The following is a 56,854-nucleotide window of genomic DNA, read 5'->3' as shown; positions in this document are numbered from 1 at the left end:
GAGCTGCTGCGCGGGCACTGTGCGGCGGTCGGCACCGATTTCGACGCCATCACCCGCAGCTCGAATTTCAACACCCTGATCGGCGCGACCGAGGCCGAGGTACAGGAGCGGCTGACCGCCCTCGAGGCGCGCCTCACCCCGTTCCTCGGGGCGGACGCGGCCGAACAGCACGTCAAGGATCTGTTCCGCGACTCCCCCGCGGTCGGCACGCCGGAGCAGGTGGTCGAAAGGCTGTCCAAAGTCAAGGATCTCGGCCTCGCCTACTCGATCCACTATTTCCCGGAGACCGCCTACGACACCTCGGGTGTCGAGCTGTTCGAGCGTGAGGTCATTCCGGCGCTGCGCTGAGATCGGTTGCCGGGTAAGGGAAATGTCCGCCGGATCGGCGGCAGTGGGACGACACCCGGTGCGCGGTAGGGCTGTTCGGGGGAAGCACCCGCACAGCCCGCCCGGGCATCCTGACGCCGGATCCGGCGAACCGCCGAAAGGTCTAGCGGGGCACGGTCACCGGGTCGACGCACGAGGTGAGCGGGTCGACCAGGGAGCAGTCCTTGGGCGCGCGGGTGGGCCGGTAGTCGGCGGGCACGCCGCTGTCGCGGGTGATCTCGGTGTAGGCCGGGACCGCGTCGGTGGGGCGGCGGGTCAGGGTGGGGTCGGTCAGCACGTCGACGGTGTAGAGGCCGAATCGCGGTGTGTAGGAACCCCACTCGTAGTTGTCGGTGAGGCTCCAGTAGTTGTAGCCGATCACGTTCATGCCGTCGGCCTTGGCGCGCTGCATCCAGTAGACGGTGTCGCGCAGGTCGTCGGCGCGGGTGTAGCCGTCGGCGCGCGGCTTGCCGTTCTCGGTGGGCATGCCGTTCTCCACGATGTAGAGCGGCTTGCCGGGGTAGGCACGCGAATAGTGTTCCAGCGCATAGTAGATGCCGTCGGGCTGTAGCGGATTGGTCCACAGGTCGGTGGTGATCGGTGAGCGCAGCGCGTCCGGGGACAGGCCGTAGTAGTAGTCGATGCCGATGAAGTCGAGCTTGGCGGCGATCTTGCCGATCAGCGGGCCGTTGAGGGTGTCCTCGGCGACCGGGATGTAGGCGACATTGCTGGTGACCATCGCGCCCGGCTGCACCTGGTGGATGTAGTCGTAGATGGTGTTGTGCGCCTGCGCGATCCGATCCTGCATGACCGGGATCGAGGTGGCGGGCAGGTTGCCCAGGCGCACCTCGTTGGCCATGTACATGGCGGGCTCGTTGAAGGTGACCCACAGCGGATTGCCGGAGGCGTAGCGGTCGACGATGGTGCGGGCGTTGGCCAGCCAGTCGGTGACCATGTCCGGGTGGTTCCAGCCGCCGCGGTCGGCCTCCCAGCCCGGGTACACCCAGTGGTCCAGGGTGAGCATGGGCCGCATTCCGGCGGCCTCGATCGCGCCGATCACCTTGTCGTAGAAGCGAAGCCCGTCCTGATCCCACACGCCCGGCTGCGGCTGCACCCGCGCCCACTCGATGCCGATCCGATAGACCTTCACGCCCAGGTTCTTCGCCAGCTGGATATCCGACAGATAGTTGTCGTAGAAGTCGATCGAATCGTGGTACGGGTCTTGGGTTTTCCCGGAGGCGGCGTAACGCGACCAGTTGCTGTCCGGCGCATGACCCTCGGACTGGAAGCCGGAAGCCGCGACACCCCAGAGGAAATCGGGGCCCAGCCCGGCCAGCTGTGCGGGCGGCTCCGGCCGTGCGAAGGCGGGCGCGGAGCCCATGGTCACGGTGGTGGCGGCGGCGAGCACGGCCAGGGCGAGGGTGCGGCGGCGGAAGCGCATAGCGAAAACCGTACATTGCTCGGTTTTTGCTGGCAAGAAACTCTTAGAGAGTGCTTACACTCTTCCAGTGGCGAAACGAGGTCCCTACGGCAAAGGCATCGAACGGCGGGAGCAGATCCTGGAGGCCGCCCTGCGCACCATTGCCGAGCGCGGCTTCCTGGCGACCTCGGTCGCGGAACTGGCGGAGGCCGTCGGTCTGAGCCAGAGCGGGCTGCTGCACTACTTCGGTTCCAAGGAGGAACTGTTCGTCGCGGTGCTGCGCAAGCGTGACGAGATCGACATGGCCGCCATCGGCGACCCCACCCCCGCCGGGCTCATCGAGATGATCCGCCGCAATACCCAGGTGCCCGGGCTGATCGAACTGTTCACCCACATGCAGGCCGCGGCCGCCGACCCGCGGCACCCGGCCCACGAGTACATGCGTCAGCACTACGAGCGCGGCACGGCGGGCTTCGCCGAGCTGCTGCGCGGCCTGCAACGCGAGGGTCAGCTGCCGCAGTCGGTCGACCCGGTGGTGATGGCCACCGCGTTCATGGCGCTGTCCGACGGCCTGCAATCGCGGTGGCTCATCGACCCTTCCACCGATATGGCGTTCCTGCTCGAACAGTGCTGGGCCCGCTTCGCCGGAACCGACGTGCCGGACTAGCCGATCCACGCGGCGACGGCGATGAACACGCAGATCAGCACGAACAGGATGCCCATCAGCGGCGCGATGAACTTCACGTACCGGTCGTAGCGCACCTTCGCCAGGGCGATGCCACCGGTGACGACCGCGGTCGTCGGGGTGACCAGGTTCGCCCAGCCGGACGCCGACTGCCACGCCGTGACCACCAGGGAGCGCGGCACATTCGCGAAATCGGCGAGCGGGGCCATCACCGGCATGGCGAGGGTGGCGTGCCCGGAGGTGGACGGGATCAGGAAGGCCAGCGGCACGTTCACCAGGAACACCGCCACCGCGAACACCGCCGACGAGGTGCCCGACACCACGCCTTCCAGCGCGTGCAGCACGGTGGAGGTGATCTGGGTGTTGTTCATGATCACCGTGACGCCGCGGGCCAGCACGATCACGATGCCCGCGCCCACGAAGTCGCTGAAGCCCTTGCCGATGTTCTCCGACATCTTGCCCTCGCCCAGCCCGCCGACCAGGCCCACCACGATCGCGCCGACCAGGAACAGCGCGGTCAGCTCCGAGAAGCTCCAACCCAGTTCCCAGGCAAAGGGTTTCGCGCCCTGCCCCTTGATCACGGTGCCCCACGGGATGATCGCGAAGATCATGAACGCGAAGGTGAGGCCGACCAGCCACAGCACGCCGACCTGGCGGCGGGTCATCGGATCCGGCTCGTGGTCATCGGCTTTCACGTCGCGGTCGCCGGGTTGCCAACCGGACCAGGACTTGTCGGGATCGGCCTTGACGCGGCGGCCGTACCAGACCACATACCCGATGGTGACCGCGGTCAGCACCACCAGCATGATCAGCCGCAGCACGATGCCGTCGCCGAGCGCGACACCCGCTGCGGAGGAGGCGGTTCCGGTGGCGAACGGGTTCACCGTGGAGCACAGCACGCCGATGCCCGCACCGGCGATGATCGCGCCGACCGCGGTCATCCGGTCGTAACCCAGGGCCAGCGTCAAGGGGACCAGCAGCGCGTAGAAACCCAGGGTCTCCTCCGCGAAGCCCTCGACCGTACCGGCGACGGCGAATACCACCATGATGCCGACGATCAGCAGGAACGAGCGGTTACGCAGCTTGAACGCCAGCCGCCCGATACCGCTGTCGAGTGCTCCGGTCGCGAACGCCACGGTGATGAACGCACCGACCGCGAGCACGAACATGAACACCGCGGCCGCACCGTAGAGCGAACCGGACATATCCGGGGCGACCTGCCCGGTCTTGTCGTCCTGGACGCCGTAGAGCCCGTTGATCGGTGCGAGGAACAGGTCCCGCACCCGGGTGCCGAAGCTCTGGGCGTTCTCGATGCGGTGGTAGGAGCCCGCGACGGGATGCCCGTTGGCGTCGTAGTCGTAGACGCCGGGCGGAATCACGAAGGCCGCCAGCCACACCGCGACGGTGACCCCGGCCAGGATCGTGTAGGTGGACGGGAACGACCGCTTCTTCTTCTCGGGTGCGGGTTCCGGGGTGGTGTCGACCGTCGCTGTCTCGCTCACTTGCGCGTTCCGTTCGCGAAGAGTTGGAAGAACTCGGCCTCGGCGAGGGCCACATTGCGCAGTTCGCTCACCAGCACGCGCTCGTTGAAGCCGTGCATATTGCATTTGGAGTCCTCGACGCCGAGCATCAGCACCTCGGAGCCGGGGTTGGCGGCGGCCATCGAGTTCGTCAGCGGGATGGAGCCGCCCATGGCCGAGTTCACCGCGTCGACGCCCCACGCCTTCTTCATGGCCGCGCTCATCGCGGAGTAGGCGGGACCCGTTGTGCCCGCGGCGAATCCGGTGCCGACGTCACCACCGGTGACCTGCAGGTCGATGCCGAACGGCTTGACCTTCCTCAGGTGCTCGATGACTGCGCGCTGCCCCTCGACGGGATCCTGCTCGGGGTGCACGCGCACGTTCAGGTAGGCCTTGGCGTACGGAACCACCGCTGACGCAGCGGTTTTCGTCGCGGGCGCGTCGAGCCCGATCACCGTGATCGCCGGGCCGTACCAGATGCGTTCGCCGATGGGGCCGGTGCCGATCAGCGGCATGCCCGGCTCCATGCCGGTGGCCTCCGCGAATTCCTGGTCGGTGTAGTTCGCGCCCGTCCACTTGTCGCGGCGCAGTCCCGCAACCGCCACATTGCCGTCGGCGTCGTGCAGGGTGGCCAGCGCGGCGACCAGGGCCAGCAGCGCATCCGGTGCGGCTCCGCCGAATTGGCCCGAGTGCACCGGGGCGGCCAGGGTGCGCACCTCGACGAACACGTCGGCGACGCCGCGCAGCGCGGTCACCAGGGTCGGCTGCCCGGCCCGGATGTTGCCGGCGTCGCAGATCAGCAGCGCGTCCGCCTGGAACAGGTCGGGCCGCTCGGCCGGGTAGTCGTCGAAGACCGACCCGAACTCCTCCTGCCCCTCGATTACGATGGTCACGCCGACCGGCGGCTTCCCGCCGAAGGCCCGCAGCGCCCCGATGTGCGCCACCACATTCGCCTTGCAGTCCGCCGCCCCGCGCCCGTAGATGGCCCCGTCCTTCTCGGTCGGCGTGAACGGCGGTGTGTTCCACAGACTTTCGTCGCCGGAGGGCTGCACGTCGTAGTGCCCGTACAGCAGCACCGTCGGTGCGCCCGGCGGCGGTGGGATCCGGCCGTACACCACCGGCGAGGTATCGGGCAGATTCAACACCTGGATCTCCCCCACCCCTGATTTCCGCAACTCCTCCGCAACAAGATCGTGCGCCCGCTGCACATTCTCCTTGGGATAGTCCGGGAACGCGATCGATGGTATCGAGACCAACTGCTCCAACAGCCCTTTCAGCTCGGGCATGAGGCCGTCGACAGTGCCGCTCAGGTCCTGGCGCAGATCCATGACGGTATCGAACCATCCATCCGCCCGAAATCAGCGAATATCGAGCGACCCAATGTCGGAATGGCGGTTCACCGGCTGCCGCTCACGGTCACAGCGCAGGTCAGGGTCGAGGTGGCCAGCGAGATCACCGTCACCGCCCAGCCATTGGAAGTGACCCGCGCGGTCAGCAGCGCGACCGCGACGAAACACAGCGACGGCAGGCTCGCGGCCGCGAACAGGGTCCGCGACAGCAGCGCCGACACCGACAGGCAGCCCATCGAGAACCGTTGCACCGCAGCCGATCCGGTCCGCGACTGCCGACCGCAGTCCGCGTCGACCAGCGGCTCGGGCCGCCGGTCGCGTTCCAGGATCCGGCCGTAGAGCCGCACGAGTATCTCCGGCAGCCCGAGACCCAGCTCCCGGGCGCGGGTCGCGGCGAGCCGAAGCACGAATTCGCCGTCACCGGGCACCGGATGGCTCAGGAGCTCATCGAGAATCATCCCGTCGATGGCCTGCTCCCGGGTCAGCAGGCGGTCCCCCAGCCAGCTCAGCTGCCAGCACCCACCGTCCACCAGCGGGTGGCGGTGCGCGGTCTCAGGGGTGATGTCACTGGTGATCAACCAGTCGGTGATGCGGAGCGCCATGACCTTACGCTTTCTCGAAATCCTGGTGGGATACCGAAAAATCTACGAATCGGACCTGGTGTCATCCATCGAATTGCCTGCTGTCCCTGGCCATTTGCCGCGAACATCCGGTCGGCGCGCAACACGGCCCCGGGTCATCGGATGTCTGGTCCCGGGCACTGCCACGAAGTAGGCTTTTTCGACACACTCTGAGCCTCGGGGCGGTGCAGAAGGCTGTGACATGACACCTGTGAATCCGGTCGGCGAGCCGATCGGCGCGATGATTCGCCGACTGCGCAAGGAACGGGGCCTGACCCAGAAGACCCTCGCCGAGAAGGCGAAATGCTCACGCAGTCAGATCCAGCAGATCGAGAGCGGCACCCGGGTCCCGCAGCTGTCGCTGCGCGAACGCCTGAGTTCGGCTCTCGGCGTGGCCCTTCCCGCGACCGGCCGCGTGACGCTGCCGCCCGGCACGGCCGACACCGGGGCCGACGCCCTGCGCATGCGGTTCAACGTCCTACTGGGCCGAGATCCCGCCGTGGCCGAACGTGCCTTGCAGGTGGCTCAGACCCTGATCGACGCGCAGGCCGCCGGGCCGGAGCTGGAGCCACTGCGCACGATCGCCGTGCGCCAACTCGATCGCGCCGAAGACGTACTGGCCCAACTCCCTTCACGCAGTGTGCGGGTACAGGAGTGGAACACCGTCACCGACTGGTGCACGATCCTCGGCCAGGTCACCACCTCGGTGCGAATGACTCACGTGGCGGGCCTGGCGGCGCTGGGCGGCGAGGCGGGCGACGAATACCACGCCGCCCTGACCGATCTCGCCGCCCGCACCGGCCCCGCGCACCTGGACATCCGCCGCATCTACGTCCTCGACTCGGTGACCGAATTGTGGCCCTACGACGAGAGACTGTGGCGCCTGACCCGCGCGGGCATCCAGAACCTGGTCGTCCAGCGCGCCCACGCCCCGAACGCACACGGCATGCTCCTGGTCGACAACCGATTCGTGGTCCTGGGCGAATACGATAACTTCCGCGAAGCCCGCCTCTCCACCCGCTTCTCCGCCCTCACCCACGACGTCGACTACCACGCCGAGCGCTTCGAACGCCTGCACGACCTCCGCCGCCGAGGGCGGGCCATCGCGGTCAACGAATTGCTCACCGCCCCACCGCTGTCGCGCTTCGCGAGGCTCGACGAGGGCGACTGCCGCGAGCAGTTCCGCGCCGCCCTCGAGCATGCCTGGAACGAGATCTCGAACAACTGAAACGACCGGGCCCGCCTCGTACAGGGAGCCGCTGCTGCGGTTACACGATCAGGAGAGCACGGGGTAGTTGCTGCGGAACACGTTGGAGGGGTCGCGCTTTCGTTTGATTTCACGCAGCCTGTTCAGTGTGTCGGCCGGGAAGGCGTCGGCGGCACCGCGGCCCGGCGACAGGAAGGTGAACGGCGTCCGGGAGCCGAGATTCGGGCCGAGCGCCGAAAGATGGCCCTGGACACAGGTGTTGACGGCCTCGGCGTCGGTGGCGAGGGACAGGAAGTCGATCTGATACGGCTCGGTGAGGGCCCCGGCGGCCGTGTCGCCCCCTCGGGTGAACGCTCCACCGAAATGGCGGATCTGCACGGCTGTCAGCGGGGCCAGCGACGTGGCGGTCAGATGCTCGATCACGTTGTCGTCGATCCCGGTCAACGGCGCTGCCCGGCTGATGGTGGTGCTCGGCGTGGTCGGCTCGGCGAGGATGTCACCCAACGAGGCGACCGAGATCATGGCGCGCGTGTCCTGTACCCGCCACCCGATCTGATCGAACGGCCGCAGCAGGGCTTGCCCTTCGGCTTGGTCGCCGAGGAAAGTCGCGTAGACGTACACCATGGGCGGAAGCACCGAGATCTGCATGAGCTGCACCCACACGGTCAACTCGTCGGGGGCCGATGCGGTGACGTCCCGGAAGGCCGCGAGCACCTGCGGTGCCAGTTGGGCGGGCCACAGCATCTGGCCGCCGTAGACCGCGGGTGCGGGATGTAGATCGAATTCGACTGCCGTGACCAAGGCGAAGTCACCGCCGCCGCCACGCAGGGCCCAGAACAGGTCGGGCTCGGAGTCGGCGGCGACTCGGACCTGGTTGCCGTCGGCGTCGACGATGTCGAAGGCGGTCACGCTGTTGGCAGCCCATCCGAATTTACGACCGAACCAGGGCAGACCGCCGCCGAGGCTGAATCCGACCACGTTGATGGCGGCCGAACTTCCTGCCAGCCCGGTCAATTGGTGCGGTCCTGCCTGCTGCTGCACCTGTGCCCAGGTGACGCCCGGCCCGACGCGCGCGGATCGAGCGTCCGGATCGACTCGTGCCTCGCCGAGTTGGGCGGGGCGCACCAGGATGGTTCCGTTCACGCCCGGCGCGGCACCGTGGCCGCTCGGCTGCGTGGACACCGCCACTCCCGCGCGCCGCGCATACCGCACCAGCGCTGCCGCGTCGTCGGCATCGGCGATCTCCACCACCCCGAGCACCGATTGATCCACCGCGCGGTTCCACGGCAGCTGTGCCTGCGCGAATTCCGCGTCGCCGGGCAACAGCACCCGGCCACGCACCGCCGAGCGGAGTTCCTCGTCAACGGCGCCCTGTGCGGCCGCCGGTCCGGCGACGCTCGAATACGCCGCCAGAGCCGCGGACATCGCCAGCCCGCCGCTCACCCCGAAGAAACGCCTTCTGTCCATCCCGAACTGCGTGCTCATGCCGCTGTCCCGCCCCCTCGAAGTCATTGCCCCCGTGCCCTTCTCGATGTTTCGTACGTTGCCGCTACGCGTCGAGCTCCAACTCGACCCACAGTAAGCATCGGCTGATAACTTGTCCAGAGCCGGACCGATTCCACCGGTCGAGCGGTTGCTGCAATCCCTATCCGTATGCGACGCAGGTGGGGTCGGAGAGGACGGTGCGGCGGGCGAGGACCAGGGCGCCGGAGAGGATTCCGTTGTCGCCGAGGGTGGCTGGGGTTACGCGGAGCATCACGGCGGGGGCGAGGGTGCGGCGGCCGGAGAGGCGGTCTTCGATGGCCGGGGACAGCCAGGGGAACCATTCGGCGAGTAAGCCGCCGAGGATGATTTCTTCGACGTCGAGGAGAGCCGTGATCGACAGGATCGCCGCGCCCAAGGCTCGTGCCGCAATGGTCGCGGCTGCTCGGGCCTGCTGGTCACCGCCTCTCAGTCGATTGCGGAATTCGGTGGTTGCGGCACGTAATCCGTTGTGATGCAGCAGGTCGCGGAGTCCGGCGGTGGCGAGGACGGCTTCGGGGCCGGCGAAGGTCACCAGGCAGCCGCGGGCGCCGCACACGCATTCCGGTCCGTCCATCGCTACCGGGATGTGGCCGGGTTCGCCCGCGATGCCGTGAGTGCCGGTGTGGATGCGGCCGTCGAGCACGACGCCGCCGCCGATGCCGGTTCCCGCCTCGATCAGGACCAGGCCCCGGGGCTTCCGTTGCAGGGCATGGAATTCCGCGAGGGCCGCGGAGTTGGCGTCATTGATCACGGCGATCGCGACACCCGCACCGGGCCGGGCCCGCTCGGGGTCTCGCGCTTCGGGCCGCGCGGCCAGTGCCGCCGCGACCAGCTCGCCCAGTCGTACCGGACTCAGCCAGCCGAAATCCGGTGCGACCATGACTGTTTGCGCGGCGTCCTCGCGGACCGGACCGGCCATGGCGATCACCGCCCGCACCAGGATCGGCCGCGGTGCCGCGGCGTGAGTCGACTCGTCGCCGGATTCCGCTGTGGCCGAGAGTTTTCCACAGCCCTCCACAGCCGCGCGGGCAATGACTTCGGCGATGGCGGCGGCCATGGCTTCCGGGGTGCCCGGGGCGAGGTGGTGGGGCACGGTGTCGCGCCAGATGATTTCGCCGGAGAGGTCGGCGACGGCGATGCGGAGGTCTTCGGAGGTGACCTGGACGGCGGCGACCGCGGCGCGGGTGGGGATCAGGCGCACGGGGCGGATCGGGCGGCCGCGGCCGCCGCTGCGGTGGGCGTCGTCCTCGGCTACGAGGCCCCGGTCGGCGAGGTCGGCCACCAGCGCCGTGACCGAGCCGTGGGCCAGGCCGGTGGCGGCGGCCAGCTCGGTGCGGGGGGTGGGGCCGTGGTCGGCGAGGTGGCGCAGGACCAGGCCGAGGTTGCGGCGGCGGATGGCGGCGGCGTCGGTGGGAGCGGGCGGGGGTGCGGGTTCCACGGGTCGAGACTATGGTGTCGAGTAATTATTTCAAGTATTGACGTAAATTCGGATCAGAGGTTGGCATGGCAGCGGGACAGTTCGGACGGCGGACCCTATTCCTCGGAGCGGGAGCGTTGGCCTTGACCGCCGCCTGTTCCAGCGGGACGTCCGGGTCCGCGAAGACACGCCGGGACGAGGTGGTCACCACGGCCTCGGGGCCGGTGCGGGGTGAGTTGCGCGACAGCGGGGTGGCGTTCCGGGGCATCCCGTACGCGCAGCCGCCGGTGGGCGATCTGCGCTTCGCCGCACCGCAGCCGCCGCTGCCCTGGCAGGAGACCCGCGACTGCACCAAATACGGTCCGACCGCGCAGCGCAAACAGCTCGCCGAGGTGACCGCGATCCCGGAACCGTCGATTCCCGGCGACGGCGTCCTCAACCTCAACGTCTTCACGCCCCGCACCGACAAGAACGCGAAACTTCCTGTGCTGGTGTGGATTCACGGCGGCGGCTTCGTGGCGGGCAGTGCGGCCAGCCCCTGGTACGACGGCGCGTCCTTCAACCGCGACGGCGTGGTGGTGGTCTCGATCGGCTACCGGCTGGGCATCGAGGGCTTCCTGCATCTCGACGGCGCACCCGACAATCGCGGGGTCATGGACTGGATCGCCGGACTCGGCTGGGTTCGCGACAATATCGCGGCCTTCGGCGGCGACCCGGCCAAGGTGACGGTGGCCGGACAGTCGGCGGGCGGCGGCGCGGTGTGGGCGCTGATGGGCGCACCGTCGGCGAAAGGCCTTTTCCGCGCGGGTATTTCGGAGTCGGGCGCGCTCACCCAGCCCAACGACCGGGGGATCGCGCAGGCCATGTCGGCGCTGTTCACCAGCCGCACCGGCAAGCCCGCCACCGCCGCCGCGCTGCGCGACCTGAGCAAGGACGATTTGCAGACGCTCGAGGACAAGCTGCGCGCGCCCGGCCCGGACAGCAGTCCCGCGCTACTGCTGGGCCTGGCCCCCTTCGCCGACGGCACCCTGATCCCCGAGACCAGCACCGACATGCTGAAAAACGGTGCGGACGAGAGCATTCCGCTGCTGCTCGGCTTCACGGCGCAGGAGTTCAACGGCGCGGCCCTGAGCGGCGACACCCCCGCCGTGACCGACGCGACGCTGCCCGCCGCCCTGGGCGCGCTCGGTTTCGATCCCGCGAGCGCCACCGCCTTCCACACCGCCTACCCCGGCCTGAATGCCAATGAGCTTGCGGGACAGGCTCAGAGCGATGCCGTGCTACGCGGCCCCGGCTACCGGGTGGCAGAGGATCGCGCGACCCGCAATCAGCCGACCTGGCTCTACGAATTCACCTGGGCCTCGAAAGCGCCCAAGTTCCAAGGCATGTCGTTCCACTGCCTGGATATCCCGTTCGCCTTCGATCTGCTCGGCGCGCCGGGCGTCACCGCCGTGGCCGGGGACAATCCGCCGCAGGCGCTGGCCGACGCCATCCACAAGTCGTGGGTGGCCTTCATCGCCGACAGTGACCCGGGCGCGGGGTGGCCCCGCTACACTCTCGACCGGCGCGAAACCATGATCTGGTCCGACGCTCCGCACCTCCAGTCCGATCCGTTCGCCGCGCAGCGGTCGATCTGGCTGCGCTGAAACCGAGGGCTACCGTGTAGCTATACGAGTCGATACGGATTGGTGGTTGGGCATGCAGGGAACACACCGGTGGCTGGCTCCGGCCGCGGTGGTCATCGCCTTCGGCATGTCCAGCACGCCCACCGCGCAGGCCGATTCCGACGACTCCCAGCCCACTCTGGGCGGCGGCTCGGGCCTGGTGTTCGGCGGTTCGACCAAGTGCAGTCTGACCACCATCGGCTACGACGCGGCCGGCCGCCTGGTCGGCTTCACCGCCGGGCACTGCGCCGAGCCGGGCACGCCGGTGCAGGCCGAGCAGTCCCCCGACGCGGGCACGATCGGGGTGGTCCGCGATGGTGACGAGGAACTCGACTACGCGGTAATCGAATTCGACGCGAGCCGGGTGGCACCGGTGCGTACGGTCAACGGCACCACCATCGCCGGATTCGGCGCCGCACCGGATGCCGGAAATGTGGTGTGCCAGAACGGCCGTACCAGCGGGCACGCCTGCGGCATCGTCTGGACGTCGAGCCCGGTCGGCTTCATGGAGCAGGCCTGTTCGAGCTACGGGGACTCCGGCGGCCCGGTCACCCTCGGCGATCAACTGGTCGGCATGATCTCCGCGCCGCTGTTCACCGACACCCGCAATACCCGCTTCAGCTGCACCGATACCTCGAACCCGGTGCACTCCCCCGTCATCGCGGTCGCCTTCGACACGGTGCGGGCGGCCGTCGACGCCGGTAAGGGCGTCGGCAGCGGCTTCCAGCCGATCTGACCGGCGGCACAGCGGGGCTAACCGGCCAGCACGTCGAGGGCCCGATCGACGTCGTCCTCGGTGGTGTAGAGGTGGCAGGACAGCCGCAACCGGCCCGCGCGCACGGATCCGATGACCCGTGCCGCCCGGAGGCGCTCCAGGGTCGATTCCGTCGCCTCGACCGAGATGATGGCCGAATTCCCTTCCGGCAGACCGAGTCCCTTGCGTAGCCGATCGGCGAGCGCGAGGTCGTGCCGGTGAATGCTCTCGACACCCGCCGCCTCGATGAGCGCGAGACTGTGCCGCTGCCCGATCCACGCGGGCCACACCGGCCCGAGATCGAAGCGGCGGGCGTCCGCGGCCAGCCGCAGCGGTCCGTCGTAGCAGGTCTCCCACGGGTTGAATCCGGCATACCACCCGGCCGCGACCGGCGTCACCGTCTCCAGCGCCGCGGGTGTGCCCGCCAGGAACGCCGTCCCCTTCGGACCGAGCAGCCACTTGTATCCGGCTCCGACGATCCAGTCCGCGCCGGTGTCGTGCACCGGGAACCAGCCCGCGGCCTGGCTGACGTCGAACAGCGCCCGTGCCCCCTGCGCACGGGCGGCTGCCACCGTCGCGGCGACATCCAGGATCCCGCCGTCCGCGGACTGCACCACCGAGGCCGCCACCAGATCGTCGCCGGGCCGCAGCGCCGCGGGCAGCTCGGCGAGCGGCACCACCCGCACGTTCAGGTCGGTCCGGACCAGGAAAGGCCAGAGCACGGAATTGAATTCGTGTTCGGGCACCACCACGTGCGCGCCGGGCGGCAGGCTCTGCGCCACCAGCCCCACCAGCTGTGACACCTGGGCGCCGACCGCCACCTGCCGCGCGTCGAACCCGGTGAGCCGCCCGAACGCGGCCCGGCACTCGTCGACGATCGCGTCCACGCCGGGGATGTCGAATTCCCCGTGCGCACGCTGGGTTTCGGCCTCGATCACCGCTGTCAGCGTGGATTTCGGCAGCAACCCGTAGGCGGCCGTGTTGAGATACGTGACGGCGGGCGCGAACTCGTCCCGGACTGCGGCGGAGAACGATGCGGTGGTCATCCATCCATCGTCGGTCCCGCCGCCGGTCGAGGCCAGTGCCACCGGTGCGGCACTGGCCCGGAACCGATCAGGCGGTGCGGGATTCGACCGGCGTCGACTGCTCGGTGGTGCGACGGAAGCGCAGGATGCCGTCCTCCAGGGGAGCCTTGCGCAGCATGGCCCGGTCCCGGAAGTAGTTGTTGATGACCAGCCACGGGCCGCGGGTGCCCTGCCGCGGCATGACGCCGTCGCCGCGGGTGATGTAGCCGGAGGTGAGCGCGCCGCCCATCAGCGATGCCTCGGAGCGGTCGCCCTCCTGCGGGATCGCGACGACCTCGTTGTATCCGTTGTCGCGCATGTGGTTCAGCAGGCGGCAGAAGTATTCGGCGGCCAGGTCGGCCTTCAGCGTCCAGGAGGCGTTGGTGTAGCCGAGGATCACCATCATGTTGGGGACGGTGCCGAGCAGCGCGCCCTTGTAGGCGACCAGGTCGCGGGTGGCGAGGGTCTCGCCGTCCACTTCGAGGGTGGCCCCGCCGAGCATCTGCACGGCCAGACCCGTTGCGCTGACCACGATGTCGGCCTCGAGCTGCTGGCCCGAGGACAGCCGGATGCCGTTCTCGGTGAAGGTCTCGATGGTGTCGGTGACGATGTCGGCCTCACCCTTGCGCAGCACCTTGAACAGGTCGCCGTTGGGGACCACGCACAGGCGCTGATCCCACGGGTTGTAGCTGGGGGTGAAGTGCTTCATGTCGATCTTCGGCCCGACCTGCGCGCGCACCGCGGCCAGCATCAGCTTGGCCGAGAGCTTCGGGTTGGTGCGCGAGAGCTGGTAACTGGCCCGCTGCAACGCGATATTGCGCGCCCGGCCCGCCTTGTAGGCAAGGGCGGCAGGCACTTTCGCGAACTTCAGACCGACGGCGACCGGGTCGTCGGCGGGCAGCGCGGCGATGTAGGTGGGTGAGCGCTGCAGCATGGTGACGTGCGCGGCATCCTTGCTCATGGCCGGGATGAGCGTGATAGCCGTTGCGCCGGAACCGATCACGACCACGCGCTTGCCGCGGTAGTCGAGGTCCTCGGGCCACTGCTGCGGGTGCACGATCCGGCCCTTGAAGTTCTCCTCGCCGGGGAACTGCGGGCGGTAGCCGTTGTCGTAGTTGTAGTAGCCGGTGCAGCCGATGAAGAAGTCGCTGGTGTAGGTCTCGGTCTGGCCGGTGCGCTCGTCGAGCACCTCGACGGTCCAGAGGCCCTTGTCGGTGGACCAGACCGCGGAGGTGACCTTGCGGCCGAAGCGAATGTGGTCGGTGACGCCGTATTCGGCGGCGGTGTCCTCGATGTACTGGCGGATGTTCGGTCCGTCGGCGAGCACCTTGGTGCCGTGCCAGGGCCGGAAGCCGTAGCCGAAGGTGTACATGTCGGAGTCCGAGCGGATGCCGGGGTACTTGAACAGGTCCCAGGTGCCGCCGATATTGGCCCGGCGTTCCAGGATCAGGTAGCTGCGCCCGGTGTTCTCCCTGGTCAGATGGCAGGCCATGCCGATACCGGACAGGCCCGCGCCGATGATCAGTACGTCGACATGCCGCGTCATTGGATGTACTCGCTTCTGGTCGCGCCCGGACACCGGCGTCCGGGCGAAACCGAGTATTACATGTTATTTACAGTAACGTCTACTACCCCGGGTCAGGCCGCGCGGACCTGTCCCGGCCGATCCGGTTCGGAGCGATAGCGGGTGGTCGGGCCGTCGATCCCGAGCACCTTCCACACCTGCTTGGCGACCGGATTCATCAACCCGATCCGCTTGGCCAGCGAGCGCACGTCACCGAAGAATCCGGCGAACGCATCCTTGGCCTCCGGCTGCCCGAAGAACACGTCCTTGCGCACCGAACGCGGGATGTCGAATTCCCGGAAGAACGTGCGCGGCGGGATCACGATCGCTCGCCCGCCGATCCACATGACGATCGGGAAGGCCAGCGACAGCACGAACTTGTTGAGCTCGTTGGCCTGCGGCACATGGTGTTCCAGGAACTCGTGCGCGAAGGAGATGTGGCGCGCCTCCTCGGCGATGTGAATCGCCATGACGCCGTGCATGATCGGATGCACCTCGTCGCCCGCGCGCAGAATCGCCTTCTGCACGTGGTCGATCGGCTCCTCGCCGGAGAGCACCGCCATGAAGAACAGGTTGGGGAACAGCGACGCCAGCGGCGGCACCAGGTAGGTGAGCTGCTTGAGGATCGGTCCCATACCGGGCACGTCGATGCCGATCCGGTTGACCATCTCCTGGAACATCAGGGTGTGGTTGCACTCCTCGATGACCTCGTGGGTGCAGTACCGGAACTCGGGTGAACCGTTGGCCAGCTTGAAGGTGTGCTGCACCATCCCGCCGATGAGCAGCGTCTCGAATTGCAGCCCGACCTTGGCGATATTGGCCTGCCGCCACAGCCCGATGGCGATCTTGCGAGCCTCGGACTGCGCCTGATACCAGGGGTGCCGCGCGAACATGTCCCCGGAGATCGGCAGGATCCAGCGCGGATCGTTGTGATCCACCGCGAAATCCGGGTTGTCCCAATCGATATCGGTGAAAGGATCGAAGTGCTTGTCGACCGAGCCTTGCGAGAGCAGCAGGAGCTTCTCGGCGTACTCGCGCGCGAGGGCGACCACGGAGTCGGTCTGTACGGATGCTGACGCCATTGTCAGAGCCTCTCGAGGAGTGACCAAAATAACTGTAATTACTGGTTACACCTAAATTGGCGTGCCGTCAACAAGAACTACGACCAGAACCGCGGGCGCAGACCCCAGGCCTCGAATTCCTCCGCCACATAGTCGCGCAGCGCGACCCGGGTCGGGAACCGATCCGGGTCCGCGCCGGTGATCGCGAGGGTCACGGTGCGGCCGTCGCTGGACCACGACAGGTTCAGTCCGACCTCCAGGCGGCGGAACAGTTCGATGTCACCGGTGCACACGACCGGGCGCATGAGGACCGAGCTGGCGCGGACGCCGCCCAGGGTCGCCACACCCTGACCGGTCTCACCGAGGTTCGTGCACAGGCATTCCGGGGCCTTGGCGGTGCGCGAGAAGTAGCCGAGCACGAAGCGCGGCAGCATCATCTGCACCGGTTGCAGGTGTTGCAGGGCCGGGGTGGTGGCGGGGTCGGCGTAGGCGCGAGCCGCCTGCTTGATGGACGAGCGGACCTGGCGCAGATCGGTGCGGTCGCCCTTGCGGTAGTCGACGGCGATGGGCAGGCCGGTGGTGGCGTTGCCGCGCGGGTCATCGAGGCCACGCATCGAATGTGGGATGTCCACCCGGACTTTCGCGCCGTCACGGATGCGGTCGCTGCGACCCAGAATGCCGACGGCGACGCCGACCATCAGTCCGTTGGCGGTGCCGTCGTGGGCGGCGGCGACCGAATTCCATTCGGCGGCATCGACTTCCACCACCAGGTCGGCCGCCGAGTACTGCGGCGACAGCGGCAGGGCGGGCTCCGCCGGGCGGGGATTGCGTTCGGGTTCGGTGACCTTGCGGGCGGTGATGGCGGCGCGGATGCCCAGGGCGGCGGCCCGCAGCTGGCCGAGGGTGTCGGCGATATGGGCGCGCCACAGGCCCGAGGTCGGGATTCCGCCCACCAGTCGGCCCGAACTGGTTGCGATATCCGGGGTTTCACCGGCGTCGAGGCGCTGTAGCGCGTCACCGACGGCGTAGAGCACCGCGCCGCCGTCCGCGCCCACATGCGAGGTGACCAGTGACAGCAGGGTGCCACCGGTCTCGGTCGGTGCCGCCGACAGCCGCCACAACCGACCGGTGACCGGATCGAACTCGATGCGGCTCTGTGCGAAGAACCAGTCCAGGACGCCGCTCTCGGGCACCGGCTCGGTGTCGAGGGCCAGCGGCTCGCTGGTCGCCGCCGACACCCACCACGGCCGGGCCAGCGGCACCGAGGTGGTCACCACCCGCCGGGCCAGGAACCCGTGCGCGAGATGGGCGTGGAAGCGTTGCAGCACAGCCGGATCCAGTGGCTCGTCGAAACGCCAGGCCAGCTGGTTGACCAGTGCGGTGCCGTACAGGTCGTGCAGTTTGAGGAACAGGTCGTCGTCGGCGGTGAGCCGGTTCAGCAGTGTGGTCACGTCGGCCTCCGGGTCAGCGGGCACGCAGGGTGCGAACGGTCAAGGGCGCGAACACGATCGCGACGATCAGCGCGGCGCCGACCGACCAGGCGAAGTCGGAGCCGATGTGGCCGGATTCGGCGAGTTGGCGCACGGCCGCCACCAGATGCGAGACGGGGTTGTAGTCGGAGACGTGCTTCAACCAGGCGGGCATGGCCGCGACCGGCACCAGTGCGTTGGAGGCGAAGCTGACGAAGGTCAGCACCAGCATCGACATGCCCTGCACCGCGGCCGGTTTGGCGACGGTGACGCCGATGAAGGCGAACAGCCAGCTCATCGAGGTGGTGGCGAAGACCACCAGCACCGCGCCGAGCAGCAGGCCGAAGGGATGGTCGGGCCGATACCCCATCCCGAAGCCGACCAGCAGCACCATCACCGCGGCGATCACGTAGCGGGTCGCCCCGGCCAGCAGCGCACCGGTCACCGGGGCGGAGCGGGCGATGGGCATGGAGACGAAGCGGTCGAAGACGCCGGAGCGAATGTCCTCCGACAGTTGCACTCCCATGGCGACCGAGGAGGTCAGCACGATCTGCACCAGCACGCCCGGGATCAGGGTGGGCAGGTAGGCGTCGAGGCTGCCCGCGATGGCCTTGCCGAACACGCTGCCGAACAGCAGCGGTCCGACGATGGGCAGCAGTACCGCGTCGTAGAGCAGCTGCGGGCTGTGCCGGAAGGTGAGCAGGCCGCGGTGGGCCATGATCAGCGCCTGGATCAGCGAGGCCCGGATGCTCACGTGGGTGATGCGGGGCTGCCTGGCGATGCGGGCCGCCGGGTGGACCAGGATGGTGCTTTCGGACAGGACGGTCATGCGCTCGCCCTTTCTGCCGGGAGGGTGGGGCGGGCCGGACGCCGGGTGAGGGCCAGGAACACCGAGTTGAGGTCGGGGCGTTCGACGCCGAAGCCCCGCAGGCGGATTCCGCTGGCGCGGCAGGCGGCGATCAGGTCGGCGGCGGTGCCGATGTCGTCGAGCGGGACGGTGAGCGTCGCCGGGTTGTCGCCGTGCAGCGGGGTCACGCCGGTGAGGCGTTCGACGGCGGCGTCGGCGAGCGGGCGCTGGGCCGGGTCGGCGAGGTCGATGCGCAGCATCTCCTCCCCGATCGACGACTTCAGTTCGCCCGCGGTGCCTTCCGCGACCACGGTGCCGTGGTCGATGACCGCGATCCGGTCGGCGAGCGCGTCGGCCTCTTCCAGGTACTGCGTGGTGAGCAGGATGGTGGCCCCGCGCCCGACCAGTCCGCGCACCACCGACCACATGCGTTCGCGGGTGTGCGGGTCCAGGCCGGTGGTCGGCTCGTCGAGGAAGATCAAGGGCGGCACCGTGATCAGGGTGGCGGCCAGGTCCAGCCGCCGCCGCATGCCGCCAGAGAACGTGGTCACCCGCCGCTGCGCCGCGGCCGACAGTTCGAACTCCTCGAGCAGTTCGGCCGCGCGATCGGAGGCGGCGCGGCCGCTCAATCCGAGCAGCCGCCCGAACAGGCGCAGGTTCTCCCACGCGGTGAGGTTCTCGTCGACGGCCGCGTACTGCCCGGTGAGGCCGATCATCGACCGCACCGCGGTGGCGTCGCGCACCACGTCGTAGTCGAAAACCGTTGCGGTGCCGCGGCTGGGCCGCAGCAGGGTGGCCAGCATGCGCACGGTGGTGGTCTTGCCCGCGCCGTTCGGCCCGAGCAGCGCGAACACCGTCCCGGCCGCGACCTTCAGATCCACCGCCTCGACGGCGGCCATGGTCCCGAAACTCTTGCCCAGACCCTGGGTTTCGATAGCGATCTCAGTGCTCATCGGACTCCTCCGAGCGTTGTCATGGATTCGATGGCATCGGCGGCCCGGCGGACTCCGTCGTCCCGGAACCGCGCGCCGTAGTCGGCAGCTCGCGTCACCACCGCGGGCTCGGTGGCCTGAATCAGCAAGCACTCCAGCCGATTCGCGTCCAACCCCGCGAACGGCGCCGTCGCCCCCAGCCCGAGCTCGTGGAGCTGCCGCCCCCAATAGGGCTGATCGGCCTGCACCGAACAGATCACCCCCGGCACCCCGGCCCGCAACACCGCGGCCGTGGTCCCCGCTCCCCCGTGATGCACCGCCACCGCACACCGCGGCAGCACCGCCTGATGGTCGACCTGCGCCACAACCGCCAGCTCGGCGGTGATCCGAGCACGAAACATCCCGCCCACCAGCAACACTCGCAATCCGAGCCGCCGCCCTACCTCACGCACCATGGACTCGGTGGCCTCCGGATCCGAGATCGGCATCGACCCGAACCCGGCGTACACCGGCGCCGCCCCCTCCCGCAGCCACTCGTCGAGCCGCCCCTGCTGAGCGTCCACCGCACCGACGACTGTCGCGCCCACCGGCACCGACCCGACCGGCACGACCGGGAACCCGGTGAAGATCGCACCCGGCAGCTCGTCCGCGAGCCCCGGGAACAGTCCGGGATCGTAGGCGTGGATAACGTTGCGGCCCATAGACTCCTGCGCCAGGTTGGGGTCCGCCGCGCTCGCCCCAGCCGACTCGCTGTGAAGGTGAGTGCCGGGAACGCGTCGCTTGCTCGCTGGAGTACTTGCACCCTGCGAACCCGCATCGGGCGCATGGTTCGCACCCCCGGGTACGAGGGTGAGGGACAACAGCCCGCCCCGATCGGCTGCCTGGTCCGCCTCGCACCCGGCCGACGCGGCAAGTACGTCATCATCGATGTTCCGAAAAGCACTGCGGTCGCGTAATTCCCACGCGGTCGTAGGATCCGATGAATTCATCGCCCGACGTGCGAGTGTCATTGTCTCGGCGGGTGAGCCGGAGGCCCGGGCTGCTAGTCGGTCCCGTTTCATCGACCGGGCGGCTCGGCTGGCCAGTTCCGCAGGTCCGGGAACCACAGTGGCACTCCATGTTTCGCCCGGCTGAGCGTCAGCGTGGTCGTGCATTCCGACCGTCCTGCGGTGCGCGGTGATCTCAGCGGCCAGGGACCACGCGCGGGCCTTGGCCAGGGTTTGCCAGGCCAGGCGGTTGAGGGGGCCGGGGATGTGGTGGCCCCAGGGGGCCGGGATGACCGGGATCGCGCGGGTGGCGTGGATGGGGAAGAAGTGCAGGGCGGTCAGTGGGATGGCGTGGTGGCGGGCGACTTCGGTGGCGACCTCCTCGCACGCCATCCCGGTGACGAGGACGTCGTTGTCCCGCGCCAGGTCGTGCAGATCGCGCGCGGCCTCGGCGAACCCGCGGCGTTGCAGGTCGAGGACGGCGCGCACGCGCTGTACCGGGTTCGGGTGGGTGAAGCGGCGGTCGTCGCGCTGGGCGCGCAGCAGGTCGTCGCTGTCGAGCCCGAACGGCACCGCTCGAATGCCTTGCCGCCGTGCGAATTCCACCAGGTTCGGCGAGACGGCGACGGTCACCCGGTGGCCGCGCCGGGCCAGTTCCGAGCCGATCAGGACGCCGGGTTGCGCGTCGCCGCGACTGCCCGCGAAGGCCAGCAGGATGTTCATCGCTCGCCTCCGTTCGGGGTCCGGATCACCGTGCAGCGCCAGATCGGGTCGTATGGCCGGGCCGCCGAGAGGCGGTGGCGGCGGCCGGAGGAATCGCGGCCGAGCAGTCCACCCGGGCGGTCGCCTCCGCGATCGCCGGACAGCGCGCGCATGGTCCTACACCTGCGCCGGGGCCGAAACCAGTTGCGGCGCGGCATGAGCCGCGACCGGCAGCCGTTCGGCGGTCGCCGCGATGGTCGGGGTCTCCGCGATCGGGGCCGGGTCCGTGGCGACCGCCGCCGCGCCGGTCTGGATGGCGGTGGCGCTCGAGCAAGCGGGTTCGTAGGTGACGACCGGACGGGTGTCGCGGGCGAAATCAGCCATGGCCCTGGTGAATTCGGCGAGGAACCGATCCATCTCCACCGCCGGGAAGGAGGCGGGGAAGCGGGTGGACAGCCGCAGGCCGTCGGCGGCGCGGACGATCCAGAAGAACACCTCGTCGCCGGAGTAGGACTCGGCGCGCAGGGTGTGCCCGCGCAGGGATTCGACCAGTTCGTAGTCCGGCAGCACGCGAATGTCGAGGAACGAGATGCCGAATCGCGGGCGATCGGTGCAATCGAGGAGTTCCAGCACCCGGGTCCAGGTGGCGTCGTTGGCGATCTTGGAGCGGCGCAGGGTGCCGCGGGTGGTCTCCAGGGCGCTGTCGAGATCCAGGTCCGGGGCGAGGGTGATGTCGATGGGGACGACATTCACGAACCAGCCCATGGATTCCAGGTAGCGCAGATCCGGCCGGGTGGCGATCGGCATGATGGCGCGCAGCGAGATGAACCCGAAGGTGCGGCGGTAGGCGATGGCCAGCGCGGTGAACACCGCGACGGAAAGCCGGTGCCCGCGCTGGGTGAGGCCCTGCTCGACCTGTTCGAGGTCGCTGAGCGACAACAGCTTCCGCGACACGCTGGCCTGCGGCCGGTGCGAGAGCTCCGCGCTGCCCGCGGTGATGGCGGGTTCGAAACGCGGCAGCATGCCGGCGGAGCCGTCGAGGAAGCGCCGCCAGTAGCGCACCGGCTCGCATTCGGTGGTGAGCGCGGCGGCGGCGGCGCGTTCCCATTCGGCGAAATCGGCCGAACTGCCGAAGGTCGGCGATTCGCGCACTTCCTCGCCGCGGGCGATGGCGCCGTAGATCGCGCGCAGTTCCAGAATGACGATGGCCTGTGAGTACGCGTCCATGACCGAGTGGTCGGCGGCGACCAGCACGGTGAAGTCGGCGGTGTCCGCGTGCTCGACGGTGGCCAGCAGGCAGTGCGGCCAGCGCAGTGGCGAAAGTCGCAATTCGAGTGCGTCGGTGAGGAATTCGTTGATGTGCTCGGAGTCGGTGACACCGGGCACGAGTTCCGCGGCGACGGTCACCGCGTCCGGCGCGCAGATCAGCCGCCGCGGTTCCCCGCTGCCGGTATCGGCGAGGGTGCTGCGCAGTCCTTCGTGGCGGGCGTGCCAGTGCCGGACCGTTTCGCGCCAGTGCGCCGCGTCGAAGGGGGCGTCCATTTCGAAGATGGTCCCGATCCAGCGACCGCGTCCAGGCCGGGGATCGTCGCCGGGTGTGTCGGCGCAGTGCCGCACGTGCACGCTGGCGAAGGGGCGTTCGTCTGGCGCCCAGGTCGCGCCGACCGCCAGCTCGGCCTGCCAGAGGGTCAGTTCCCCTGGGCGCACGGTGAATTCGGATAGGTGGGTGTAATCCATGATGTCTCCCTCATCGGATTTCCGCCGTACCGTCGCGGTGTAGAAATTTCGTAAAGAAATCCCGCTGCGTGAAACCATTGCTCCAGTAATGGTTTATAAGCCGTTCGGCGAATTGGAAGCTATTGAAATATCGACGCCCCCGCGCCGTCAGCCCCCCGCCCGGCGTGAACCGGACGTTATGCGCCCGGGGATCCCGCGCCGACGCTGGCGCTTCCGGATCCCGTTGTCCGCGCGCCGATACAGCCTGCCCGTGCCGCACCGGCGGGGGCGGTCGCATCGCCCCCGGCCGGTGTGGCGGTAGCCAGGACAGGCACGATGAGCGGCGCGAATGCGTTCATGGCCCGATTTCCTCTCACCTTCATCAAGACCAGCGCCGAAGAACGGCGACGTGGTGATCGCAGGTCGTGGATGCGGTGGCGACACTGCCGGGATACGGCACCCGATGGGTGAGACTTCTTCGTCCGCGGGTGTTCCGAGTGACCTGCCAGTTAAGAAAAACACCAACATTCCAAGTTCGCAACTCACGGGTAGGCAAATTATTGGTTAACGGATTGTTCCAAAACGATTCCAGTGTGGTTTGCGCCACTAACTACCCAAAAAGGGCAGCCAGTTCACTTTTCGCTTTCTCAACAGACCGTTCGACAGCAGAAAACCAGTTGCCCCCGACCGCCGGTTTTCTGGGATCCTGACCTGGTGAACGCTGGGGAGATCAACGTCGAGTTCGCGCCGGAGCTGCGGGTTTTCGTGGGGCAGCGGGCGGCCGCCACCCGGGTCCGCATCGACGGCACCTCGACACTGGGGCACGTCGTGGAGTCACTGGGCGTACCGCTGACCGAGGTGGGCGGGCTCGCGGTGAACGGCCGTCCAGTCACGCCCGCGCATCAGCCCGCGTCCGGCGAGACGATCGCGGTGACCGCCGTCGCGCGCCCGCAGCCGTGCCCGGAACCGCTGCGCTTCCTGCTCGACATCCACCTGGGCACGCTGGCCCGCCGGCTGCGGCTGCTGGGAATCGATGCGGCATACGAGAATCCGGATATCGGCGACGCCGCCCTGGCGACCCGCTCGGCCACCGAGCACCGGGTCCTGCTCTCCCGCGACCGCGGCCTGCTGCGTCGTCGCGAAATCTATTCCGGCGCTTACATTTACAGCAACCAGCCCGCCGAGCAGCTGGATGATGTGCTGTCGCGCTTCGCCCCTCGCCTCACCCCGTGGACCCGCTGCACCGCCTGCAACGGCGACCTGCGCCCCGCCGACCCGGACGTGGTCCGCGACCGCCTGCCCGACAACACCGGCCAGAGCTACGACTCCTTCGCCCAGTGCGTCGACTGCGGCCAGACCTACTGGAAGGGCGCTCATCACGCCCACCTCGACGCCATCGTCACGGACGCATTGACAAAATTCGCCTGATTCACCGACGGCCATTGTGTCGCACCCCACACCCACCTAACCTCCTTTGAGACTGAGCGGTTTCACAGCCGGTCGCGGAAACGGAGGACCTCGATGACGAGGACGCAGACACCAGGTCGCGCATTCGCCGCGGCGCTGGCGGCCCTGACACTGGGCATCGGATCACTCAGCACGGCAACGGCCGTCGCGGACGACTCCGCGATCACCGCACCGGCCGCCGACCCCACCGCGCAGGACCTCTACGGCGGTACCGGCCCGCATCCGGTGGCCACCGACGCCCGCGTCGGGCCGTGTCAGGACTCCATCGTGGGATTCGTGCAGAACGTCGCCGTCCATATCTTCGGCAATACCGACGACCTCACCTGCACCGCCGCCTTCCCCAACGGCCTGGACTCCCCCGCCGGGGTCGACACCTACTACCCGGCCGATATCGCGGATCTCGGCAGCGCCCCACTGGTGGTGCTGACCGGCGGCATCGACGCCAACCCCGGCATGTACGACAGCCTGGCCCGGCAGTGGACCAGCCAGGGTTTCATCGTCGAGATCCCCTACGAGTGGTTCAACTCGCTGGCCTATGTGCCCGCCGCCGGACTGGCGCTGGCGATCATGCACGACCGCGATCAGAACTCGCCGCTGTTCGGCAAGGTCGATCTGTCGCACACCATCCTGGCCGGGCATTCCGCGGGCGGCGCGGCCGCTCAGCAGTTGGCGTCGGTACTGCCCGGCGTGGCCGCGGCCATCGATCCGACACTGCACGTGGCGGGCGTCCTCGCCATCGAGCCGGGCCCGGTCGCCATCGGTCCGCTGCTGACGGTGCCGACGCTGTTCCTCACCGGCGTCAACGATTTCGTGGTGCCGGACTTCGCCTGGGTGCGCTGGTGGCAGTACAACCTGACCTTCAACGCACCGGCCTGGATCGCGAATGCCCGTGGTGTGAGCCACTTCTCGCCCGTCGACGGGGCCGACGCCTACCGATCCTCGGGCACCGCGGTGGCCTGGCTGCGCTACCTGGGATTCGGTGACGAGACGGCCGGGCAATTCTTCGTCGGCCCGGACTGGCGACTGCCCCGCGACAAGACGTACTTCAGCGTCGAACGCAATCCGCTCGCCGCAGCAGTGCGGTGACAGCGGAAACCGCTGACACGAACCGATATTCGACTAGGACCCCGATGAAATCGAATCGCAGCCTGCTGGGCGCGGCCCTGTTCGGCGCGGCCATCACCGCGGCCGCGCTGGTCTCGCCCTGCACTCCGGTAGCACTGGCCGATCCCGCGGCGGACCGCTGCGCCGAACCCACGGGGGCCGACGCCTTCGGCCGCAGCACGCCCGAGGCCACCGGCGTGGACTCCACCGCCCTCTCGGATGCCATCGACTTCGGTTCGCGCACCGGCGGTTTCAGCATCCAGGTGTACCGGCACGGCTGCCTGATCGGCGACCGGACCGGCACCGGCAACATCCCTTATCCCCTGGCCAGTGCCAGCAAGGGGGTGGCGTCGGTCGCGATCGGCCGGGCGATCAGCATGGGCTACTTCGGGCTCGACGATCCGCTCGGCAAGTTCTTCCCGCAGGCCGATCCCGCCCACGCCGCGCTCACCGTCCGCCAGGTCCTCACCCAGACCACGGGCCTGCGCTTCACCTGGGCCGGCGATGGCGCGGCCATCGCCACCGACGAGGTGCTGCAATCCCTGGAATCCCCGGTCGCTTTCGCGCCCGGCACCACCTTCCAGTACGCGCAGGCCGCGCTGGTGCTGCTGCCGAAGATCGTGGAGATCACCACCGGCCTGGACTTCCAGGACTTCGTGCAGCGAGAGCTGATGTCGCCCTTGGGAATCGACCGCGACCACTGGGTGTGGCTGCGGGATCGCAGCGGCAACACCGCGATCAACGGCGGGCTGGCGATGCGGGCCGACGATGTCGCCCGGCTCGGGCAGCTCATGCTCGACAACGGCCGCTGGGGTGACCGGCAACTCGTCGACGCCGACTACATCCAGCAGGCGCAGCAGGGCACGCCCGGCAATCCCGGTTACGGATTCCTGTTCTGGCTCAACTCCGGTGACTCGTACAAGACCGCGACGGTCCCGGTCGCGAAGGTCTTCGATCACGCCATGTTTCCGGGCGCTCCCCGCGACCTGTACTCGTTCGTGGGTGCGCTCGGGCAGTTCATCGCGGTCGTCCCCAGCCGCGACATGGTGATCGTGCGGCTGGGTGTCCCGTCCCATATCGACCCCGCCAACTTGCAGACTTCACTGGCCGCCGAGACCAATCCGGACAACAAGGAGTTCCTGCGTCGCGTCACCGCCGCGGTCGCCGATGTGCCCGCGGAGCCGGCGGACAACCCCTACAACTACGACAACAGCCTCGGCCCGGTGATCGGCAGTCTGGATGATCTGGCCTTCTGGCTGGATCCGGTGAACGTCACCGAGATCCTGCTGGGCGTCGGCCCGTACGCGGCCGGGGACTGCAATCTGGTGTGGTGCCACGGAAAGCTGGTGCCGCAGGACATCTTCGGCGCGCTGCTGGATTCGGGCGGCCAGATCGGGGCGGCGCTGGCCGCCCTGAACAGCGGGCAGCGTTAGCGGGCGCGGGCGGCGCTGGCGGCGGCGTCGAGCCGGGCGCCCAGGGCCTTGACCGTGTCGCGCAGCGCCTCGATCTCCTCGATCGGAACGTCCACCAACTCCAGCACGGTGCGGATCATCTGCTGTGCGCCGTGCTGGAGTTCGCGACTGGAGTCGGTGGCGTGCAACACGACCGCCCGACCGTCGGTGGCGCTGCGCACGCTCTCCACCAGTCCGCGCGACTGTAGTCGCGCGACCAGTGGGGAGAGGGTGCCGTAGTCCAGGTGGACCTGCTCACCGAGATCCTTCATGGTGATGCCGGGCCGTTCCCACAGCGCCAGCAGCACCAGGTACTGCGGATAGGTGAGGTGCATGTCCTCGAGGAACGGCCGGTAGGCGGCGGTCATGGATCGTGACGTGGAGTACAGCGCGAAACATAGCTGGGCATTGAGCGACAGCAGTTCGTAGTCGATCTCCTCGTCCGCTCCGGCCCGGGGCCCGAGGTCTTCGCCGATATCCTCGGGTTCGGGATCGGAAGGCGGAATGTCGTGCATTACTGCACTGTACTGCGCACGGTGTCGAGCACCGCGTCGGTGGCCGCTTGATCACCGACCGTGATGCGGATGCCGGTGGGATAGGACTTGACGTGGATGTCGGCTCCCGCCAGCGCGGTTGCCACCCGGTCGTTGTCCGGTGCGGGCAGGGTCAGGTAGGAGAAGTTGGCGTAACTTTCGGGCACGCGTAGGCCGAGGTCCCGCAGTCCGGTGGTGAGCCGGTCGCGGTGTTCGCCCAGCACCGCCACCCGGGCCTCGATCTCGGCTTCGGCCTCGTAGCAGGCCCGCACCGCGACCTCGGCCAGCGCCGTCATCCCGAAGGGCAGTTGCCAGCGGGCGACCTGGTCGATCAGGTCCGCGTCACCCACGGCGTAGCCGACCCGCAGCGCCGCCAACCCGAAGGCCTTCGAGAAGGTGCGCAGCACCAGCAGATTCGGATGCCGGTCGAGCAGCGTGAAGATGTCGATGCGGTCCGGCTCGGCCACGAATTCCACGTACGCCTCGTCGAGTACGACCGTGACGGTGGCCGGGATCTCACCCAGGAATTCCTCGAATTCCCTTGGCCGGATGAGGGTTCCGGTGGGGTTGTGCGGGCTGCACACCACCACCAGCCGGGTCCGTTCGGTCACCGCGCGGGCCAGGGCGGCGAGGTCCTGGCGGCCGTCGGCGGTCAGCGGCACCCCGACCGGCCGCCCGCCCGCCATCGAGGTGAGGATGGGATAGCCGTCGAAGGTCGGCGTCGCCATCACGACTTCCGCACCGCCGGAACCGAATTCCTGCACGATGTGCATGATCACCCCGGTCGCGCCCGCCCCGACCACGATCCGGCCGGGCGCGCAGCCGAGCCGTTCGGCGATGAGCCGGGGCAGCCGCATCGGCAGGAATTCCGGATACCGGTTGGCGGAGGCCAGTGCCCGGCTCAGCGCCTGCTGCACCGAGGGCGGCGGTCCGTAGGGAATCTCGTTGAGCTGCAGCCGATGTCCGGCCGTCACCACCTGGGTCATCACGCCGTCCCGTCTCAGCGTCCGCCCCAGCGGACCGCCGCGGCGCCGGCGAAGTCACCGGCGTGCGCGAAGCCCGCGAACATGACCAGCGATCCGGCCGGGACCCGGCCCTCGTCGACGGCCCGGTCGAAGGTGACGGGAATGCCCGCGCCGAACAGGTTTCCGCAGTCGTCGAAGGTGTCGGGGTGCTTGTCCGGCGGCAGTTGCAGGGCGTCGCGCCAGTTGCGCAGGAAGGCCCGGTTGGGCTGATTGGTGACCAGCAGATCCAGGTCCTGCGAGGGCACCCCGATCCGTCCGCACACCGCCTGCGCCACCTCGGGCACCAGCCGGTTGCCGCGTTGCAGCACCTTCGCGATCTTGGATTCGGTGAAGCCGACGTGCATCTGCCCGTCCCCGGCCTCCCAGTACTTGCGCGGCGGGTCGGCGATGACGGTCATCTGCCCGGCGAATTCCGGCAGATGCCGGGTCTCGATGTCCAGGATCGGCGAAACCGCCGATTTCACCAGCAGTCCCGCGCCCGCGCCGTCGCCGGGGATGGCGGCCTGCGCCTTGCCGCGCACCTGCTCCTGGGTGAAGATCTGCCCGGCCACGTTCTGGACGGTGACGATCAACGCCGAGCGGGCGTCGGTGCTCAGCAGGATCTGCCGCGCCAGCTTCATGCCGTAGACGAAGGATGCGCAGCCGCCGTTGTGCAGGTCGATCAGCCATTCGGGGGCGATGCCCAGGCGGGCGGCCACCTCGCCGCCGCTGCCGACGATGCCGATCTCGGGCAGCTGGGTGTGCACGATCAGAACGTCGATGTCGCGCAACGTGTCCCGGCCCTGCCGCTCCAGGATCGGGGCGACCGCGCGCTCGGCCATATCGGCGGGTGTCTCGCCGACGGCGACGTGGTGGCGGAACTTCGGAGCCTTGAACATGAAGTTCGAGGTGACCTCGTCCGGGTCGGCGTGCTGCACGAAATAGTCTGCGGGAACGATGTTCTCGGGCAGATACCCAGAGATGTCGAGCAGGCTGACGGTGTCGATGCTCATGTTCAGTCCATCCATTCCGGCTTGATCGGCTGACCGGCGGCGTGCCGGTGCTCGCAGATCGCCTTGAGGTTGCGCAGTTCCAGCAGGTGCCCGGCGGCGAAGAGGTGCCAGAAGTCGCCCACCCAGACCGGGCGGTCGGCGGGCGCGGTCTCCGGGTAGCCGTTGTCGTCGTAGAAAGGGTGGTGGCAGTTGGTCCAGGTGACCACGCAGCCCGGCTTGTTCAGCACGACCTGCGCGTCCACCACGCGCATCAGGTAGATCATCCACAGGTGGTCGGCCTGGTCCCAGGAGCAGTGGTAGTCGACGGTCATGGCGTCGGCGTGCGAGACGGTGCGGGTGTAGATGCGGGTGTGCGAGCCGATCCGGTCGTCGGAGGCCCACACCTCCGGATCCTCGGTGCGCTCGAAACCTCGCATGCTGTAGGTCCATTCGCACAGGCTGCGGGTGTCGGCGAGGTACTCGAACACCTGCTGCGGCGGCGCGTCGATGTATTCGGTGACGGTGCAGTACTGCCCGAAGATCTCGTCGTGCGGGTACACCGCGCGGGTCATGTCCAGCACCAGCGGCATGCCCTCCTTGAGAGCCATGGACTCGATGCGGTAGACGCCGGGGATGCCGAGGTCGGGGACCTCGATGGGTTCGGCCTTGACGGTCTCGGTCATGGGCGGGACTCCTTCAGGAAGGGGGCGAAGGGCGGGATTTCGTCTGGGTCACACTGGAGTTCGATGAAGGCGGGTCCGGGAATGTCCCGGGACTTGTCCAGCGCGTTCTCGAAGTCGGCCAGCGTGCGTGCGGTCCAGGCCGGGAGCTCCGGGAACATGGCGGCGACGCCCGCCCCGATCTCGGTGGACCGGAAGCGGTTGAAGCTGTAGTCGCCGGAGTAGAAGACCTGCTCGCGGGTGACGCACATGGCGTGCGCGTTGTTGTTGAAGACCACGAAGGTGACCGGGGCCCGATATTCGACGGCGGTGTGAATCTCGTTGCCGTGCATGAAATACGCACCGTCCCCGGCGACCACGACGGTGCGGCGGCGACGGCCGAGCGCGCTGCCGATGCCCGCGCCGAACGAGTAGCCCATACCGCCCATGCCGAGCGCGATGAGGAAGCGGCCGTCCTCGGGGACGCGCAGGTGGTGCACGACCGCGGCGCCGGTGTTCCCGGCGTCGGCCACCACATCGGTCCCCGGTTCCAGCGCGGCCTCCAGCGCGGCGACCGCGGCCCGGTAGCGCACGCCGGGCCCGGAGGCCGGGGGCACCGTCAATTCCGGCACCACGCGTGAAGCACGCTGTGCGACAGCATGTTCCACCGATCCGAGCGCGGCCAGTGCGGCGAGCCCGGCGGCGAGGTCGCCCGCCGCGCGGGCGTGGATCGGAACGAACGGCTCCTCGATGCCCAGATGCAGTACCCGCGGGCAGGCCGCGAGCGCGTCGTCGAGTCCGGCGCGCGCGGTCATCGACAGCGGCGCACCGGCCAGCACGCACAGCGCCGCCTCGGCGACGAGTGCGGCCGCGTGCGGATGCCCCATGACGCCGGTGACACCGCCGAAGCGGGGATCCCGATTCGGGAAGGCGTCCTTGGCATCCGGGGTCACCAGCACGGTGGCGTCCCAGGCCGCCGCGGCGGCGGCGAGTTCGGCGCGGGCATCCGCCCTGGCGATCTCCGGTCCGGCCAGGATCACCACCGAACCGCCCACGGGCACTCCGGTCAGCAACGCCGTCGCCCGGTCGGGCAGGGTCGCGGCGTGGGCGCCGGACGCCGTCGCGGGTCCGTCGTCCGCAGTGGACTCCGAGTCCGACGCGGGTGCGGCCTGAATGTTCTTGGGCAGCAGCAGTACTGCCGGTCCGCCGGTCAGCGCGATCGTGATGGCCCGGTCGAGTTCCTCGTCGATGTCCTGCGGCCGAACGACTTTGGCGCAGTATCGCGATACCGACCCGAAGACGGCCTCGGCGTCGAGCCGGTCCGCGCCGCCGGAGGTGTCCTGGAACGCGCCGCGCCCCTCGAGCACGGTCGGCGGCTGGCCGACGAGCGCCAGTACCGGAATCCGGGAGTCGAACGATTCCCCCAGCGCGGCAATCAGATTGAGCGCTCCACCGCCGGAGGTCGCCGCCACCACGCCGAGATGTCCGGTGGCGCGGGCATATCCGTCCGCCATGGTGGCGGCCCCGAACTCGTGCTTGGCCACGATGCCGGTGAGATCCGCGCGTCGCTGCACAGCGTCGTAGAGGTCCTCGATGTTCGCACCGCCCACCCCGAAGAGGTGGTCGGTGTGCGCCGCGAGCCGCTCGACGATGCGGTCGGCCACGGTGCGAGTTTCCGGTGCTTGGTCGGACACGATCCCCCAATCCGAATTACCTTGTGCGCGATGTATCTGTCACAACGTAACTGTCTGGGCCAACTCACAGCAATGTGTCACGGGTCACACAATTGCCTGAAAGATGCTGGTACGCACCGTATTCGGGTAGGCGAAGACCCCACCGTGGACAGCGGCGGCGGGGTCCCGATCGGCCGAGGCATCGGTCCGGATCGCATTTCGACAGCTACCGGCTGCGGGCCGGTTCATAGAGTTCAACGTTCGGAGCCGCGTGCCGGTTCAACCGGGTGCCGCACCCGGCGAGTCGGCATCCCGAACCTCGCATTCAGCAGGGCCACCGGCGCGAGCCGGAAACTGGTCAGCTGTACAAGGTTCCGCCGCAAGCACGCCCCGACGGTCCCCGCATACCCACGCACCAGCACTCGATACCGCGCGGTCGCAAGAGACTCGGTCAGCGGGGCGAAACGCGACCGGGCCAGAGTTCACGACCACGTCGACGTGGGAGGCGGAAGGCACGGAATCGCCCCCATACCGTCGTTTGCGAGTGGTTCGCCGAGCCCGGAATCCGGGTCGCCGACCGGGCGCGGCGGATTCGGGCACCCAGGTTTTGACGGATGGCGATATCCGGCAAATCGGTCGTATTCTCGGGCTTGGGGGCCAGGGTGGCAGACAGCCACTCCTCCCGCCGTGAAGGGGCCTGGATGCCGCGCACCACCCGGATAACCGTCATGCTGCTGTTCGCGGCGTGGGTTGTCGACTACATCGACCGCACCGTGCTGAATTTCGCGCTGCCCTCGATCGGCGATGATCTCGGCCTCGATCACACCGGCCTGGGGCTGCTGGTTTCGGTGTTCTTCGCGGCCTACGCGCTGGCCCAGATTCCGGGCGGGTTGCTGGCCGATCGGTACGGCGCGTTGAAGATCGGCGTCATCGGGCTGACGGCCTGGTCGGTGTTCACCGGATTGACCGCGCTCGCCTGGTCTTTCACCGCGCTGCTGGCCATGCGGTTCCTGTTCGGTCTGGTCCAGGGCGTGTTCCCGGCCGCGGCCCTCAAGGCGCTGGCCGAGCGCACCTATCCGGAGCAGCGGACCACCGCGACCGGCTGGACCAATGCCTCCAATGCGGCCGGCCTGCTGCTGGCCGCGGTGATCGCGGGCGTGCTGCTGCCCACGGTCGGCTGGCGGGCGATGTTCGCGGTCATCTCGGTGCTGGGCGTCGCGGTCATCGTGGCCTGGCGGCGGTGGATGCCGGAGCCGTTGGCGCAGGACGAGATTCCGATGGTCGACGGCAGTCCGGCCGATCGGCGCGCCGTGCTGTTCTCCCCCGCGCTGGCCGGCTTCGCGGTGATCTTCTTCGGCTACGACGTGCTGGTGTGGGGTGTGACCGCGTGGACGCCGACCTTCCTGCACGAGCAGCGCGGAATCTCCATGGCGGGCATAGCCTTCGCGGCGGTCCCCTCCACGCTGGCCGCCGCGGTCGGAGTGGTGCTCGGCGCGCGGCTGTCGGATCGGATCGGCGGGCGGCCCCGGCTGATCGTGGTCCCGGCGATGGCCTTCACGGCCGCAATGCTTTTCGTGCTGCCCCGGATGGGCTCGTTCCCGATGTTCGTGCTCGTCGGCACGGCGATGAGCCTGGCCGCGGGCCTGGCGTACATGCCCGCGTTCTCGGTTCCGTTGCGCGCCTTGCCGAGCGCCTACCTGGGTGCGGCGTCCGGAGTGATTATTTTCGGTGGTCAGCTGGCGGGAGTGCTCAGTCCGCTGGCGTTCGGCGTGGTGACCGATCACGTCTCGTACACCACCGCGTTCGAAACCATGGCCCTCGGCCCGCTGCTGGCACTGCTGGCGGCGACCGTGGTTCCGCAAACCGCCGAGGCGTTCCGGGCGAGTGTGGCCCGGCGCGTCGCGGCGACCGTCCCGTCGAAGGAGAGTCACACATGACCGACGCGCACTGGCAGCAGGTCTACCGGCAGCTGCACTCGCACCCGGAGCTGTCGGGCGAGGAGCACGCCACGGCCCGTCTGGTGGCCGAGGAGCTGCGCGCCATGCCCGGCTGGGAGGTGACCGAGAACGTCGGCGGCACCGGTGTTGTCGGCGTGCTGCGCGGTGGGCCCGGCCCGGTGATCTGGTTGCGCGCCGATATGGACGCGCTGCCGGTGCAGGAGGAGACCGGTCTGGACTACGCGTCGAAGGTGCCCGGCGTCATGCACGCCTGCGGCCACGACGTGCATGTCACCGCGCTGCTCGGGGCGTGCGCCGAGTTGGTCGCGCAGCCGGTGACCGGCACGGTGGTGGCGCTGTTCCAGCCCGCCGAGGAGACCGGTTCGGGCGCGCAGGACATGCTGAACGATGGTCTGCTGGACCGCTTCCCGCATCCGCGCATCGTGCTGGGCCAGCATGTCAGCCCGCTGCCCGCGGGCATCATTCTGAGCAAGTCGGGCACGCTGATGGCGGCCTCGGATTCGGTGCGGGTCACCTTCCGCGGCAAGGGCGGTCACGCGTCGCAGCCGCAGACCGCCATCGATCCGCTGCTGATGGCGGCGTCGCTGGTGGTGCGGTTGCAGTCGCTGGCCGCGCGTCAGACCGCGACCGCCAACGCGCCGGTGCTCACCGCGGGCGCGCTGCACGCGGGCACCCGGCCCAATATCATCGCCGACAATTCCGAGGTGCTGTTGAGCCTGCGCACCTTCACCGACGGTTCCCGCGATCGGATGATCGCCGATATCCAGCGCATGGCCCTGGCCGAGGCGAATGCCCAAGGTGCGCAGCAGGATCCGAAGGTGGAGTTCTTCGACCACTTCCCGGTCACCGAGAACACGCCCGGCGACACCGAGCGGGTGCTCGCCACCCTGACCGCCGCCGGACTGCCGGTGCTGCCGATGGAGCATCCGATCACCGGCAGTGAGGATTTCGGCATGTTCGGCACGGCCGCCGGTGCGCCGTCGGTGTTCTGGCACATCGGCGGTATCGACCCGGCCCGCTTCACCGCCGACGACCAGGCGCACATGCTGGCCGAGGGCGCGCTGCCGCCGCATTTCGCCTCGAACCATTCGCCGCGTTTCGCCCCCGATCCGGCGCAGGCGCTGCCCGCCGCGATCACCACCATGCTCACCGCGGCGCGCGCCGAACTCGCCCGCGCCTGAGTAGCTTTCGCGGTTACTGATCGAAGACGATCGAGACCTCATCCGATTCGGGGAGGGTCTGGCAGGCCAGGGTCAGGCCCGCCGCCAGCTCCTCCTCGATGAGGGATTCGTTCTGGATCATCCGGGTGCGACCCTGCGCGACGGTGCACACGCAGGTGCCGCAGGCGGATTCGCGGCAGACGTAGGGCGCGTCGATGCCGTGGTCGAGCAGGACGTCGAGCAGCTTCTTGCCACGCGGCCACGGCAGCGTGTGGTTTTCGCCGTCGATCTCGACCCGGACCGTCGCGGTGGTGGCGGAGGGCACGACCGGTGCGGTGGGCGCGGGTTCGACGGCCACCGGGGCATGGTGTTCGAACGGGTTGTCGCTCAGTGAGCGGTACTCCTCCTGCCGGATGTCGCGGGCGTGGACGCGCAGCTGCCCCAGCCCCTGTTTCACCGCCGACGCGAAACCCGCTGGGCCACACAGATAGATGTCGTGGTGGCGATGCGGTCGCGCCCAGGTCGCGATGGCGCGGGAACTCGGCAGTCCGCGTTCGCTCTCCAGCCAGTGGGTGACGGTGAGTCGGCGTGGGTTGCGCCGCACCAGCTCTCGCAGTGCGGCCGCGAAGATGATCGAGTCCCGGTCCCGATTCGCGTACAGCAGCACGATATTGCCGCGGCCGAGCGTCAGCGCGGACTTCAGGATCGACATGATCGGCGTGATGCCGCTGCCCGCCGCGAACAGCAGCAGGTCGTGATTCCAGGTGCGGGGCACGAAGTTCCCGGCCGGTTCCAGCACGGTGAGGATGTCTCCCGGAGAGACGTTGTCACACAGCCAGTTCGAGGCGTATCCGCCCGCGGTCCGCTTGACGGTCACAGTCGGCCGCTCGTCGCAGTGCGGGCTGCTGGAGAGCGAGTAGCAGCGGGCCACCGATCCGGTGCGGTCGCTGGGGACCTGGACGGTCAAATACTGTCCGGGCGAATACGCGAATCGGCGGCCGAGGTCGGTCGGGATATCGAAGATCAGCGAGACCGCGTCCGCGGTCTCGCTGACAACCTCGCGCACCTTGATCCGGTGGGCGCGTGCGTTCAACGGGTACCTCCCCTGCCGAGGAGCATCTCCCCGGCGGCTTGGATCCGTTCCATCGACAAGGGTTGTGTCATCCGGCGATTCACGCCCGGCGCGATCCGCAGCATGAAGTAGCCCAGCCACGCCTCGGTGCGGACCGGGACCACCGCCAGGTCGTAGTGGACGGCGCGTTCCACCGCCCGCGCCACCAGGTCCGGGCTCATCGGCGAGAACGGCAGCCGCTGCGCCAGTTCCTGGACCTGGGTCATGATCTGCTGCCCGCGCTCCACCAGTGCCTGATCGACGCCGACCGCGACCGCGTGCGCCCCGATATTGGTGTTGATCACTCCGGGGCAGATCGCGCTGACACCAACGCCTTTGGGCGCGAGTTCCAGGCGCAGGCATTCGGTGAGCATCTTCACCCCGGCCTTGGAGACCGAGTACGCCGACATCACCGGCGTCGGGGTGAAGGCGGCCGCCGAGGCGATGTTCACGATGTGCCCGCGCTTGCCCTCGTCGATCATCAACCGCCCGAACGCGCGACAGCCGTAGACGACCCCGAGCAGGTTCACGCCCAGCTGCCGCTCCCAGTCCTGCGGTTCCAGATCCAGAAACGCGCCGCTGACCAGCATTCCCGCATTGTTGACCAGCACATCCGGCACCCCGTGGTCGGCGTGCACGTCGCGGGCGAACTCGGTCCAGGCCGCCGGATCGGTGACGTCGAGCTGCATGGCGACCGCGCGGTGCCCCTTGGACCGGATGATGGCGACGGTCCCCAGTGCGGCGTCCTTGTCGATGTCGGAGACGATCACCTGCGCGCCGTGCCGGGCGAAGCGCAGCGCGGTGGCCCGCCCGATCCCGCTGCCCGCACCGGTGACCACGACCAGTCGCGGATCGATATCGTTGAACTTCACAACGCCTCCTCGGACAGCACGGCGGGTTCGGACGCGGCCGTCGCGGCCACGGTGTAGCGGTAGACGTCGAGATCGAAATGGCGGTTCTGCCAGTACATCTCGCCGTGGGTGGAGGGACGGAACGGCGAGTCGCCGTGGTTGTCGAGGTAGTAGGTATTGGATCCGTCGCACACCGGCGTGAACAGGAAGTTCTTCTGCTGTCGCCGCAGGCAGCGCTGGAAGTACTCGTCGTGCACCTCCTGCCGGATCTCGATCTCGGTGGTGCCGCGCCGATTCGACTCCGCGATGGCCCGGGCCAGATGCGCCGAGGTGGCCTCGATCATCCAGATATAGGACCCGAGCACGAACCCGTAGGGACCGGTGATGGTGAACGCGTTGGGGAATCCGGGTACCGAAACCCCTTGGTAGGACTGGTAGCGGTGCTCGTCCCAGAATTGTTCGAGGTCCTTGCCGCCGCGGCCGCGCACCGGGAACGGCGGGATCGCACCCTTGTCCCAGAGCTTGAATCCGGTGGCGCACACCAGCACATCGATCTCGTGCTCGACGCCGTCGGCGGTGATCACGCCGTGCTCGGTGACGCGCTCGATGGATTCGGTGACCAGGCTGACGTCGGCACGGTTGAAGGTGCGCAGGTAGTCGTTGGACATCGAGGGCCGCTTGCAGCCCAATCCGTAACGCGGCGTGAGCTTTTCCCGTAGCTGCGGATCCTCGACCTGGGCGCGCATCCAGCGCCGGATGGGGATCTCGGCGGCCCGGCGGGTCGCGGTGGTGAGCCACTGCGGGCCCGCCACCATGCCGCTCATGGCCACCTCGGTGCCCAGGTTGCCGACCAGCCGCAGTGCCGAGCGGATGCGCGGGTTGCCCAGCACCTGCCGTCCGGTCCGGCCCACCTCGGCGTCGTTCTTCGGGAACACCCAGATGGGGGTGCGCTGGAAGACCGTGAGGTGCTCGGTCTGGTCCACGATCGCCGGAATCAGCTGTAGCGCGGTGGCTCCCGTACCGATCACGGCGACCCGCTTGCCCGTCAGCGAGACATCGTGGTCCCACATGGCGGTGTGCATCAGGGTGCCGCCGAAGCTGTCGAGGCCCTCGATGTCGGGCATCTTGGGGCGTTCCAGCCCGCCGATGGCCAGCACCACGTGCCGCGCGGTGAGCTGCTGCCCACCGTCGGTGCGCAAGCGCCACAGGCTGTTTCGATCATCGAAGTCGGCCGCCACGATGGTGGTGTTCAGCCGCAGTTTGTCCCGCAGGCCGTACTTGTCGACCATGCCCTCGGCATAATCGCGCAGCTCGGTGCCGGGCGCGAAGATCCGCGACCAGTCCCCGCGCTGCTCGTAGGAGAAGCTGTAGATGAACGACGGAATGTCGACCGCCACCCCGGGATAGGTGTTGGCGTGCCAGGTGCCGCCCACCCGATCCCATTTGTCGACGATCACGAAATCGTGAATACCCTTGCGCTGTAATGCGATACCGGTGCCGATGCCCCCGAATCCGGCCCCGACCACGATGACCTCGTGGTCGGGGCGGACTCCGGCGGGCGCACGACTGCCACCGACGTGTGCCATGGTTTTCCTCGAATCCTTGTCTCAGCCGAGGCGATCGAGCAGTTCGCCGTCCGCGCCGAACAACTCCCGACGCCACTGCTCGAGCAGCGTCTCGGTGTCGATGTCGTCGGGGTGGAAGCCCGGCCGCATATACGGCCGCATCTCCGCGAGCAGACCCTTCACGATCGGCCCGCGCGCCAGCCGAATCGACTGCCGCGCCACCTTCAATGGCCGCCAGCTGCGCGGATCGCTGAGGATCGAGGCGAACACGCCCAGCGACACCACCGGCAGGGTGAGCACGTACATCCCGGCCATCACGCCGATCCGCACCGCCTCCTGACCGCCCGCCGCGCGATACACGTCGAAGGCCACCGACTTGTGCTCGAGTTCCTCGAATGCGTGCCAGTTCAACAGGTTCCAGACCTCCGGATCGCCGGGGATGTCCTGTATCTCCTGGGTGCCCAGCACCCGCTTGGCCAGCGTCGCGGTGTAGTGCTCGGCCGCGGCGGTGAAGGCCAGGTGCACCTGGCGCGGAACCAGGTTCTCGACCGCGATCACGCCGCGCTCCCGGGCCGCGCCCGGTCCGAAGGTGAACAGCCGCACGATCGGGAAGCCGTTGGCGATGAGCTGGTCGTTCAAGCGCCGATGCTGCTGCCCGTGCACGGCCTCCTGGCCGATGAATCCGGCCACCCGCTTCTTGAGCACGGGATCGGTGAGGTCACCGGAGAATTTGCGCACCGAGCGGATGAAGGATTCCTCGCCGGGCGGGAACGCGCCGGAGAGCACCGCGATCAGATGGGTGAGTGGGATGTCGCCCTGGACGAACTGGTGTGCCATGGGCTCGGGTTCGCCGAACCGGAAGCGCATGCGGCGCACCTTCGGGTAGGGCATGGGGGAGGTGGTTTCCTGCCGACCGATCGCCATTGGTCGGTCCTTTCTTGCGATGGAGTTGTCTTACTTCAGGTGGTCTACGAGGACCCCGTCATTGCCGAAAAGCTCACGCTGCCAACGGGACAGCAGACCCGAGGTGTCGATGTCGTCGGGGTGGAAGCCGGGGCGCAGATACTTGGCCAGCTCCGGCATCAGGCCGCGGAAGACCGGGCCGGTGAACAGCCGGTACGCCTCCCGGGCCACCCGCACCGGCTGTCGCCGCGCGGTGTCGTCGCGGACCACGGCCAGCGCCAGGCTCAGGTAGGTCAGCGGCAGTGTCAGCGAGTACATGGCGAGCATGACCCCGATGCGGGTGCCCTCGGTGCCGCCGACGGCCCGGAAGACGTCGAAGGCCACCGACTTGTGCTCGAGTTCTTCCAGCGCATGCCAATTGAGCAGGTTCCAGACCTCGGGGTCACCCGGAATCTGCTGGATCTCGTCGCTGCCCAGGACGCGCTCGGCCAGTACGGCGGTGTAGTGCTCGGCCGCCGCGGTCATGGCCAGGTGTACCTCGGGCGGGATGCGTTCCTCGATGGCCAACATGCGCGCCTTGGCCTTCTCGGAGTCGAGCCAGGCGATGGGGTAGCCCAGTTCGACCAGCTTGTCGTTGAGTTTGCGGTGTTCCTGCCCGTGCATGGCCTCCTGGCCGACGAAGCCGGTGACGCGTTTGCGCAGGTGTGGATCGGTGATGCGGTCGGCGACGCGGCGGACCGAACGAATGAAGGACTCCTCACCGGCGGGGAAGCCGCCGGACATGCCGGCCACGAAATGGCTGTAGACCATGTCGTTTTCGACGAAGTACTTGTCGTTCGAGGCGCGTTGATCGAAACGGAATCTGATGCGGCGGGCCTTGGGATAGGTCTGCGCCGGAAGGGTATTCGTCATCTGGACCATCCTTGGTGCAACACGAAGTACCTAGTACTGAGTGTTCGATGTAAGGCCAGTGTAGGATTGTCCCAGACACCACACAAGGGGTGTTCGACATCCGATCGAATTACAATCTGCCGCATGGCCTCTCACCCGCGACGCGACCGCCCGGCCGAGGTGAAGGGCGATGCCCGCCACGACCGCTGGCATTCGCACCGCGCGCTGGTGCGGGCCGAACTCATCGAGGCCACCATCCGGGCCATCGACACCCACGGGCCCGATCTGTCGATAGACGACGTGGTCAAGACCGCGGGCATCCCCCGGCCCAAGCTCTACCGCTTCTTCGGCGACAAGGTCGAATTGCTCGCCGCCGTCAGCGGATCGGTGCAGCAGCTCATCGTCGAACGCGTCACCCCGCACCTGGATCCGACCGGCCCGGTGCGCGAGGCCGTGCGCACCGCGCTGTCGGCCTACATCGATCTGGTCGCCGAGCGCCCCAATCTGTTCCGCTTCATCGTCAGCTCACACGTGGTCGCGGCCTTCGGCGCGAGCCGTCTGCTGGAGGACGGCCGCCCACTGTCCGATACAGTCGCTGGCTTCTTCTCCGGCGTGCTGCGGGTGCGCGGCGCGGACGGCGACCACACCCAGTTCGTGGTGGACGCACTGCTGGGCGCGATCGGACTGGGCGTGCTGCGCTGGCTCAACGAACCGGCCATCACCGCCAAGGAACTTTCCGAGCAGTTGACCGCCTTCACCTGGGGCGCGCTCTCGGCCACCGCCGAATCCCGCGGTCTCACACTGGATCCCGAGGCCCCACTGGTGCCGGCGCTGTCCGAGCAGCCGAACCACTAGCGCACGAATCGCTCCACCATGCGCCGTTCGCTGGCGGCGTCGGCGAGCGGCCACGACAGCAGCGACAGCACCACCCGCACGATCCATTGCGCCGCTTCGTCATCCGGCGCGATCCCGGTGAGCAGCGTGGCGAGGCGACCCAGTTCCGGGGAAGTCGCGAAGGCGCTGTCGCTGCCGCCCGCGCGGCTGACCGCGAAACCGCGCGCCAGCACCGGATCCGAGCGCACCGCGCTCACCGACGCCAGAATGGCCTCCACGATCCGGCGCGCGCCCTCGTAGCGGCCGACCGCGACACTGACCCGCTCGGCCACCGACACCGCCGCCCGGGCCATCACCGCGTCGATCAGGGCGGGCTTGCCGCGATAGTGCCGGTAGAGCGTGGCGCGCGAACATCCCACGGCCGCGGCCACATCGTCCATGCCGACGTGATCGAATCCGCGCTCCTGGAACAGCTGCGTGGCGGTCCCCACGATCCGATCGGCCGCCACCGACCGCCGCACCCCGCCCGCCAGCCAATCCACGCGCTGCTGCACCACATCCACTCCTCGAGCTCCGAGATCAGGTCTCATCCTGCGAGCTGACCCCGGATTCGTCCAGGGGCGAGGCACTCTCCCGTACCGATCACAATCCCGCGATGCCGTCTCCGAGAGACTTCATGCCCAGCACCAGGAACAGGATGCCCATCACGAGGGTGTTGTTGCGAACCGTCCATTCCTTCCAGGTGGCCAGGGTCGCGGCGGCCCGATCGCCGCCGATGGTGTGCACGAGCAGCGGAACGACCACGCACAGCGCGGCCAGCACCACGAAGACCAGTGCGGCCAGCGCCCGATTTCCGGACCCCGGGGTCAGCGAGGTGATGGTGAGCGCGCCGACGATGAGCTGGGTCAGGTTCTTGGGGTTGGCCACGACCAGGGTCGCGGCCAGGGTGGCACTCTTGATCGGGGTGAATTCGTCGAGCTTGTTCATCCACCCGGGCTGCTCGACCGACCCGGTCTCGACCTGCCTGCGCAGCTTCACGAATTGCGCTGTGGCCATGGCGAGTATCAGCAGACCGAACACCAGCTTGAACCACGGCACCCAGGACGCGGGATGGCCGGACCGGTTCGCGCCGAGGACTCCCGACACGGTGCCGAGCACGACCAGCGCGGCGACGATGGTGAGAATCCAGCCCGCCGCGAAGGCCAACCCGTTGGCCCGGCCACGCGGCGTGGTGAGCATCAGCACAATGGCGATGAGTGGGATGGGACTGATCGCCACGGCGGTCGCATGACCGAGTATCTGACCGATAGCTGAACCCAATTCAGGGCACCAACCTTCCACTCGCGACCCGCCACGACCGACGCGTCTCCTGCTCGTTATCCGGGTAATCCGGTGGTTATCCCGTCACAATTCACCATCGAAATCCACCCTGTCGACAAATTGCTGAATGTTCACCCGAAATGTGTGAGGCTGGCACCGAAGACGGTGTGAAGAGTGTCCGCAGAGAGACTTTCGAGGGTGTCGTCGTACATCCCGGTAGCGAGGAGGCGGCGCGTGAATCCAGGTGTGTCGTGGCTGCGTCGGCTCGGTAAGCCGACCGCCAAGGACGTCACCGCTGGTATGGCGACCGGTCTGTTCAGCATTCCCGAGGGCATGGCCTACGCGTCCATCGCCGGATTCAATCCGGTCGCCGGGCTCTACGCGGGCGTGGTGCCGCCGATCCTGGGCTCACTGACCGCCTCGACGGTGCTGATGGTCACCACCCTGACCAGTGCCATCGCCCTGACCGGGCAGTCGGCCCTGGCCACCGCCGGACTCGATCCGCACGATCCGGGCAACCTCGCCGCGCTGACGCTGCTGGTCGGCGTGGTCATGGTGCTGATGGGCGTGCTGCGGCTCGGGGTCGTCATGAGCTTCGTGTCCAACGCGGTGATGGTCGGGTTCTCCACCGGGATCGCGCTACAGATCATGACGGGCGTGTTCAAGGACGCCACCGGATACAAGCCCGCCGGGCACAACAAGCTTGTCCAGGTATGGAATTGGCTCACCGGGATCGGGCACTGGCAGGCGTCGGCGACCTGGGTGGCGGTGGCGACCATCGCGGTGTGGGCGGTGGCCCGGATGATTCCACGGCTCGAGGCCCTCGCCCTGCTGGTCGCCATGGTCGTGGTCAGCGTCGCGGTGGCGCTGCTGGGCACCCACGTCGAACAGGTCTCGGATATCGCCCACATCCCGGCCGCGCTGCCGGGTCTGTCGCTTCCGAATTGGGGCGCGATGCCGCACCTGGCGGCGGGCGCGCTGTCGGTGGCGCTGGTGGCGCTCGCGCAGGCCGCCAGTGTCGCGCCCTCCATGCCGAATCCGGACGGCACCCGCTCGAAGGTCAACTCGGACTTCACCGCTCAGGGCATCGCGAATCTGGGCGGCGGGCTGTTCCAGGCACTGCCCTCCGGCGGGTCGCTCTCGCGCACCGGCGTCGCGGCCGGCGTCGGAGCCCGAACCCGTTGGGCCGGAGTCATTTCCGGTGCGTTCCTGGCGCTGGTGGTGCTGATCTGCGGTGGTCTGGCCGAACGCATTCCCATGCCGGTGATCGGCGGTCTCATCCTGGTGGTCGGCGGTGAACTGATCTGGGGCAAGGTCAAAGACATCGAACTGGTGCTCCACACCTCGTGGCTGTCGACCGCCGCCCTGGTCGCCACCTTCGCCGCCACCACCCAGTTGCCGTTGCAGCAGGCCATCGTGATCGGGGCGGTGCTGTCGCTGCTGCTGTACTGCGTGCAGGCGGCTCGTCAGATCCAGCTCACCGGACTGGAGCGCAACGCGGCGGGTGACTGGACCATTACCGCTGTGCCGCAGGCACTTCCGCCCGGCAAGGTCACCATCGTCGACTATCGGGGCAGCAGCTTCTTCGCCGAACTCCCCCGGCTCGAGGAAAGTCTGCCCGACGTCTCCGGCGCGCACGACGCGGTGCTGATCCTGGTGCTGCGCGTGATGCCCGATATTCCGTCCTCGGCCATCCTGCGCCTGCTCGAACGCTACAACCGCCAATTGCGGGACGCCGGTGGGCGACTCGTGCTCGCGGGGGTGCAGCCGGAACTGGCGAAGGTCATGCAGCACACCGGTTTTCTCGACCAACTCGGCGAGGGCGGCATCGTCGAATCCGAGCCCGAGATCTTCGGGCCGGTCACCAAGGCGGAAGCCCTCGCCAACACGTGGATAGCAAACCGGTTCAGGACCCGACCATCTCCCGACGGACCGTCTCGGTGATCTCGGAAGCGGTCAGGATCATGGCCACCAGGAAGTCGACGAGCTGGGCTCGGTCGATATCCAGTTCGTCGCGCAGCCATTCGGTGAGCAGCTCCAGGCCGCCGTGCGCGACCGTGCGGGCGGCGAGCTGGGCGTGCACGCCGGTGACGGCCGCCTCGCCGAGCAGTTCACGCCCCTGATCGAGCATGACCTCCGCGACCACGCTCACCAGTTCGGTTCTGCGGCGGCGCAATTCGTCGGTGGTCTGCATATCGATGGTCAGGCGGCGGCGGGCGGGGTGATCGGCGATGGCGTCGACACTGGCCTCCACGACCGCGCGCAGCCGCACACGCGTGTCCGCGGGCTCGGTGGCGATCACACCCATGACGGCCGCGACGACCTCGGCCAGCTGCTCGTCGACCAGCTCGTAGAGCAGCCGATCGGTGTGGCTGTAGATCTCGTAGAAGTACCGGTCGTTCAATCCCGCTCGCACACACAGCGCGCGGACCTTGAGACCGCCGACGCCCTCCTCCGCGATGGTCTCGAGAGCGGCCTCACGCAGGCGTTCCCGGCGCTGGATCCGGCGTTCGTCGGCACTGAGTCCGGCGTATCGGCCACGGGGTGTCTCCACGGTTCCGCCCTGTCTGTTGCCATGCCTCGGGTTCTGGTGAAGGTTATCACCAAATTCCGAATGACCGCTTCAGTCGCTTCGGGCCTGGTAGGCGCCATCGGGACGCAGTGAGTGCGTGAGAGATTTTCTATCGAGTCTTGTCATCGACGGCAATCCGGCGGAGACTGTTGCCAGATATCTGGTGATGTCGTTCACCAGAAGCACGAAGGAGCTGCCCGATGACGCGCACTCGGCCGTCGACCATTCCGACTCGTCACCCCGACGCCCCCGCGAAGGTGCCGGTACTGGGGCCACTGGCCACGATGATGCGAATGAGGCCGCCGGACGACGCGCAATGGGCAGCGATCGGGGAAGCCCTCACGATCGGCGATCGGCCCATGGACGAGCTGGTGGACTGGATGTACACCGCCGGGATGGGGAAGGTGCGGCCACTGTTCGACCAGGCGCTCGAGCACGGCATCGACAACGTCGCGGACGCACCGGAACCCTTGCGCGCCTTCTTCACTCAGGTGGAGAACCCGCCCGCGTGGGTGGACTGGAAGCGAATCGAGTTGGGGGAACGCATCTTCCAGGCCGCCGGGATCGACGGCATCTACGTCGCGCGCGACGTTCCGTTCCTCGGCGGGTTCGTGGCCTCCGGCATCAACCGCACGCTGATGCTCACCAATACCGGCAAGAGCGGCGCGACCGGCGGTGGCCAACGGTTCGCCGAAACCATGAAGTGGGCCCTCGATGTCATCTCCGACGGCGGAATGCGGCCGGGCGGCAAGGGTTTCCGCTCCACCCTGCATGTGCGGCTGATCCACACCTTCGTGCGCAGGCATGTCGCGAACCTGCCGGAGTGGAGCGCCGAGGACTGGGGAGTGCCGGTCAATCAGACGGATATGGCGGTCACCATGCTGGGCGCGCTCTTCGCGCCGGCGCTCACCGGCATGATGATGGGCAACGTCTTCACGCCGCGGGAGCTCGACGCCATCGCGCACCTCACCCGCTACGTCGGCTGGGTGATGGGTATCGAGGAACGCTATCTGCCCACCGGCTTCGTGGATGCCACCAGGCAGCTCTACCACTATCTGACGGTTCTCACCGCCCCGGACGAAACCAGCGTGCAACTGGCCCGCCCGATGGCCGAGGACCCGTTGAACTGGCACTACCCGCATCTCAGGTCGCTGCGGCGCCGAATCGCTTGGGCCCAGCATCTTTCGATCAGCACGGCGTTCCTGGGTCGCGGCCGGATGCGCCAGCTCGGACTGCCCGGCTACATGCCGCCCTGGTACCCGGTGGCCAAATTCCCGGCCAACGTGGTCCGGTCCGGTGTGGGCATTCTGGTCCCGGGCTGGCGCGCTCGCCAGGCCCGGTCGGGTCTGCGCGCCCAGCACGCCTTCATCTCGACCCTCATCGGGCCCGAGGACGATGGCGCGATCGGCGGTTCCGTGAACTACATCGGCCACGCGGCCTGAACCAGCCCGATCGCGGTTACGCGCGTCACGACCGGCTCGCCGAAACCCGCGCGGCCTGATCTACTTACCGGCGAGTAACGTGCGCCGCGGTACACCCCTGTTCGAAGGAATGTCGTCAATGAGCCTGCCGCCCATCCTGTCCGAGCGCCTGCGCCTGCCCGCCGTCGCCTCCCCCATGTTCATCGTGTCCGGACCGGAACTGGTGATCGCCCAGTGCAAGGCGGGCATCGTGGGTTCGTTCCCGTCGCTGAACGCGCGCCCGCAGGCGCAGTTCGAGGAGTGGCTGGTGCGCATCGACGAGGAGTTGGCCAAGCACGACGCCGACAACCCGGACCAGCCGTCCGCGCCGTACGCGGTGAATCTGATCGTGCACAAGAGCAATGACCGGCTCGAGGAGGACCTGGCCACGGTCGTCGAGCACCAGGTGCCGATTGTCATCACCTCGCTGGGCGCGCGGCCGGACGTCAACGAGGCCGTGCACTCCTACGGCGGCATCGTGCTGCACGACATCATCAACAATGTGTTCGCGCACAAGGCAGTCGAGCGTGGTGCGGATGGTCTGATCGCGGTGGCGGCGGGTGCGGGCGGGCATGCCGGACCGCAGTCGCCGTTCGCGCTGGTGCAGGAGATCCGCGAGTGGTTCGACGGGCCGCTGCTGCTGTCGGGGTCCATCGCGCACGGCCGTTCCATTCTGGCCGCGCAGGCGGCGGGCGCGGACCTGGCCTACATCGGTTCGGCGTTCATCGCCACCGACGAGGCCAATGCCGTTCCCGGCTACAAGCAGATGATCGTCGACTCCGGAGCGGGCGACATCGTCTACTCCAACCTGTTCACCGGCGTGCACGGCAACTACCTGCGCGGCAGCATCACCGCCGCGGGCATGGACCCCAACAACCTCGCCCAATCCGATCCCACCGCAATGGATTTCGGCGCCGGCGAGCCTTCCGACACTCCCGGCGCGAAGCCGTGGAAGGACATCTGGGGTTCCGGTCAGGGCATCGGCGCGGTGGACGCGGTGCTCCCGACCGCCGACCTGGTCGATCGGCTGGCCCGCGAGTACGCCGAGGCGAAGGCCCGGCTGCTGGCGCTCTGACGATCAGGCGATGAAGTCGCGGAGCAGTTTCGCGACTTCGATCGGCTGCTCGGCCATCACGTTGTGCGCGGCATCGATTTCCGCGTAGGTGGCGTGCGGGATGTCGGCGGTCAGCGCGCGGGAGTACTCCGGCGGGACCAATACGTCTCTGGCGCAACCGATCACGAGTGTCGGCGCTTGGATCCGCGGCAGTTGGTCGCGGACGTCCAGGCGGCTGGCGAGATCGATCTGGCGGAGCCTGCCGGGCACGGGCTGGTAGGCGCTCGCGTGCTCCGTGACCGCCGCCGGGTCCAGGGATTCCAGATACGCGCGACTGAAGGCCATCAGCATCGTGTAGCGCGCGAAAGCGTCCGCGTCACGGGCGAGGTCGCGCCAGAGCGAAAAGGCCTGGCGCTGGTACTCGTCGCCGCGCCCGGTCCAGGCCGTCACCAGCACCAGGCTGCCGACCAGATCCGGCCGGGATTCCGCGAGGCTGGACACCACCGCACCGCCCATGGAGTGCCCGGCCAGGTCGGCGGGCCCCGGTCCGAGATCGGTGATGACGGCCGCGACCTGCTCGGCGAGCAGCTCGACGGTCAGTTCGCCACCGTCGTCGCGGGCGGCGTCACTGCCCGAAAGATCCGGCAGCACAACCATTCTGGTCTCCGCCAGTGTTGCCGCGACCCGATCCCAGCCCTGCGAACCGCGGCTGCCCCCGTGCACCAGGACCACCGGGCGGCCCGCACCCAGCACCCGGTACGGCACCCGCGCCGTTCCCACCGTGATCTCCTTCATGACCGTCTCCCTTCGTGGAACTGATTGCTCCACAGACGTTGTCAGGATCCGATGGCGATGAGGAGCGGAGCGGTTTCCCTAGGACGCCCGCTCCTAGCCGCCGCAACCCCGATTACCAGCAGCGCCCAAGATGGAAGACATGACAATGGACAGGACCCGACTCGCGGACTTCCTGCGCCGGTCCCGGGAGCGGCTGCGCCCGCAGGACGTCGGCCTGCCCGCCGGACCCCGCCGCCGCACTCCCGGCCTGCGCCGCGAGGAGCTGGCCCACTTGGCCGGGGTATCAGCCGACTACGTCATGCGCCTGGAACAGGCCCGCAGCTCCCAGCCCTCCACCCAACTGCTGGCCGCGCTCGCCCGCGCGCTGCGCCTGACCCCGGACGAGCGCGATCACCTGTATCTGCTGGCAGGCCACCGCCCACCCGAGGGCCCCCGCGCCGGACACCAGATCCGCCCCGCCCTGCTCTACCTCCTGGACCGCCTGGGCGACACCCCCGCCCAACTGCTCACCGACCTGGGCGACCTACTCGCCCAGAACGCCTTGGCCGAAGCCCTCTTCGGCCGCGTGAACGACCTCGACGAGCAGGACCGCAACATCGCCTGGCGCTGGTTCACCAACCCCCGCGTCCGCGAGGCATACCCACCCGAAGACCACGACCACCTCAGCCGAGTCCGCGTCGCCGACCTCCGCGCCGCCGCCACCCACCGCGCCTACGATCCCCCCGCCACCGCCCTGGTCGAACGCCTCGAATCCGCCAGCCCCGAATTCGCCACCCTCTGGCACGACCACGAGGTAGCAGTCCGCCGCAGCCACCACATCCGCATCCTGCACCCAGCAGTCGGCCTACTCGAATTCGACTTCGAAATCCTCTTCACCGAAGCCACCGACCAACGCCTGCGCCTGTTCACACCCCCACAAGACTCCCCCAGCCTCGCGGCACTGGAGGCGCTGCGCACCCTCGCTCCGTAACCCGCCCTCCGCACCCACGACCAGCCGTCGACTTCTACAGCCCGGCCTCATCCCAAGTGGGAACAGAACCTAGAACGGTGGCGGGTCGGCGTATCGCGCTGCAGGTGTGTCGGTGGTCGACACCTGTCGTGTCACCCAGGATTTCCGTGCGGTGCGGGCAGCTCGTGCGTATCGGCGTTGTGCGGGTGGGTGGTAGACGTGGAGGAGTTCGGTGAGTTCGTTGACCGCGCCACCCGGATTGAGCAGTGGCTCAACCTGTTCCGGCTCCGGAATGCCCGCGCCGGTGACCGGCAGTACGAGTGTGCGGGGGAACAGGAACTTCGCTCCCTCGGGTGTGGTGGTGATCGATCCGCCCGAAGGGGTGCGCCATTCCACACGTCGGTCCGGGTGGTGGATGACTTTCCATCCGTTGAGTCCGTTGTCGGCGAGGGTTTTGGTTCGATGGTGGCGTCGGCACCGGCAACCGAGGTTGGATTCGACTGTGCGGCCGCCGGATTCCGGTGAGCGGTGGTCGAAGCGGTCCTGGTGGTCGATGTCGGTGGCCGCAGCGGGAATCGCGCAACCGGGCGCACGGCAGCCACCATCGAGGGCACGAATCCGGTTGGCCAGGCGAGTTCCGGGCCGATAGCGAGTCTCGCACGCGGCAGGCGGGTGTACGAGGTCACCGGTGCCGGTGGGTGATTCGACTGCCCGGACCTCGGGCGCCGCCTGTGCACTGTGGTCGATGCTGGCGGGGTGTTCGGGGATGATCTCGAAGCGGGCATGGCGGGCCAACTGGCGTGCCAGGTCAGCGTCGATCGCACCGAAACCAGCCAACAGAGCGGGATTATCGGCCAAACCCGCCAGGGTCTCAGCCGAAACGCCCACCTGCACAAGGGCTTTACGTGCCGGTGCGACCGCGGCCCCGGCACGTGGGCAGTCGGGCTGCCCGCAGCCGCAGTTCAATCGACCGGCCCCGGTAGTGAGAGCGATGAGAGCGTCGGCGCGGCGCTGGTTGCTGGTGCGGGGATCGGCAGCGCAGCAGTGGGTTTGCGCCATGTCGCGCAAGCGTTCGTAGAGAGCGACACCGTCGACGGCGGGCAGCACGGCATCGAGGACGGCAGTGCCGTTGTCAGCGGCCGTAACGTTGACATACCGGTCGGCCTCGGCGCTCTTGCGACGTTCGGCCTGACCGACAGGGTCTGTTTCCAACAACCAACGTCGCAGGGTCCGCTTGACCCGTGACGGGTCGGCATTCTCGGCGTAGGCGACGATGCGTGGTTCGAGCGCCGCGACGAGCTCGGTGTCGATGTTACGGAACACCTCGTGCAAGGCCCGCACTCGCGGCAGGTCGATACGCCCGTCTTCGAATGCCTCACGCGTGCAGGGCAGCTGGTGTTCGAGGCCCAGCCCAAGGGCGATGAGGTTGTCGGCTGTTCGTTGCGGAACATGCAGGGCAACACCGATTTCGGTGGCCGCGTCCTCGCCCGCATAAACGGCACGAACTCCGCGCTCGAGTTGCTGTCCGCGGCGCATCCGGTAGAGCGCGGTCATCAACGCAACCTCTTCGGATTGGGCGACAGCGATCATCGAGTGCACCGCACGCAGCCGCGCCACCAGCTCGGTGGCGGTGGGGCTTTCAGCAGCGGTTTCGTTCACTGTTCGATTCTATTCGCGTGTGATCAGACACGCTAGAAAGCTTTCCGCAACACGCTGGGCGAATTCCCAGCTGCCACACCAGATGTCGTGCTAACAGCGGGCCGCCAGCAGCAGAAGACTGGCTGCGCGAACGATCATGGACCGTTCGCGCGCCGGACTGAAGTTGCGGCCAGAGGTAGACGCTGCCGTATTGCCTTGTGGGTCAGCGCTTCCAGACGCCGCTGGCCAGGAACGCGTCCCACTGGTCGCCGGTGAAGCTCAAGGCTGGACCGGTCGGATCCTTGGAGTCTCGGACACCGACACCGTGGGCATGCGTGCCGACGAAGGCAACTTCCACACACTCACTAGCGTTCGTGGATCGGGACGACTTGAACCAGCTTGCCGCTGAGGGCTTCTCGTTCATGTCGGTTCATGCTTCCCAAATGCGGCTGGAAAGGAAAGAATCCCATTGGCCAGGGGCGAACCAGAGTTCGGGGCCGAGTCCGTTGTCCTTGGTATCGCGGACACCGATACGGTCTTCGGCGAGGTAGACCTCTACGCACTCGTTTGCCTGGGCGGATCGACTGGATTTGAACCACTCGCCTGTCGGCGGCTTCTTGGTCACGCCGAATACTCCTTCGACATCCTCAGCACCAGATCCCTGGTGTTGTCATCACTCAACGCTACCTCCTGAATTCCCGCTATGGCCCGCCTGTAGCGATCGATCACGTCATCTCTCTCGAGGTAGAGCGCGCCCTCCGACCCTTCCGTATAGACGACTGGCGGTTCGACCAACTTCGTTGCCATGGGCGGGAATTCGAGCAGCGTGAACGACTGGATCACCAGGCCAGGGTGACTACCGACATCGTGAGGTACGACCCGTACAGACACGTTGGGGTGTTCACTGATCTCGGCCAGATAGAGCAACTGCTCGACCAGCACACTGCAACCGCCCGGCTGGTGGAGCAACGCCGATTCCGACAGCAGCGCCATGAGAGTCAGGTCGTGCCCGATAAGGCGCTGTTGCCGCCGGGCGCCCAGCTCGAGCAGCCGCTCGACGTCGACTGCGGACATATCTGGGACCGTCGCATGAATAAGAGCACGACGATATCCCGGTGATTGCAGGATGCCTGGCACCAACACCAGTTGGTGCGAAGTCATCTGTGTCGCAGCAGCTTCGAGCCGCAGGTAGTGATCGAAGTAGTTCTTGTAGACGTCGCTGTATCCCTGCCACCAACCCTTGCCTCTGCCCTGCACCTTGGCCAGCTTGGCTTGCCGCTTGACCAACTCCCACATCTCGAGCGCTTCCGCGCGTTCAGCAGGTGTCGCTTGATACAGGTCCAGGAGCCTCTCGATCTGAGGCGTGGAAACCTTCGACGGCAAGCCGTCTTCGAGTCGCATCACCGTCGGTGGCGAGACGTCGATCTCCAAACCCGCCGTCAACATGCTCTTCCGCGCTCGTTCGCGCAACGTACGCAGAAACCGACCGAATCCCCTTCTCGGGATATTTGATCCAGGCATTTCGTTACTCTCGCTATCTGGGTTGATTCGAGATGAAACGTTTCTCCGAGTAAATCCATTGTATTTCAGGGGAATACACGGCGTGTGCGTTTCACGAACACCACCACGGGTGTCTACTGGCAATAGCACCGAGCGAGGACAGCGCGCATCCATCGCTCTTCGTCAAATCCGTTCTCTGCGAACACCATCGACAAGGAGATGGTTGTAATGCCTTTGGATACCTGGACTTTGATTCTCGTCGCGCTCTCCGGCCTGCTGCTCGTGGCCGCCATCCACTGGGGGATCTCCGATGACCACTCGCGGCCGACACGAAGGGGCGCCGACTACCTGGTCGCAGACAACCTCCGGTTTCCCCGCGTCCCCACCCACAACCTGCACCGCGTCCACGGTCGCCACCGGGCGTGGTGACGACATGTATTCCGCTGTGTCACATCACCGAATCCCCATTTCGCGCCAACTCACCGCACTCGAGGTGCGGGCACTGCTGCTTCGGCACGCCGAGTGCGTCGCTGGTCATGGTCACACCCGCGAGGATTGCAGCGCGAGAACTCAGCTGCTGCTCATCCGCGCCGACAACGGGTGGTCCTGGCCCATCCCCACACCTGACGGCGATCCCCCGGCCTGGCACCGTGCCCCGTCCACACCGATCCCGCTGTGCGACAGCGACATCGAACTACTGCTGGAAATTCACGGTGAGGCCTGCGCGCGGGCGAACTGCCCGCTCCGCAGCCACCTGCTGCGGCTGCGAGGCGATGGGTGAGGGCATCCGCACACCTACCCTCACGCACCCTACGGCAAGCAGCGTCGCTACTGCTGGCGTCCGCCGGTGCTACCGGTCTGGAACCCGTCCAGGATCGTGTAGAGGATGCTCGGGCCGGAGCTTCCGGTGCCATTGCCACCACCGGAATATGCGGGCGCAGAGGTAGTCAGCTGACTGGTCGTGCCGTCGGGGTTCTTTTGCGTTACAACAACATTGAGCGCCTCGTACGCACCCGGGATGGCGACATTCGTACCATACGGAGCCGGCGATCCGGACGGTATCGCCTTCAGCGGGAAGGGACCGCCGGCCAGCGTCACTCCGTTGACCACGATCGTCACCGGGGCCGCGGTCGTGGCGGTCACCCAGACTCCCCTCTGCCCACACCCGTCTACAGCGCTGTCGCAGCCCGCACCGATGGTAACCAGGGCCGCCGAGGCCGGAGCCGATCCCAGCACGAGTCCCGTCGTGGCCGCCGCCACGGCCACCGCGACACCGAATCCCCTGCGACACAATGCGTCAATGTTCATGACCGATCCATTCTCTGCGCGCCCCCGGACCGCCCGGCGTTGACCTGCACGGTAGCCACCAACCCCCTGTTGTGAACATGGATTGTTTCAAAAAGGCACGGAACGGCCGGATCGACGGGCGACTACGGTGGCAGTTGATCATGTTCGACCCCACGGGTGAAGGTGACAGCGAATGTTGAACTATGGCCTCGACCTGTCCGACATACGGCGCGACGTGGCGCTGACCTACCTGGTAGCCGAAGGAAACGAGCTCGACGCGCTGCTCTCGGCGCAGCTCGACTGGACGAAACCCACTCCGGCCGTGGGGTGGACGATCGCCCACCAGATCGCCCACCTCGCCGCCGCCGACGCGAACGCCCTCACCGCCCTCCGCACCCCGGAGGCATTCGACCTGGTGTTGAAGCAGACCGAAGCGGCGGGCAACCAGGCGGCCGACCTGGACGCGGCCGCAGGCGCGGCCCAACCCCGATCGGACCTGCTGGCGCAATGGCGTTCCGGCCGAACCGAATTGGCAGCCGCCCTCCGCACCATGCCCCTGGACCATGCGTTCCCATGGTTCGGCTCGGAGATCAACGCCACCCTGATGGTTCCACTCCGACTGATGGAAACCTGGGTCCACGGCCAGGACATCCGAGACACCCTCGGCGTCCGCCCCCGCCCCACCCAGCGCCTCCGCCCGATCGCCGCCCTCGGCTACGCGGGCCGCGGCCTCTCCTTCTACGCCGCCGAATTACCCCTCCCGACAGAGCCTTTCCGCGTAGAACTCGACGCCCCCGACAACCACACCTGGGCCTGGGGCCCGAAAGACGCCCCCCAACGCATCCACGGCAGCGCCCTCGACTTCTGCCTGCGAGTCACCCAACGCCGCACCCTGTCCGAAACCGACCTCACCGCAGTCGGCGACCACGCCCAGACCTGGCTGGAGAACGCCCGAGTCTTCCTCTGAGTCGACTCAGCCCCCTACACAAGCCCTTCGACTGCTTCCATACGCATTTCGTGCATTCGTTTACGAAAGCCATACGGGGGCAGCGGAATTAACGCAATTAGTCATCCCATCTCATGATGAATCCGTTTACTTGCTCTATACGTTTGCCTTACGTTGCAAGGGGATTCATGCGCGTCGCCCGTGGGCGGCATCGAGAGGGAGAGGTTCAATGAACGGGAAGATGCTCGATTTCACCGTGGTGGCAGCTGTGGTGATCGCGTTCTTCGGGTTCGCGATTTTCCAGACCGGGATCGCGAATCTACTGGTGGCTTGGTTCGGGTTTGTCGGGCTGGGCTATTACAACGCCTATGTGCGGCATGATCGCCGGTTGGTGGATGCGGCGACCGGCGGTGGTCGGCCTGTCGACCACCGGGCGACGCTGCGGCCTGCGTGGCGTTGAGGGGATAGTCAGCCGTAGAGCTCTACGAAGCGGTCCAGGGAGCGTTCGATGTCGCCGCGCAGGGCGCGGGCGACGGCGGAGCCGATGGGGCCGAATAGGGGTGCGCCGCCGAGGTTGAAGTTGGCGGTGACCTTCGAGCCGGTGGGGGCGGGGGCGACGCGGAGTTCGATGCCGAACTTGGTGCCACCGATGCCGGAACCCTTCAGGACCAGGCGGTTCGGGGGTTCGGCGGTGACCACCGTCCAGGTGACGCGATTGCGGAAACCCTTGACGGTGGCCACGCCGACCAGGCGGGTGCCGGGGGTGAGGCCCTCGGGCACGGTGCCGCGCCAACCCTCGTGCAGGACCAGCCACTTGTCGAGTTCCGGCAGGTCCGAGGCGTGCGCCCAGGCCTGCTCGGGCGTGATCGGGACGTCTACGGCGACCTCTAGTTTTGCCACGCGGCCGATGATATCTGTTACATCATGTAGCTCTAACGTGGGGATCGGGCGAGTCTCGGATCAGTGGTCCGCGTCCGCTTTCCGAGGTTCGCCGAAGCCCACGATCGGCAGGCGCAGGGCGGCGGGCGCGGAGTGCGGAACCACCGGGTTGCGGGGTGGGATCGGGTCCAGCCGACGGTAGGGCGCGCCGGGCTCCGGGCGCGGATCGTCCTCATTCCTGTTGGGCCACAACGACACCGCGCGTTCGGCCTGGGCCGTGATGGTGAGCGACGGGTTGACGCCGAGGTTCGCGGAAATGGTCGAGCCGTCGATGACGTGCAGGCCGGGGTAGCCGTAGAGGCGGTGATACGGGTCGACCACACCGGTGTCGGGGGAATCGCCGATGGCACAGCCACCCAGGAAATGCCCCGTCATGGGGATGTTGAGAATGCTGCTGGACGCACCGATCGGAATACCGTCGATGGCGTCGGCGACACGGCGCGCCACGTCGTGACCGGCGGGCACCCAGGTCGGATTCGGCTGCCCCTCACCCTGTTTGGTCGTCATACGACGCCCGAACAGACCACGTTTCGTGTACGTGGTGATGGAATTGTCGACCGACTGCATCACCAGCAGGCCGATGGTCCGTTCGGACCAGTGGCGCGGATTGTGGACGCGGGCGGCATCGCGCGGACGGCGAACGGCGGCCCGCAACCACAGTCGCCAGCGCGGGGTGCGGCCGTCATCATCGACCATGAGCGTGCTCATCGCGCCGAGCGCATTGCTGCCGCGACCGTAGCGAACCGGCTCCACATGGGTGTCGGGATCGGGATGCACCGAAGAGGTGATGGCGACGCCGCGCGTGTAGTCCGATTCCGGATCGCGACTGCGGACACCCAGCAGCTCTTCGGAATTGGTGCGCGACAGATAGCCGAGCCGGTCGGAGATGGCGGGCAGCGAGCCACGGTCGCGCAGCCGATGCAGCAGCCGCTGGGTGCCGAGTGAGGCCGCCGCGAAAACCACCTGCTCGGCGGTGAATTCACGACGCTGACGCCGCACCTTGCGCCCCGTGCGGACAGTCTCGATGGCGAAACCGCCACCGGACAGCGGCCGCACATCGGTGACCGTGGTGAGCGGATGCACTGTCGCCCCGGCCTTTTCGGCCAGATACAGGTAGTTCTTGACCAGCGTGTTCTTCGCATTATGGCGGCAACCGGTCATGCATTCGCCACAGTGGGTGCAGGTGCGGCGCGTGGGACCGACGCCACCGAAGAACGGGTCGGGCACATCCTCGCCGGGTCGGCGACCGGGCCCGCCGAAGAACACCCCGACCGGCGTACTCCGATAGGTATCACCGATCCCCATCTCCTCGGCGGCGGCCCGCAACACCCGATCCGTCGGCGTGGTCGCCGGATTCGAGGTGACGCCCAG

The 56,854-nt window shown here is 68.0% G+C and carries 54 protein-coding genes (2 of these 54 only partly in view); 19 read left to right on the top strand and 35 right to left on the bottom strand.

The window, feature by feature from the left end; genetic code table 11:
* A protein-coding gene (locus tag OG300_RS39355) for an LLM class F420-dependent oxidoreductase (protein ID WP_405490061.1) crosses the window boundary here: on the top strand, positions 1-348 show its 3' end. The gene continues 645 nt to the left of window position 1, outside the view; only the last 348 of its 993 coding nucleotides appear in the window; its start codon lies beyond the left edge, outside the window; it ends in the stop codon at positions 346-348.
* Positions 349-490: 142 nt separating this feature from the next.
* Here OG300_RS39355 and OG300_RS39350 read toward each other — a convergent pair whose 3' ends face one another.
* Positions 491-1,807, bottom strand: a complete 1,317-nt coding sequence (locus OG300_RS39350; RefSeq protein ID WP_405490059.1) for a family 1 glycosylhydrolase — start codon at positions 1,805-1,807, stop codon at positions 491-493.
* 67 nt (positions 1,808-1,874) lie between these two features.
* Here OG300_RS39350 and OG300_RS39345 point away from each other — a divergent pair, with 67 nt between their 5' ends.
* Positions 1,875-2,453 carry a TetR/AcrR family transcriptional regulator gene (locus tag OG300_RS39345; protein WP_405490057.1) on the top strand — a complete coding sequence of 193 codons (579 nt, stop codon included), beginning with the start codon at positions 1,875-1,877 and terminating at the stop codon, positions 2,451-2,453.
* Here the strand turns inward: OG300_RS39345 and OG300_RS39340 are convergent.
* The 3 genes from OG300_RS39340 to OG300_RS39330 all read right to left on the bottom strand — a co-directional run bounded on the left by OG300_RS39340 (position 2,450) and on the right by OG300_RS39330 (position 5,942).
* On the bottom strand, positions 2,450-3,973 hold the full coding sequence (locus tag OG300_RS39340; protein WP_405490055.1) for a YfcC family protein: 1,524 nt from the start codon (positions 3,971-3,973) through the stop codon (positions 2,450-2,452). The genes OG300_RS39345 and OG300_RS39340 overlap by 4 nt on opposite strands.
* Positions 3,970-5,319 (bottom strand): M20/M25/M40 family metallo-hydrolase, encoded by a 1,350-nt coding sequence (locus tag OG300_RS39335; RefSeq protein WP_405490053.1) that lies wholly within the window; start codon positions 5,317-5,319, stop codon positions 3,970-3,972. Before OG300_RS39335 ends, OG300_RS39340 begins: the two co-directional genes overlap by 4 nt.
* A gap of 68 nt (positions 5,320-5,387) precedes the next feature.
* Positions 5,388-5,942, bottom strand: coding sequence for a hypothetical protein (locus OG300_RS39330; protein ID WP_405490051.1), 555 nt, complete (start codon positions 5,940-5,942; stop codon positions 5,388-5,390).
* A 220-nt stretch (positions 5,943-6,162) separates the two neighbouring features.
* Here OG300_RS39330 and OG300_RS39325 point away from each other — a divergent pair, with 220 nt between their 5' ends.
* Entirely contained in the window at positions 6,163-7,188 is a 1,026-nt protein-coding gene (locus tag OG300_RS39325) for a helix-turn-helix domain-containing protein (protein ID WP_405490049.1), read from the top strand.
* A 48-nt stretch (positions 7,189-7,236) separates the two neighbouring features.
* Here OG300_RS39325 and OG300_RS39320 read toward each other — a convergent pair whose 3' ends face one another.
* The gene (locus tag OG300_RS39320; protein ID WP_405490047.1) at positions 7,237-8,652 is read right to left on the bottom strand and encodes an FAD-binding oxidoreductase; all 1,416 of its coding nucleotides are present in this window, start codon (positions 8,650-8,652) and stop codon (positions 7,237-7,239) included.
* A gap of 160 nt (positions 8,653-8,812) precedes the next feature.
* Positions 8,813-10,129: an ROK family protein gene (locus OG300_RS39315; RefSeq protein WP_405490045.1), complete on the bottom strand. Its 1,317-nt coding sequence runs from the start codon at positions 10,127-10,129 to the stop codon at positions 8,813-8,815.
* A 122-nt stretch (positions 10,130-10,251) separates the two neighbouring features.
* Between OG300_RS39315 and OG300_RS39310 the strand changes: the two genes are divergently transcribed.
* On the top strand, positions 10,252-11,754 hold the full coding sequence (locus tag OG300_RS39310; protein WP_405490043.1) for a carboxylesterase/lipase family protein: 1,503 nt from the start codon (positions 10,252-10,254) through the stop codon (positions 11,752-11,754).
* Positions 11,755-11,806: 52 nt separating this feature from the next.
* A complete protein-coding gene (locus OG300_RS39305; RefSeq protein ID WP_405490041.1) occupies positions 11,807-12,508 on the top strand; it encodes a hypothetical protein in 702 nt (233 codons plus the stop codon).
* 17 nt (positions 12,509-12,525) lie between these two features.
* Here the strand turns inward: OG300_RS39305 and OG300_RS39300 are convergent, their stop codons facing one another.
* The 8 genes from OG300_RS39300 to OG300_RS39265 all read right to left on the bottom strand — a co-directional run bounded on the left by OG300_RS39300 (position 12,526) and on the right by OG300_RS39265 (position 22,888).
* Positions 12,526-13,572: an aminotransferase class V-fold PLP-dependent enzyme gene (locus OG300_RS39300; protein ID WP_405490039.1), complete on the bottom strand. Its 1,047-nt coding sequence runs from the start codon at positions 13,570-13,572 to the stop codon at positions 12,526-12,528.
* Between the two features lie 67 nt (positions 13,573-13,639).
* Positions 13,640-15,136, bottom strand: a complete 1,497-nt coding sequence (locus OG300_RS39295) for a flavin-containing monooxygenase (protein ID WP_405490037.1) — start codon at positions 15,134-15,136, stop codon at positions 13,640-13,642.
* A 92-nt stretch (positions 15,137-15,228) separates the two neighbouring features.
* The gene (locus tag OG300_RS39290) at positions 15,229-16,236 is read right to left on the bottom strand and encodes a diiron oxygenase (RefSeq protein WP_405490035.1); all 1,008 of its coding nucleotides are present in this window, start codon (positions 16,234-16,236) and stop codon (positions 15,229-15,231) included.
* 77 nt (positions 16,237-16,313) lie between these two features.
* Positions 16,314-17,666 (bottom strand): hypothetical protein, encoded by a 1,353-nt coding sequence (locus tag OG300_RS39285; RefSeq protein ID WP_405490033.1) that lies wholly within the window; start codon positions 17,664-17,666, stop codon positions 16,314-16,316.
* Positions 17,667-17,679: 13 nt separating this feature from the next.
* On the bottom strand, positions 17,680-18,513 hold the full coding sequence (locus OG300_RS39280) for an ABC transporter permease (protein ID WP_405490031.1): 834 nt from the start codon (positions 18,511-18,513) through the stop codon (positions 17,680-17,682).
* Positions 18,510-19,484, bottom strand: a complete 975-nt coding sequence (locus OG300_RS39275; RefSeq protein ID WP_405490029.1) for an ATP-binding cassette domain-containing protein — start codon at positions 19,482-19,484, stop codon at positions 18,510-18,512. The genes OG300_RS39280 and OG300_RS39275 overlap by 4 nt, the downstream gene beginning before the upstream one ends.
* On the bottom strand, positions 19,481-21,172 hold the full coding sequence (locus OG300_RS39270) for a nucleotide disphospho-sugar-binding domain-containing protein (RefSeq protein ID WP_405490027.1): 1,692 nt from the start codon (positions 21,170-21,172) through the stop codon (positions 19,481-19,483). Before OG300_RS39270 ends, OG300_RS39275 begins: the two co-directional genes overlap by 4 nt.
* A gap of 156 nt (positions 21,173-21,328) precedes the next feature.
* Positions 21,329-22,888, bottom strand: coding sequence for a condensation domain-containing protein (locus tag OG300_RS39265; protein ID WP_405490025.1), 1,560 nt, complete (start codon positions 22,886-22,888; stop codon positions 21,329-21,331).
* Between the two features lie 693 nt (positions 22,889-23,581).
* On the opposite strand from OG300_RS39265, the gene OG300_RS39260 reads away from it, so the two are divergent.
* From OG300_RS39260 to OG300_RS39250, 3 genes are all read left to right on the top strand, one after another.
* Positions 23,582-24,295, top strand: a complete 714-nt coding sequence (locus OG300_RS39260) for a Mut7-C RNAse domain-containing protein (protein ID WP_405490023.1) — start codon at positions 23,582-23,584, stop codon at positions 24,293-24,295.
* A gap of 93 nt (positions 24,296-24,388) precedes the next feature.
* Positions 24,389-25,420 carry an alpha/beta hydrolase gene (locus tag OG300_RS39255; RefSeq protein WP_405490022.1) on the top strand — a complete coding sequence of 344 codons (1,032 nt, stop codon included), beginning with the start codon at positions 24,389-24,391 and terminating at the stop codon, positions 25,418-25,420.
* 44 nt (positions 25,421-25,464) lie between these two features.
* Positions 25,465-26,871 carry a serine hydrolase domain-containing protein gene (locus OG300_RS39250; RefSeq protein ID WP_405490020.1) on the top strand — a complete coding sequence of 469 codons (1,407 nt, stop codon included), beginning with the start codon at positions 25,465-25,467 and terminating at the stop codon, positions 26,869-26,871.
* Here OG300_RS39250 and OG300_RS39245 read toward each other — a convergent pair.
* Genes OG300_RS39245 through OG300_RS39225 form a run of 5 tightly spaced genes read right to left on the bottom strand, consistent with a single transcriptional unit; the run spans position 26,868 to position 31,771 of the window.
* Positions 26,868-27,404 carry a MarR family winged helix-turn-helix transcriptional regulator gene (locus OG300_RS39245; RefSeq protein ID WP_405490018.1) on the bottom strand — a complete coding sequence of 179 codons (537 nt, stop codon included), beginning with the start codon at positions 27,402-27,404 and terminating at the stop codon, positions 26,868-26,870. The genes OG300_RS39250 and OG300_RS39245 overlap by 4 nt on opposite strands.
* The gene (locus OG300_RS39240; RefSeq protein WP_405490016.1) at positions 27,404-28,408 is read right to left on the bottom strand and encodes a pyridoxal phosphate-dependent aminotransferase; all 1,005 of its coding nucleotides are present in this window, start codon (positions 28,406-28,408) and stop codon (positions 27,404-27,406) included. The genes OG300_RS39245 and OG300_RS39240 overlap by 1 nt, the downstream gene beginning before the upstream one ends.
* Positions 28,409-28,422: 14 nt before the next feature.
* The gene (locus OG300_RS39235; RefSeq protein ID WP_405490014.1) at positions 28,423-29,439 is read right to left on the bottom strand and encodes a 3-oxoacyl-ACP synthase III family protein; all 1,017 of its coding nucleotides are present in this window, start codon (positions 29,437-29,439) and stop codon (positions 28,423-28,425) included.
* A gap of 2 nt (positions 29,440-29,441) precedes the next feature.
* The gene (locus tag OG300_RS39230) at positions 29,442-30,101 is read right to left on the bottom strand and encodes an SRPBCC family protein (protein ID WP_405490012.1); all 660 of its coding nucleotides are present in this window, start codon (positions 30,099-30,101) and stop codon (positions 29,442-29,444) included.
* Positions 30,098-31,771, bottom strand: coding sequence for a thiamine pyrophosphate-binding protein (locus OG300_RS39225; protein ID WP_405490010.1), 1,674 nt, complete (start codon positions 31,769-31,771; stop codon positions 30,098-30,100). Before OG300_RS39225 ends, OG300_RS39230 begins: the two co-directional genes overlap by 4 nt.
* 680 nt (positions 31,772-32,451) lie before the next feature.
* Here OG300_RS39225 and OG300_RS39220 point away from each other — a divergent pair.
* Both OG300_RS39220 and OG300_RS39215 read left to right on the top strand, forming a co-directional pair.
* Positions 32,452-33,687, top strand: coding sequence for an MFS transporter (locus OG300_RS39220; protein WP_405490008.1), 1,236 nt, complete (start codon positions 32,452-32,454; stop codon positions 33,685-33,687).
* Complete coding sequence (locus OG300_RS39215; RefSeq protein ID WP_405490006.1) at positions 33,684-34,889, top strand: amidohydrolase; 1,206 nt, start codon at positions 33,684-33,686, stop codon at positions 34,887-34,889. The genes OG300_RS39220 and OG300_RS39215 overlap by 4 nt, the downstream gene beginning before the upstream one ends.
* A 13-nt stretch (positions 34,890-34,902) precedes the next feature.
* Here OG300_RS39215 and OG300_RS39210 read toward each other — a convergent pair whose 3' ends face one another.
* From OG300_RS39210 to OG300_RS39190, 5 genes are read right to left on the bottom strand one after another with little or no spacing between them, the layout of a single operon-like run.
* Entirely contained in the window at positions 34,903-35,961 is a 1,059-nt protein-coding gene (locus OG300_RS39210) for a 2Fe-2S iron-sulfur cluster-binding protein (RefSeq protein ID WP_405490004.1), read from the bottom strand.
* Complete coding sequence (locus OG300_RS39205; protein ID WP_405490002.1) at positions 35,958-36,851, bottom strand: SDR family NAD(P)-dependent oxidoreductase; 894 nt, start codon at positions 36,849-36,851, stop codon at positions 35,958-35,960. Before OG300_RS39205 ends, OG300_RS39210 begins: the two co-directional genes overlap by 4 nt.
* Positions 36,848-38,416: a flavin-containing monooxygenase gene (locus OG300_RS39200; protein ID WP_405490000.1), complete on the bottom strand. Its 1,569-nt coding sequence runs from the start codon at positions 38,414-38,416 to the stop codon at positions 36,848-36,850. Before OG300_RS39200 ends, OG300_RS39205 begins: the two co-directional genes overlap by 4 nt.
* A gap of 21 nt (positions 38,417-38,437) precedes the next feature.
* Positions 38,438-39,319, bottom strand: coding sequence for a metal-dependent hydrolase (locus tag OG300_RS39195; RefSeq protein ID WP_405489998.1), 882 nt, complete (start codon positions 39,317-39,319; stop codon positions 38,438-38,440).
* Positions 39,320-39,349: 30 nt separating this feature from the next.
* Positions 39,350-40,210: a metal-dependent hydrolase gene (locus tag OG300_RS39190; protein WP_405489996.1), complete on the bottom strand. Its 861-nt coding sequence runs from the start codon at positions 40,208-40,210 to the stop codon at positions 39,350-39,352.
* A 123-nt stretch (positions 40,211-40,333) separates the two neighbouring features.
* On the opposite strand from OG300_RS39190, the gene OG300_RS39185 reads away from it, so the two are divergent.
* Entirely contained in the window at positions 40,334-41,044 is a 711-nt protein-coding gene (locus OG300_RS39185; protein WP_405489994.1) for a TetR/AcrR family transcriptional regulator, read from the top strand.
* On the opposite strand, the gene OG300_RS39180 is transcribed toward OG300_RS39185, so the two are convergent.
* Together OG300_RS39180 and OG300_RS39175 are read right to left on the bottom strand one after the other, a co-directional pair.
* Positions 41,041-41,580 carry a TetR/AcrR family transcriptional regulator gene (locus OG300_RS39180; protein WP_405489992.1) on the bottom strand — a complete coding sequence of 180 codons (540 nt, stop codon included), beginning with the start codon at positions 41,578-41,580 and terminating at the stop codon, positions 41,041-41,043. The two genes, OG300_RS39185 and OG300_RS39180, sit on opposite strands and share 4 nt — an antisense overlap.
* Before the next feature lie 85 nt (positions 41,581-41,665).
* A complete protein-coding gene (locus tag OG300_RS39175; RefSeq protein ID WP_405489990.1) occupies positions 41,666-42,364 on the bottom strand; it encodes a GAP family protein in 699 nt (232 codons plus the stop codon).
* Between the two features lie 213 nt (positions 42,365-42,577).
* On the opposite strand from OG300_RS39175, the gene OG300_RS39170 reads away from it, so the two are divergent.
* A complete protein-coding gene (locus OG300_RS39170) occupies positions 42,578-44,287 on the top strand; it encodes a SulP family inorganic anion transporter (RefSeq protein WP_405489988.1) in 1,710 nt (569 codons plus the stop codon).
* On the opposite strand, the gene OG300_RS39165 is transcribed toward OG300_RS39170, so the two are convergent.
* Positions 44,250-44,897 (bottom strand): TetR/AcrR family transcriptional regulator, encoded by a 648-nt coding sequence (locus tag OG300_RS39165; protein WP_405489986.1) that lies wholly within the window; start codon positions 44,895-44,897, stop codon positions 44,250-44,252. The genes OG300_RS39170 and OG300_RS39165 overlap by 38 nt on opposite strands.
* Before the next feature lie 218 nt (positions 44,898-45,115).
* Here OG300_RS39165 and OG300_RS39160 point away from each other — a divergent pair, with 218 nt between their 5' ends.
* Positions 45,116-46,357 carry an oxygenase MpaB family protein gene (locus OG300_RS39160; RefSeq protein ID WP_405489984.1) on the top strand — a complete coding sequence of 414 codons (1,242 nt, stop codon included), beginning with the start codon at positions 45,116-45,118 and terminating at the stop codon, positions 46,355-46,357.
* 118 nt (positions 46,358-46,475) lie between these two features.
* A complete protein-coding gene (locus OG300_RS39155; protein WP_405489982.1) occupies positions 46,476-47,450 on the top strand; it encodes an NAD(P)H-dependent flavin oxidoreductase in 975 nt (324 codons plus the stop codon).
* A 3-nt stretch (positions 47,451-47,453) separates the two neighbouring features.
* On the opposite strand, the gene OG300_RS39150 is transcribed toward OG300_RS39155, so the two are convergent.
* Positions 47,454-48,224, bottom strand: a complete 771-nt coding sequence (locus tag OG300_RS39150) for an alpha/beta fold hydrolase (RefSeq protein WP_405489981.1) — start codon at positions 48,222-48,224, stop codon at positions 47,454-47,456.
* A gap of 145 nt (positions 48,225-48,369) precedes the next feature.
* Here OG300_RS39150 and OG300_RS39145 point away from each other — a divergent pair, with 145 nt between their 5' ends.
* Positions 48,370-49,194 carry a helix-turn-helix transcriptional regulator gene (locus OG300_RS39145; RefSeq protein ID WP_405498839.1) on the top strand — a complete coding sequence of 275 codons (825 nt, stop codon included), beginning with the start codon at positions 48,370-48,372 and terminating at the stop codon, positions 49,192-49,194.
* A gap of 69 nt (positions 49,195-49,263) precedes the next feature.
* On the opposite strand, the gene OG300_RS39140 is transcribed toward OG300_RS39145, so the two are convergent.
* The 4 genes from OG300_RS39140 to OG300_RS39125 form a co-directional block, all read right to left on the bottom strand.
* Complete coding sequence (locus OG300_RS39140) at positions 49,264-50,832, bottom strand: DUF222 domain-containing protein (protein ID WP_405489979.1); 1,569 nt, start codon at positions 50,830-50,832, stop codon at positions 49,264-49,266.
* A 202-nt stretch (positions 50,833-51,034) separates the two neighbouring features.
* The gene (locus OG300_RS39135; RefSeq protein WP_405489977.1) at positions 51,035-51,235 is read right to left on the bottom strand and encodes a DUF397 domain-containing protein; all 201 of its coding nucleotides are present in this window, start codon (positions 51,233-51,235) and stop codon (positions 51,035-51,037) included.
* A gap of 6 nt (positions 51,236-51,241) precedes the next feature.
* Complete coding sequence (locus OG300_RS39130) at positions 51,242-51,436, bottom strand: DUF397 domain-containing protein (protein WP_405489975.1); 195 nt, start codon at positions 51,434-51,436, stop codon at positions 51,242-51,244.
* Positions 51,433-52,332, bottom strand: coding sequence for a helix-turn-helix domain-containing protein (locus OG300_RS39125; protein ID WP_405489973.1), 900 nt, complete (start codon positions 52,330-52,332; stop codon positions 51,433-51,435). The genes OG300_RS39130 and OG300_RS39125 overlap by 4 nt, the downstream gene beginning before the upstream one ends.
* Positions 52,333-52,539: 207 nt before the next feature.
* On the opposite strand from OG300_RS39125, the gene OG300_RS39120 reads away from it, so the two are divergent.
* Together OG300_RS39120 and OG300_RS39115 are read left to right on the top strand one after the other, a co-directional pair.
* Positions 52,540-52,740, top strand: a complete 201-nt coding sequence (locus OG300_RS39120) for a hypothetical protein (protein ID WP_405489971.1) — start codon at positions 52,540-52,542, stop codon at positions 52,738-52,740.
* Between the two features lie 4 nt (positions 52,741-52,744).
* Positions 52,745-53,092, top strand: coding sequence for a hypothetical protein (locus tag OG300_RS39115; protein WP_405489969.1), 348 nt, complete (start codon positions 52,745-52,747; stop codon positions 53,090-53,092).
* A gap of 47 nt (positions 53,093-53,139) precedes the next feature.
* Here the strand turns inward: OG300_RS39115 and OG300_RS39110 are convergent, their stop codons facing one another.
* Positions 53,140-53,454, bottom strand: a complete 315-nt coding sequence (locus tag OG300_RS39110) for a hypothetical protein (RefSeq protein WP_405489967.1) — start codon at positions 53,452-53,454, stop codon at positions 53,140-53,142.
* 337 nt (positions 53,455-53,791) lie between these two features.
* Here OG300_RS39110 and OG300_RS39105 point away from each other — a divergent pair, with 337 nt between their 5' ends.
* Both OG300_RS39105 and OG300_RS39100 read left to right on the top strand, forming a co-directional pair.
* Positions 53,792-54,565 carry a maleylpyruvate isomerase family mycothiol-dependent enzyme gene (locus OG300_RS39105; RefSeq protein WP_405489965.1) on the top strand — a complete coding sequence of 258 codons (774 nt, stop codon included), beginning with the start codon at positions 53,792-53,794 and terminating at the stop codon, positions 54,563-54,565.
* Positions 54,566-54,785: 220 nt separating this feature from the next.
* Positions 54,786-55,004 carry a hypothetical protein gene (locus tag OG300_RS39100; protein ID WP_405489963.1) on the top strand — a complete coding sequence of 73 codons (219 nt, stop codon included), beginning with the start codon at positions 54,786-54,788 and terminating at the stop codon, positions 55,002-55,004.
* Positions 55,005-55,012: 8 nt separating this feature from the next.
* Here OG300_RS39100 and OG300_RS39095 read toward each other — a convergent pair whose 3' ends face one another.
* Positions 55,013-55,444 carry an SRPBCC family protein gene (locus OG300_RS39095; RefSeq protein WP_405489961.1) on the bottom strand — a complete coding sequence of 144 codons (432 nt, stop codon included), beginning with the start codon at positions 55,442-55,444 and terminating at the stop codon, positions 55,013-55,015.
* A 60-nt stretch (positions 55,445-55,504) separates the two neighbouring features.
* Positions 55,505-56,854, bottom strand: partial view of a GMC family oxidoreductase N-terminal domain-containing protein gene (locus OG300_RS39090; RefSeq protein WP_405489959.1) — the 3' portion only. 378 nt of this gene lie beyond the right edge of the window; the window shows 1,350 of its 1,728 coding nt (coding positions 379-1,728); its start codon lies beyond the right edge, outside the window; its stop codon occupies positions 55,505-55,507.

This window comes from Nocardia sp. NBC_00511, assembly GCF_045161165.1.
Lineage (GTDB): Bacteria > Actinomycetota > Actinomycetes > Mycobacteriales > Mycobacteriaceae > Nocardia.
The sequence above is the reverse complement of the archived record's forward strand: the minus strand, read 5'-3'. Positions and strand labels throughout refer to the sequence as shown.

Excerpts from the sequence above, each read along its gene's own strand:
- OG300_RS39275 (WP_405490029.1), bottom strand. The coding sequence starts at position 19,484 with ATGAGCACTGAGATCGCTATCGAAACCCAGGGTCTGGGCAAGAGTTTC.
- OG300_RS39185 (WP_405489994.1), top strand. The coding sequence starts at position 40,334 with ATGGCCTCTCACCCGCGACGCGACCGCCCGGCCGAGGTGAAGGGCGAT.
- OG300_RS39100 (WP_405489963.1), top strand. The coding sequence starts at position 54,786 with ATGCTCGATTTCACCGTGGTGGCAGCTGTGGTGATCGCGTTCTTCGGG.
- OG300_RS39145 (WP_405498839.1), top strand. The coding sequence starts at position 48,370 with ATGGACAGGACCCGACTCGCGGACTTCCTGCGCCGGTCCCGGGAGCGG.
- OG300_RS39245 (WP_405490018.1), bottom strand. The coding sequence starts at position 27,404 with ATGCACGACATTCCGCCTTCCGATCCCGAACCCGAGGATATCGGCGAA.
- OG300_RS39115 (WP_405489969.1), top strand. The coding sequence starts at position 52,745 with ATGTATTCCGCTGTGTCACATCACCGAATCCCCATTTCGCGCCAACTC.
- OG300_RS39305 (WP_405490041.1), top strand. The coding sequence starts at position 11,807 with ATGCAGGGAACACACCGGTGGCTGGCTCCGGCCGCGGTGGTCATCGCC.
- OG300_RS39350 (WP_405490059.1), bottom strand. The coding sequence starts at position 1,807 with ATGCGCTTCCGCCGCCGCACCCTCGCCCTGGCCGTGCTCGCCGCCGCC.
- OG300_RS39215 (WP_405490006.1), top strand. The coding sequence starts at position 33,684 with ATGACCGACGCGCACTGGCAGCAGGTCTACCGGCAGCTGCACTCGCAC.
- OG300_RS39190 (WP_405489996.1), bottom strand. The coding sequence starts at position 40,210 with ATGACGAATACCCTTCCGGCGCAGACCTATCCCAAGGCCCGCCGCATC.
- OG300_RS39105 (WP_405489965.1), top strand. The coding sequence starts at position 53,792 with ATGTTGAACTATGGCCTCGACCTGTCCGACATACGGCGCGACGTGGCG.
- OG300_RS39295 (WP_405490037.1), bottom strand. The coding sequence starts at position 15,136 with ATGACGCGGCATGTCGACGTACTGATCATCGGCGCGGGCCTGTCCGGT.
- OG300_RS39290 (WP_405490035.1), bottom strand. The coding sequence starts at position 16,236 with ATGGCGTCAGCATCCGTACAGACCGACTCCGTGGTCGCCCTCGCGCGC.
- OG300_RS39330 (WP_405490051.1), bottom strand. The coding sequence starts at position 5,942 with ATGGCGCTCCGCATCACCGACTGGTTGATCACCAGTGACATCACCCCT.
- OG300_RS39280 (WP_405490031.1), bottom strand. The coding sequence starts at position 18,513 with ATGACCGTCCTGTCCGAAAGCACCATCCTGGTCCACCCGGCGGCCCGC.
- OG300_RS39235 (WP_405490014.1), bottom strand. The coding sequence starts at position 29,439 with ATGAGCATCGACACCGTCAGCCTGCTCGACATCTCTGGGTATCTGCCC.
- OG300_RS39195 (WP_405489998.1), bottom strand. The coding sequence starts at position 39,319 with ATGGCGATCGGTCGGCAGGAAACCACCTCCCCCATGCCCTACCCGAAG.
- OG300_RS39135 (WP_405489977.1), bottom strand. The coding sequence starts at position 51,235 with ATGAACGAGAAGCCCTCAGCGGCAAGCTGGTTCAAGTCGTCCCGATCC.
- OG300_RS39150 (WP_405489981.1), bottom strand. The coding sequence starts at position 48,224 with ATGAAGGAGATCACGGTGGGAACGGCGCGGGTGCCGTACCGGGTGCTG.
- OG300_RS39230 (WP_405490012.1), bottom strand. The coding sequence starts at position 30,101 with ATGACCGAGACCGTCAAGGCCGAACCCATCGAGGTCCCCGACCTCGGC.
- OG300_RS39160 (WP_405489984.1), top strand. The coding sequence starts at position 45,116 with ATGACGCGCACTCGGCCGTCGACCATTCCGACTCGTCACCCCGACGCC.
- OG300_RS39250 (WP_405490020.1), top strand. The coding sequence starts at position 25,465 with ATGAAATCGAATCGCAGCCTGCTGGGCGCGGCCCTGTTCGGCGCGGCC.
- OG300_RS39220 (WP_405490008.1), top strand. The coding sequence starts at position 32,452 with ATGCCGCGCACCACCCGGATAACCGTCATGCTGCTGTTCGCGGCGTGG.
- OG300_RS39255 (WP_405490022.1), top strand. The coding sequence starts at position 24,389 with ATGACGAGGACGCAGACACCAGGTCGCGCATTCGCCGCGGCGCTGGCG.
- OG300_RS39320 (WP_405490047.1), bottom strand. The coding sequence starts at position 8,652 with ATGAGCACGCAGTTCGGGATGGACAGAAGGCGTTTCTTCGGGGTGAGC.
- OG300_RS39125 (WP_405489973.1), bottom strand. The coding sequence starts at position 52,332 with ATGCCTGGATCAAATATCCCGAGAAGGGGATTCGGTCGGTTTCTGCGT.
- OG300_RS39300 (WP_405490039.1), bottom strand. The coding sequence starts at position 13,572 with ATGACCACCGCATCGTTCTCCGCCGCAGTCCGGGACGAGTTCGCGCCC.
- OG300_RS39265 (WP_405490025.1), bottom strand. The coding sequence starts at position 22,888 with ATGGATTACACCCACCTATCCGAATTCACCGTGCGCCCAGGGGAACTG.
- OG300_RS39200 (WP_405490000.1), bottom strand. The coding sequence starts at position 38,416 with ATGGCACACGTCGGTGGCAGTCGTGCGCCCGCCGGAGTCCGCCCCGAC.
- OG300_RS39335 (WP_405490053.1), bottom strand. The coding sequence starts at position 5,319 with ATGGATCTGCGCCAGGACCTGAGCGGCACTGTCGACGGCCTCATGCCC.
- OG300_RS39325 (WP_405490049.1), top strand. The coding sequence starts at position 6,163 with ATGACACCTGTGAATCCGGTCGGCGAGCCGATCGGCGCGATGATTCGC.
- OG300_RS39240 (WP_405490016.1), bottom strand. The coding sequence starts at position 28,408 with ATGACCCAGGTGGTGACGGCCGGACATCGGCTGCAGCTCAACGAGATT.
- OG300_RS39270 (WP_405490027.1), bottom strand. The coding sequence starts at position 21,172 with ATGAACATCCTGCTGGCCTTCGCGGGCAGTCGCGGCGACGCGCAACCC.
- OG300_RS39120 (WP_405489971.1), top strand. The coding sequence starts at position 52,540 with ATGCCTTTGGATACCTGGACTTTGATTCTCGTCGCGCTCTCCGGCCTG.
- OG300_RS39155 (WP_405489982.1), top strand. The coding sequence starts at position 46,476 with ATGAGCCTGCCGCCCATCCTGTCCGAGCGCCTGCGCCTGCCCGCCGTC.